This is a genomic window from Psychrobacter sp. UBA5136 (assembly GCF_002414005.1).
GTDB lineage: Bacteria > Pseudomonadota > Gammaproteobacteria > Pseudomonadales > Moraxellaceae > Psychrobacter.
The window spans coordinates 1-57,671 of sequence record NZ_DHYG01000001.1 but is presented as its reverse complement, the minus strand read 5'-3'; the positions used below and the strand labels follow the sequence as shown (position 1 = coordinate 57,671).

The 57,671-nt window shown below is 45.2% G+C and carries 49 protein-coding genes; 18 read left to right on the top strand and 31 right to left on the bottom strand.

Translation table 11 applies throughout. From position 1 onward, the window contains the following. Positions 1 to 29: 29 nt before the first annotated feature. The 3 genes from B4240_RS00240 to B4240_RS00230 all read right to left on the bottom strand — a co-directional run bounded on the left by B4240_RS00240 (position 30) and on the right by B4240_RS00230 (position 2,330). On the bottom strand, positions 30 to 599 hold the full coding sequence (locus tag B4240_RS00240) for a hypothetical protein (protein WP_296236187.1): 570 nt from the start codon (positions 597 to 599) through the stop codon (positions 30 to 32). A gap of 71 nt (positions 600 to 670) precedes the next feature. Beyond that, positions 671 to 1,324: a hypothetical protein gene (locus B4240_RS00235; RefSeq protein WP_296236185.1), complete on the bottom strand. Its 654-nt coding sequence runs from the start codon at positions 1,322 to 1,324 to the stop codon at positions 671 to 673. 235 nt (positions 1,325 to 1,559) lie between these two features. Then, complete coding sequence (locus B4240_RS00230; protein WP_296236183.1) at positions 1,560 to 2,330, bottom strand: hypothetical protein; 771 nt, start codon at positions 2,328 to 2,330, stop codon at positions 1,560 to 1,562. Positions 2,331 to 2,523: 193 nt separating this feature from the next. Here B4240_RS00230 and B4240_RS00225 point away from each other — a divergent pair, with 193 nt between their 5' ends. Then, complete coding sequence (locus B4240_RS00225; protein ID WP_296236182.1) at positions 2,524 to 3,126, top strand: LysE/ArgO family amino acid transporter; 603 nt, start codon at positions 2,524 to 2,526, stop codon at positions 3,124 to 3,126. An 85-nt stretch (positions 3,127 to 3,211) separates the two neighbouring features. On the opposite strand, the gene B4240_RS00220 is transcribed toward B4240_RS00225, so the two are convergent. The 4 genes from B4240_RS00220 to B4240_RS00205 form a co-directional block, all read right to left on the bottom strand. Beyond that, complete coding sequence (locus B4240_RS00220) at positions 3,212 to 4,594, bottom strand: NAD(P)-binding domain-containing protein (protein WP_296236181.1); 1,383 nt, start codon at positions 4,592 to 4,594, stop codon at positions 3,212 to 3,214. 335 nt (positions 4,595 to 4,929) lie between these two features. Continuing rightward, on the bottom strand, positions 4,930 to 5,571 hold the full coding sequence (locus B4240_RS00215) for a MarC family protein (protein ID WP_296236180.1): 642 nt from the start codon (positions 5,569 to 5,571) through the stop codon (positions 4,930 to 4,932). Positions 5,572 to 5,851: 280 nt separating this feature from the next. Then, positions 5,852 to 6,712, bottom strand: a complete 861-nt coding sequence (nadC, locus tag B4240_RS00210) for a carboxylating nicotinate-nucleotide diphosphorylase (protein ID WP_296236179.1) — start codon at positions 6,710 to 6,712, stop codon at positions 5,852 to 5,854. Positions 6,713 to 6,914: 202 nt separating this feature from the next. Further along, the gene (locus B4240_RS00205; RefSeq protein ID WP_296236178.1) at positions 6,915 to 7,949 is read right to left on the bottom strand and encodes an NUDIX hydrolase; all 1,035 of its coding nucleotides are present in this window, start codon (positions 7,947 to 7,949) and stop codon (positions 6,915 to 6,917) included. 318 nt (positions 7,950 to 8,267) lie between these two features. Here B4240_RS00205 and nadA point away from each other — a divergent pair, with 318 nt between their 5' ends. The 3 genes from nadA (at position 8,268) to B4240_RS00190 (ending at position 12,376) form a co-directional block, all read left to right on the top strand. Next, on the top strand, positions 8,268 to 9,407 hold the full coding sequence (gene nadA, locus B4240_RS00200) for a quinolinate synthase NadA (protein ID WP_296236176.1): 1,140 nt from the start codon (positions 8,268 to 8,270) through the stop codon (positions 9,405 to 9,407). Between the two features lies 1 nt (position 9,408). Continuing rightward, on the top strand, positions 9,409 to 11,295 hold the full coding sequence (gene nadB / locus B4240_RS00195; RefSeq protein WP_296236174.1) for an L-aspartate oxidase: 1,887 nt from the start codon (positions 9,409 to 9,411) through the stop codon (positions 11,293 to 11,295). A gap of 169 nt (positions 11,296 to 11,464) precedes the next feature. Then, on the top strand, positions 11,465 to 12,376 hold the full coding sequence (locus B4240_RS00190) for a lysine exporter LysO family protein (protein WP_296236173.1): 912 nt from the start codon (positions 11,465 to 11,467) through the stop codon (positions 12,374 to 12,376). 36 nt (positions 12,377 to 12,412) lie between these two features. Here B4240_RS00190 and B4240_RS00185 read toward each other — a convergent pair whose 3' ends face one another. The 6 genes from B4240_RS00185 to B4240_RS00165 form a co-directional block, all read right to left on the bottom strand. Beyond that, complete coding sequence (locus B4240_RS00185; RefSeq protein WP_296236172.1) at positions 12,413 to 13,102, bottom strand: OmpA family protein; 690 nt, start codon at positions 13,100 to 13,102, stop codon at positions 12,413 to 12,415. A 52-nt stretch (positions 13,103 to 13,154) separates the two neighbouring features. Continuing rightward, positions 13,155 to 13,757 (bottom strand): OmpA family protein, encoded by a 603-nt coding sequence (locus B4240_RS00180; protein WP_296236171.1) that lies wholly within the window; start codon positions 13,755 to 13,757, stop codon positions 13,155 to 13,157. Between the two features lie 66 nt (positions 13,758 to 13,823). Next, entirely contained in the window at positions 13,824 to 14,024 is a 201-nt protein-coding gene (locus tag B4240_RS11570) for a hypothetical protein (protein ID WP_414707051.1), read from the bottom strand. A 49-nt stretch (positions 14,025 to 14,073) separates the two neighbouring features. Further along, a complete protein-coding gene (locus B4240_RS00175; protein ID WP_296236170.1) occupies positions 14,074 to 14,454 on the bottom strand; it encodes a hypothetical protein in 381 nt (126 codons plus the stop codon). A 27-nt stretch (positions 14,455 to 14,481) separates the two neighbouring features. Continuing rightward, positions 14,482 to 15,759, bottom strand: coding sequence for an FAD-dependent monooxygenase (locus tag B4240_RS00170; protein WP_296236168.1), 1,278 nt, complete (start codon positions 15,757 to 15,759; stop codon positions 14,482 to 14,484). A gap of 98 nt (positions 15,760 to 15,857) precedes the next feature. Further along, a complete protein-coding gene (locus B4240_RS00165) occupies positions 15,858 to 17,105 on the bottom strand; it encodes an FAD-dependent monooxygenase (protein WP_296236196.1) in 1,248 nt (415 codons plus the stop codon). 594 nt (positions 17,106 to 17,699) lie between these two features. On the opposite strand from B4240_RS00165, the gene B4240_RS00160 reads away from it, so the two are divergent. Both B4240_RS00160 and ybeY read left to right on the top strand, forming a co-directional pair. Next, positions 17,700 to 18,833: a PhoH family protein gene (locus B4240_RS00160; RefSeq protein WP_414707049.1), complete on the top strand. Its 1,134-nt coding sequence runs from the start codon at positions 17,700 to 17,702 to the stop codon at positions 18,831 to 18,833. A gap of 127 nt (positions 18,834 to 18,960) precedes the next feature. After that, the gene (ybeY, locus tag B4240_RS00155) at positions 18,961 to 19,614 is read left to right on the top strand and encodes an rRNA maturation RNase YbeY (RefSeq protein WP_296236166.1); all 654 of its coding nucleotides are present in this window, start codon (positions 18,961 to 18,963) and stop codon (positions 19,612 to 19,614) included. A 15-nt stretch (positions 19,615 to 19,629) separates the two neighbouring features. On the opposite strand, the gene B4240_RS00150 is transcribed toward ybeY, so the two are convergent. The 3 genes from B4240_RS00150 to B4240_RS00140 form a co-directional block, all read right to left on the bottom strand. Next, positions 19,630 to 20,505, bottom strand: a complete 876-nt coding sequence (locus tag B4240_RS00150) for a mechanosensitive ion channel family protein (RefSeq protein WP_296236165.1) — start codon at positions 20,503 to 20,505, stop codon at positions 19,630 to 19,632. Between the two features lie 123 nt (positions 20,506 to 20,628). Further along, positions 20,629 to 21,516, bottom strand: coding sequence for an energy transducer TonB (locus B4240_RS00145; protein ID WP_296236164.1), 888 nt, complete (start codon positions 21,514 to 21,516; stop codon positions 20,629 to 20,631). A 225-nt stretch (positions 21,517 to 21,741) separates the two neighbouring features. Continuing rightward, positions 21,742 to 21,867 (bottom strand): hypothetical protein, encoded by a 126-nt coding sequence (locus B4240_RS00140; RefSeq protein WP_296236163.1) that lies wholly within the window; start codon positions 21,865 to 21,867, stop codon positions 21,742 to 21,744. Positions 21,868 to 21,976: 109 nt separating this feature from the next. Here B4240_RS00140 and B4240_RS00135 point away from each other — a divergent pair, with 109 nt between their 5' ends. Beyond that, the gene (locus B4240_RS00135; protein WP_414707053.1) at positions 21,977 to 22,756 is read left to right on the top strand and encodes a hypothetical protein; all 780 of its coding nucleotides are present in this window, start codon (positions 21,977 to 21,979) and stop codon (positions 22,754 to 22,756) included. A 293-nt stretch (positions 22,757 to 23,049) separates the two neighbouring features. Here the strand turns inward: B4240_RS00135 and B4240_RS00130 are convergent, their stop codons facing one another. The 14 genes from B4240_RS00130 to ndhC all read right to left on the bottom strand — a co-directional run bounded on the left by B4240_RS00130 (position 23,050) and on the right by ndhC (position 40,476). Next, entirely contained in the window at positions 23,050 to 23,901 is an 852-nt protein-coding gene (locus B4240_RS00130; RefSeq protein WP_296236160.1) for a ferredoxin--NADP reductase, read from the bottom strand. Positions 23,902 to 24,105: 204 nt separating this feature from the next. Further along, entirely contained in the window at positions 24,106 to 25,584 is a 1,479-nt protein-coding gene (locus tag B4240_RS00125) for an NADH-quinone oxidoreductase subunit N (protein WP_296236159.1), read from the bottom strand. Positions 25,585 to 25,587: 3 nt separating this feature from the next. Continuing rightward, positions 25,588 to 27,216: an NADH-quinone oxidoreductase subunit M gene (nuoM, locus tag B4240_RS00120; RefSeq protein WP_296236158.1), complete on the bottom strand. Its 1,629-nt coding sequence runs from the start codon at positions 27,214 to 27,216 to the stop codon at positions 25,588 to 25,590. A gap of 1 nt (position 27,217) precedes the next feature. Further along, positions 27,218 to 29,092, bottom strand: a complete 1,875-nt coding sequence (gene nuoL / locus B4240_RS00115; RefSeq protein WP_296236157.1) for an NADH-quinone oxidoreductase subunit L — start codon at positions 29,090 to 29,092, stop codon at positions 27,218 to 27,220. A gap of 4 nt (positions 29,093 to 29,096) precedes the next feature. Next, positions 29,097 to 29,405 (bottom strand): NADH-quinone oxidoreductase subunit NuoK, encoded by a 309-nt coding sequence (gene nuoK / locus B4240_RS00110; protein WP_296236195.1) that lies wholly within the window; start codon positions 29,403 to 29,405, stop codon positions 29,097 to 29,099. 98 nt (positions 29,406 to 29,503) lie between these two features. Then, positions 29,504 to 30,265 carry an NADH-quinone oxidoreductase subunit J gene (gene nuoJ / locus B4240_RS00105; RefSeq protein WP_296236156.1) on the bottom strand — a complete coding sequence of 254 codons (762 nt, stop codon included), beginning with the start codon at positions 30,263 to 30,265 and terminating at the stop codon, positions 29,504 to 29,506. After that, a complete protein-coding gene (nuoI, locus tag B4240_RS00100; protein ID WP_191692298.1) occupies positions 30,262 to 30,810 on the bottom strand; it encodes an NADH-quinone oxidoreductase subunit NuoI in 549 nt (182 codons plus the stop codon). Before nuoI ends, nuoJ begins: the two co-directional genes overlap by 4 nt. Positions 30,811 to 30,878: 68 nt before the next feature. Further along, positions 30,879 to 31,874, bottom strand: a complete 996-nt coding sequence (gene nuoH / locus B4240_RS00095) for an NADH-quinone oxidoreductase subunit NuoH (RefSeq protein ID WP_296236193.1) — start codon at positions 31,872 to 31,874, stop codon at positions 30,879 to 30,881. Between the two features lie 49 nt (positions 31,875 to 31,923). Further along, positions 31,924 to 35,007 (bottom strand): NADH-quinone oxidoreductase subunit NuoG, encoded by a 3,084-nt coding sequence (gene nuoG, locus B4240_RS00090; RefSeq protein WP_296236154.1) that lies wholly within the window; start codon positions 35,005 to 35,007, stop codon positions 31,924 to 31,926. A gap of 10 nt (positions 35,008 to 35,017) precedes the next feature. Further along, positions 35,018 to 36,442 (bottom strand): NADH-quinone oxidoreductase subunit NuoF, encoded by a 1,425-nt coding sequence (gene nuoF, locus B4240_RS00085; RefSeq protein ID WP_296236153.1) that lies wholly within the window; start codon positions 36,440 to 36,442, stop codon positions 35,018 to 35,020. After that, complete coding sequence (gene nuoE / locus B4240_RS00080; protein ID WP_296236152.1) at positions 36,439 to 36,948, bottom strand: NADH-quinone oxidoreductase subunit NuoE; 510 nt, start codon at positions 36,946 to 36,948, stop codon at positions 36,439 to 36,441. Before nuoE ends, nuoF begins: the two co-directional genes overlap by 4 nt. A 147-nt stretch (positions 36,949 to 37,095) precedes the next feature. Next, positions 37,096 to 38,850 (bottom strand): NADH-quinone oxidoreductase subunit C/D, encoded by a 1,755-nt coding sequence (gene nuoC, locus B4240_RS00075; RefSeq protein WP_296236191.1) that lies wholly within the window; start codon positions 38,848 to 38,850, stop codon positions 37,096 to 37,098. Positions 38,851 to 39,069: 219 nt separating this feature from the next. Beyond that, positions 39,070 to 39,738, bottom strand: coding sequence for a NuoB/complex I 20 kDa subunit family protein (locus tag B4240_RS00070; RefSeq protein WP_296236151.1), 669 nt, complete (start codon positions 39,736 to 39,738; stop codon positions 39,070 to 39,072). A 114-nt stretch (positions 39,739 to 39,852) separates the two neighbouring features. Continuing rightward, complete coding sequence (gene ndhC, locus B4240_RS00065) at positions 39,853 to 40,476, bottom strand: NADH-quinone oxidoreductase subunit A (protein WP_296236150.1); 624 nt, start codon at positions 40,474 to 40,476, stop codon at positions 39,853 to 39,855. Positions 40,477 to 41,355: 879 nt separating this feature from the next. Here ndhC and B4240_RS00060 point away from each other — a divergent pair. The 6 genes from B4240_RS00060 (at position 41,356) to B4240_RS00035 (ending at position 48,587) form a co-directional block, all read left to right on the top strand. After that, entirely contained in the window at positions 41,356 to 43,389 is a 2,034-nt protein-coding gene (locus tag B4240_RS00060; protein WP_296236147.1) for a UvrD-helicase domain-containing protein, read from the top strand. 94 nt (positions 43,390 to 43,483) lie between these two features. Then, complete coding sequence (gene mgtE / locus B4240_RS00055; protein ID WP_296236146.1) at positions 43,484 to 44,887, top strand: magnesium transporter; 1,404 nt, start codon at positions 43,484 to 43,486, stop codon at positions 44,885 to 44,887. An 88-nt stretch (positions 44,888 to 44,975) separates the two neighbouring features. After that, on the top strand, positions 44,976 to 45,440 hold the full coding sequence (gene dut / locus B4240_RS00050; RefSeq protein WP_296236145.1) for a dUTP diphosphatase: 465 nt from the start codon (positions 44,976 to 44,978) through the stop codon (positions 45,438 to 45,440). Positions 45,441 to 45,588: 148 nt separating this feature from the next. Next, positions 45,589 to 47,322 carry a phosphomannomutase gene (locus B4240_RS00045; protein WP_296236144.1) on the top strand — a complete coding sequence of 578 codons (1,734 nt, stop codon included), beginning with the start codon at positions 45,589 to 45,591 and terminating at the stop codon, positions 47,320 to 47,322. Between the two features lie 104 nt (positions 47,323 to 47,426). Next, positions 47,427 to 48,338: an acetylglutamate kinase gene (gene argB, locus B4240_RS00040; protein WP_296236143.1), complete on the top strand. Its 912-nt coding sequence runs from the start codon at positions 47,427 to 47,429 to the stop codon at positions 48,336 to 48,338. Positions 48,339 to 48,356: 18 nt separating this feature from the next. Continuing rightward, positions 48,357 to 48,587 carry a hypothetical protein gene (locus B4240_RS00035; RefSeq protein ID WP_296236141.1) on the top strand — a complete coding sequence of 77 codons (231 nt, stop codon included), beginning with the start codon at positions 48,357 to 48,359 and terminating at the stop codon, positions 48,585 to 48,587. A gap of 51 nt (positions 48,588 to 48,638) precedes the next feature. On the opposite strand, the gene B4240_RS00030 is transcribed toward B4240_RS00035, so the two are convergent. After that, on the bottom strand, positions 48,639 to 49,004 hold the full coding sequence (locus tag B4240_RS00030) for a Spx/MgsR family RNA polymerase-binding regulatory protein (RefSeq protein WP_296236139.1): 366 nt from the start codon (positions 49,002 to 49,004) through the stop codon (positions 48,639 to 48,641). Between the two features lie 238 nt (positions 49,005 to 49,242). Between B4240_RS00030 and leuS the strand changes: the two genes are divergently transcribed. From leuS to B4240_RS00005, 5 genes are all read left to right on the top strand, one after another. Next, complete coding sequence (gene leuS, locus B4240_RS00025; protein ID WP_296236138.1) at positions 49,243 to 51,975, top strand: leucine--tRNA ligase; 2,733 nt, start codon at positions 49,243 to 49,245, stop codon at positions 51,973 to 51,975. Between the two features lie 157 nt (positions 51,976 to 52,132). After that, positions 52,133 to 52,792, top strand: coding sequence for an LPS assembly lipoprotein LptE (gene lptE, locus B4240_RS00020; protein ID WP_414707052.1), 660 nt, complete (start codon positions 52,133 to 52,135; stop codon positions 52,790 to 52,792). A gap of 24 nt (positions 52,793 to 52,816) precedes the next feature. Then, a complete protein-coding gene (locus tag B4240_RS00015; protein WP_296236132.1) occupies positions 52,817 to 53,905 on the top strand; it encodes a DNA polymerase III subunit delta in 1,089 nt (362 codons plus the stop codon). 190 nt (positions 53,906 to 54,095) lie between these two features. After that, positions 54,096 to 55,475 carry an efflux RND transporter periplasmic adaptor subunit gene (locus B4240_RS00010; RefSeq protein WP_296236130.1) on the top strand — a complete coding sequence of 460 codons (1,380 nt, stop codon included), beginning with the start codon at positions 54,096 to 54,098 and terminating at the stop codon, positions 55,473 to 55,475. Positions 55,476 to 55,593: 118 nt separating this feature from the next. Next, positions 55,594 to 57,588, top strand: a complete 1,995-nt coding sequence (locus tag B4240_RS00005) for a MacB family efflux pump subunit (protein WP_296236129.1) — start codon at positions 55,594 to 55,596, stop codon at positions 57,586 to 57,588. Positions 57,589 to 57,671 lie beyond the last annotated feature (83 nt).

Sequence of the window (57,671 nt, the reverse complement as noted above, 5' to 3'; positions counted from 1 at the left end):
GTTTTTTAAGAGTATTACTCACTTTAGGCTTAGTCGTCATGACTATGAATATAATTTTTCATCACTTTTAATTCTTGTAGATGTTGCTCTTCCATTCGCTCTAATAACCCATCCAAACGCTGCTCAATGCTGTCCAACACCTCTTGTAACAGCCTACCCGCCTCAGTCTGCTTCTGTCCACTTTTAGTATGGTTGCTTACATGGTTGCTTACATTGATATTTGCTAAATGATAATGACTGGCTAACATTTCAGGTAAGCGGATATGCAGCATTTTATGTAAGACAAATTGCTGCTCGTTAATAGCTGAAGTTACATTTTGCGCTTCTAACTCGTTTTGGTAGTTATGATAGTTTGCTACCTTTTTATCAATGTGCTGTAATTGGCGCAGTTGCTTATCCGATAAAGCTCCTAGATGTTTTTTATTCAAATCTAGCTGTTGCCAATTGAGAGAAGTTAACAACAGGGGCGCATTACTATCTTGATAGGTCAGCACGCCTGGAGTAATGCCAACCATTCTATGCAATGCGTGCCAGCCCTTTCTACCCAAATAAAAGACGCTGACAGTAGCAACCACACCAACGCCTATTAATATACTCATGTTACTTTACTCTTCTTTAAACCTATTTCAGCATAAACATTTAGACTTGGAATATTATTAACATCTCTCATTTATAGCTTAATATTTTTTACATCAGTTTCTTTATTAGCTGGATTTTCAATTGCTTGGACTTCAACCGCGCTATTATCAATTTGTTGTAGTCTAGAATTGCTAGTTGGATTACTAAAACGCTGCTGCAAATATCGATTGGTCGCCAGTAGTTTTTGTCCATCTTGATGATAGGACGCATTCAGCAAGTCATCAAATTGGGTATTAATCGTCCTAAGCACTTCTAATAGTGCCTCTTTGCCCGTGACATCAGAGTGCTTAATTTTCGTGGTATCAGCAAGGGCGCCGTTCCCAACATCTAAGTCATGCAAGCGGCGATAATCCGCTAACGCTAGTGGCACATGCCTATCCATTAGATTTTGAATCATAACGTAGGTTTCATTGACGGTATCTTTATCATCAATTTTGCCATCGTTATTGGTATCACCATAAATGACTCGCAGCTTCTCGCCCTTGTCATTGATTTGATCGAGCGCTGTTTTGACCTCAACTGGCAAGCTTTTTTCAGGTATATAACCCAATTGCGGCATCGCTTTATACTCAAGCATTTTGGGCGCCGTGATTTTTTTGATACCACGATATCCAAGGTACAACCCAGCTGCTGGCAGCACGCCATATAAAATAAACATCACGAACATCGCAGTCAGTTGGGTCATTTGGGTATCCTTGTTGTTTAGTAAAAATGCTTAGCAAAAATATTTGGCAGACGCGGTTGGCGAATCTATTGTTGTTTTTGATAATACCTAATCATTATTATTAAACAAAAAAATAAGGCTGTATTAAAGCCTTATATTGTTATGTATTGAACCGATTGTGTTTATAGTTATTTTCAAACAAAACAGAAACATGAAATTTTTACGCGACACTGGAATAGTCCTCGTTAAATTCAAGTTAGCTTTGGGTACGGCTTTTGACATAACGATGGGTGGACGCAAGACGATTCATCACCGTTTGATGTAATTCATCTAACAATTCATCAAGCTCGTAATCAATGTCTAAAAACAAATCCGTGAGCATATCGCCGGCGGTCATTTTCCCTTGCACGACATTGTTCTTTGTGCGATGCGGGCTAAAGCGTTGCAGCTGCTCATAGTGATGTAGCGCTTCAGGGATACTTTCGGACACCAGCTTATCAATAACAAACTGGCGCTCATTATGTTGCTGCTGTTGCTCGGCGTTGAGCTCGCTACTCCATTCACGGTAACGCTTTAGCTTACTATTAATCCGGTCTAATATGGCGACCGCTTCAATCGGCATGGCATTTAGGGTGGCTGCATCGACCACATCAACAAGCTCAGTCATAATCGGACAGCGTCCATGTTTAAGATACCATAAGGTATCTGGGTCAAAAGGAGGTCTATTGGTCGGGCGCATTTGGGCGCGATTGGCTAGATAGCGATCGGTCAATGGCGTCGGCGTGCGGATATCATTCACTTGTGCTAAGGCATCACAAATACGCTCGGTACGCTGCGGCTCGCTACGCGAAGAACTGGAAACTGAAGTATCCATGCTTTCTTGATTATCGCGACTATCGCCATGCTTATTTGCATTATTAGAAACTTCTTTAGCGGCAGCTTGCTGAGCATTTTTGGCAGCGATGGTTGGCAGGTCATCTTGGGCTTGCCCAAACGACTGTAGCATTCTTGTCAGACTTATGACCATGACCTACCCTGCTCCTCGCTTATTCTTTATTCATTGCTGACTAATATTGCTGAATAGTACTGATGACTTGGTAGCAGCTATTGCAGCAAACACATTGCATTTGATCATTTTATCCCTTATCTTAACAGCTTTTTCGGGCGCTGCCAGTAAGTAAAAGTCACCGTTTTGATTGTTAAAGGATAAGCCAATCATCATGAATTTCACCGATTATAGCGCGGGTTTTTTGCTTGGTTTATCCTTGATTATCGCCATTGGCTCACAAAACGCCTTTGTGCTCAAACAAGGGCTTAAACGCGAGCACATATTTTTCGTCTGCTTATTTTGCGCCGTCAGTGACGCGATTTTAATTTCTTCTGGGGTAGCAGGCTTTGGCGCGGTCACAGCGCACTATCCACAAGTTGTGAACATCGCTAAAATTGCTGGCGTCGTATTCTTGCTAGGCTACGGATTACAAAGCTTATATGCTAGCGTACGTCTATCACATGCACTCACTGTCGATGGTCAAGTGGTCACCAGTTTAAAAAAAGCCCTGCTATTATGCTTTGGCTTTACTTGGCTCAACCCGCACGTCTATCTAGATACATTGGTGCTGGTCGGCATGGTTTCAACCGGTGCCAGTAGTAAATTGGCCTTTACAGTCGGCGCGGTCAGTGCATCGTTCTTTTTCTTTTTTGCATTAGGTTATGGCGCGCGCCTGCTCAGACCTTTATTTGCCAAACCAAAAGCTTGGAATATATTGGACGCTTTGGTAGGGTTTTTAATGCTGTATTTGGCTTGGCATTTATACCAAAGCTAACAGCTTGTTTAGTTTATTAACGCTAAAAATGAAAAAACCAAATACGCTATGAAACGTATTTGGTTTTGTATTTATCAGGTTAGACTCAAGAAACTTTTTTGCGCTTTTTAGGTTTAACAAAGGTTAAGTTTAAAAAGTGCTCAAGCGAATCATCGAGAATGTCTAACCATGGCTCCGGCAATTTAGGTGCCATTGTGCCCGTTAAAGTAGAACTATAAGCCTTTTCTCGAAAGGTCATGATGTTCTCGGCTTTGTCCTTTTGCCATTCTTTTAAAATCTCACCCTGCTTTTCAACAGCAAATTCTGGATAATCGGTGGCATTGGTCAAATCGCGAATATAAGCGGCTTGAAAGTCAATTGAATCACTGACCGTCACACATTTGGCATACGTTGCGAGCCATTTTTGCTCGTCTGCTTCACGCGCTGCCAAATCAGGCAATTCGATATCACCCATTATCACATCACGTGCATACCACGCTTGCGCATCAAACATATTAAAGGTGAAATACTGGTCTTGCATGCCCAAATAAATCAGCTTTGGATTTGGCTGCCAAAAGATACCTTTGTACAAGTTGGCTGGATACAAGCAGTTGTGCGTCTGCAAACGTAGCTCATCTGGCATAAACGGGAAATGAAATAAATAACCGGTGCACATGATAATAGCGTCAAACTTTTGGCTCGTACCATCGGCAAAGTGCGCGACATCGTCTTCAAAATGCGTCACTAATGGCACTTCTTTAATACCTTCTGGCCACTCATAACCAAGCGGTTGACTACGATAGCTGATGGTCACAGATTTGGTGCCATATTTGTAGCACTGGGTACCAATATCTTCGGCAGAATAGCTACTACCTACTAATAAGATATCTTCATCTTTAAATTCTAGCGCATCGCGGAAATCATGCGCGTGCAGGATACGACCTGGGAAAGCCTCTAAACCTTCAAAATACGGCATATTTGGCGTAGAGAAATGACCAGTCGCTACCACCACATAATCAAACTCTTCGACTTCTTGCTCATCGGTTTTATGGTTCATCACCGTCACGGTGAATTTTTGCGTGTCATCATCAAACGACACCCAGCGCACAGGGCATTCAAATCGAATATATTTTTGGATATCTTGTTTATCGATACGCCCCATGATGTAGTCTTTTAGGACTTCGCGCGGCGGATACGATGGGATGGCTTCACCAAAATGCTCATCAAACGAATAATCGGCAAACTCTAAGCATTCTTTGGGACCATTTGACCATAAATAGCGGTACATACTGCCGTGAACGGGTTCGCCGTTTCTATCTAAACCCGTACGCCAACTGTAATTCCACATACCGCCGATAGCGTTTTGCTTTTCATAACATACGATTTCAGGTAAGTCTTTTATCCCGGCTAAACGAGCCGCTTCAAAGGCACGTAACTGTGCTAAACCACTTGGACCTGCACCTAAAATTGCAATTCTTTTCTTACTCAAAACTGACTCCTATAATATTGTTGTACCCCTATCATAACATATTTGTATGGATGACGTTTTTAATGCAGATTTTTGGTGATTAATTGGAATTCGCATAATGATTAGCAAGATATGGAAAGGTGTTACTAAACAACCTTTTGGAATAAGTATTAGTATTTTTTATCAAATAGGCAGGTTTGACTACTTTAGGAAGTTTTAGACTTTAGCCTAATAATAAAAAGACCATGTTTTTTTACACGGTCTAAAAAGATACGGATGTATTTTAAAAGAGAAGAGCGTAAAAAAGACAGGTAAGGGCCATTAGAGAAGTAAGTGGCAAACAAGCAAGGTGATAATTACACTAAATCAGGAAATAAGGTACGTAGTCCATTAACGATAATCTCAATAGAAACTGCTGCAAGCAACATACCCATGATACGACTCATGATATTGAGCCCTGTATCGCCCAATAACCGACTGATACGGCCTGCTGCCATTAGCGCCAAATAACAAAATAAGCTGATAAATAAACCAGCAATCAAAATGGCCGAAACTTGCAAAATACCAGTGACCTGTGATGAATAGATAATCACCGTCGAGATACCGCCGGGTCCAATCATCATGGGAATCGCAATAGGAACTACGGCAGCTGCCATCGTCGGCGGCGCGCCGTGCAGATGGTCAACATCGAAGTTTTCTTGATCAGGCTTAACCGGGTTGCCTTCACCGTTCATCATATTTAAGGCGATTAAAAATACCAAAATACCACCTGCCAGCTGGAACGAACCAATCGAGATACCCAACGCTTTTAGGAGCGTTTCACCTGCTAAGGTAAAAAAGCTGATGGTAATAAAAATCGTTAGACAAGCGACGCGCGCCACTTTACGGCGGTTATTTAGCGAGTAGCCGTGAGTTGAATCCAGAAACAACGTCAAGGCGCCAAAAGGATTAATCAGTACCATAAAGGCTAAGATTATCTTGATAATTTCAGTATCCACTGAGCGCTCGCTTATCTATTGGTCAAATCAGGCAAAAGATAAGGTCGCTATGCACAAGTACAGGCACAGGCACAGGCAAAGACGACCTTATAATCGGTAGCAGCGGCATTGTAGCATAGGCAGATAAGTCTATTAAATCATTAACTTCGCTTAATTTGCCGTCCTTACCAATTCAATAGCATATCCGTACAAATCTGCCCTTTTAATCACCTATTTAACCGATACCTATGCCATAAAATTAATCAAAAGCTTTAGCATCGATGTAGACCAACCGTTAATCTTAAGCATTAAAATCGAGACCAATATCTAATGCTGTGGTACTGTGCGTTAAATAACCCATGGCAATGAAATCAACGCCCGTTTTTGCAACAGCTTGCACGGTTTCAGGGGTGATACCACCTGAAGCTTCAGTTTTGGCGCGACCTTTACACATGGCGACCGCCTGCGACAATATCTCAGGTGCCATATTATCTAACAGTACCAAAGTCACGCCAGCATCTAGCGCTTGCTCTAACTGATCCAAGGTATCGACTTCGACTTCTATCGGAATGAGATGCCCGGCAAAGTCTTGCGCTTGCTGAATGGCAGTTTTGATGTCACCAGCGATAGCAATATGATTGTCTTTGATTAAAATTGCATCATCTAATCCTAGACGATGATTGCGCCCGCCGCCGCAGCGTACTGCGTATTTTTGCACAATACGCAAACCAGGAATGGTTTTACGCGTACAGGTGATTTGCGCTGGGTATTCTGCCACACTATCGACAATTTTTTTGGTGTCTGTCGCAATCCCACTGAGATGGGTCATAAAGTTAAGCGCGGTACGCTCTGCGGTTAGTAAATTTCGCGCGTTACCTCGGACTGTCGCCAGTACCGTACCCGCTTCGACCGTTGCACCGTCATTGACCTTGGCAATAAACTCGATTTGCTCGTCAATCAAAGCAAAAGACAAACGCGCTAAATCCATCCCACATATTACGCCCGCTTGCCGCGCCTTAATCTGTAGTTGCGCTTGCATATCTGCTGGGATAGTCGCTTGTGAAGTCACATCACCGCGCCTGCCCAAATCTTCCGTTAACGCCGCTTCCACCAAAGGTTTAAGCAATACTTCAGCCAATGCTGGCTCTTGTTTAACTGTCATATTTGACCCTTATTTTGCCTGATATTTATATGCGTTCGATACACTTAATAAAACATCTTTAATTAAACTCAAAATGAGCATAAATATAGCGCAAAGTACAAAGCCTCGCAAGAAAAGGGTGCAAATTAATAAAATCAACCAATCTGATTTAGCTTTAATATGAGTATTTAGCGTCAGTATAGGAAGGCTTATGCAGTTGATGCTATTTTCGTTTAGGCAATTTACTATCCATGAGTAGGCTTTGTAGCTCAATATCATGGCGGAAGCGATAAAGCTTGGCAGGGCGACCGCGCTGAGCGCTACTACTCTGCCCTGTCTCCATGACGAGTTTTTGTGAATCTAGCAAACGACGGAAGTTTTGCTTATGTAAAGGTACGCCTGATAACGCTTCAACGCTTTGTTGCAGCTGCGATAAGGTAAACACGTCCGGCATCAAACCAAAGATAAGCGGTCGATATTCGATTTTTGCCCGCAGCCTTGAGATCGCAGTGGCAATCACGCGGCGATGGTCGTAATACATCGGTACGCCGATTAACTGCGACCAATTTGTAGGCAACTTCACTTGGTAACTTGGCGGATAAGTCGGCGCTTCAGGGATTAACCCTGCTTCATAAAGCATCTCATAACGCAGCAAGACATGCTCGGCCACCCATTCTCTATTTTCATAAGCTTTATCAGCATTTAATGCCTTGTCCATATCTTTGAAACTATCAACTTGTAAAGTTTCCTCACTGATTCCCCAGCATAAACCAATACGCTGACGGCGGCGCTGCTGCACGACCAATTCTGCTGCGCTATCTGCCCAGCTTAATAACGCCGGCACAATATGATTCATAATCATACTTGGCATACCATCTAAGTGATTTTCCCACGGAAAATAATCGTACCAATCACGCCATAATGCTTGGCTTGGCAGCTCCTGCATTTGCGCTTCTTGCACCAAGCCTAGGTAGCTCACATAGACAAGCGCATGGCCATCGACATTGCGTCTATTGGTATCGACAAAGGTATAAAGCTGCTCTAAATAACCAAGTGGCTGCTGCGTTTGCTCCTCGACCCATTGGCGTACGCCCGCTTGCAAGGAGCGATGTAATGGCATCAATGGCCCGTTGGGCAAGAGCTTGCCTTGATCAACCGTTAAAACGCGCGCGGTGTGCTCAGTAATCGCTACCAGCACGGCGACCACTTCTGTGGTGCCGCTACCTTGTTGATGCGAATGCGAATAAGACAACGTCATGGCTTTAAAGGTTTCCTTTATGTTTAAACGTAAAATGAGAGTTTTAAAATGAAGTGTTTCTGACCACGCTTAGTATAGCGTGAATCGAAAACTATCATAGCCTGCCGTTGTAAATAGACATTATTAAAGGCCATAAAAAAGATAGTCTGCAAAGTAAGTTTTGACGAATTATGTATCATTTTACAAGCAGATTATAAAAAATACTTGTATTTATGCTCAAAATGAGCATAATTATTAAAAATTGTTATTTAACCATATTTAACTGACTCACTTTTAGCGGCTATTGGTTTGCCGTTATCGCAGCAAAGGTTTGCACTTATGAAAACTTATCCATACGACGCGCCCATCATGAGCACTGATAATCGCATTGCCACTCAGATGAATATCGAATACGCCAAAGCGAAAATACCTGCGGATTTGCCACGTGAGAAACGACTTGCCGTTGAAGAAAATATTAAGCAATTGCTAAAAGAACATAATGCAGTATTGGTTGCCCATTACTATGTCGACCCTTTTATCCAAGATTTGGCCTTGGCAACCGGCGGCTGCGTTGGCGATTCGCTAGAGATGGCGCGCTTTGGACAAGCGCACAGTGCGCAAACCTTGGTCGTCGCTGGCGTCCGCTTTATGGGCGAGTCGGCGAAAATACTCAGTATGGAGAAAACAGTACTGATGCCAGACTTGGAAGCCGAGTGCTCGCTCGATTTGGGTTGCCCTGCTGATGAGTTTTCCGCATTTTGTGATGCCAATCCTGAGCGTACGGTAGTGGTTTATGCCAATACCAGCGCTGCTGTGAAAGCCCGTGCTGATTGGGTCGTAACTTCTTCGGTTGGTATCGATATCGTCCGACATTTGCATGCGAATGGTGAAAAAATTATTTGGGGTCCTGACCGTCACTTGGGTAAATACATCGCGCAAGAGACTGGCGCCGATATGTTGCTTTGGCAAGGGTCTTGCTTGGTCCATAATGAATTTAAAGCTACTGAGCTGATGCAATTAAAAGAGGAGCACCCAAACGCCAAAGTATTGGTACATCCTGAGTCGCCTGATAGCGTCGTAGCGCTGGCCGATGTGGTCGGCTCGACCAGTAAGCTATTGCAATCAACGTATGAGATGGATGCCGATACCTTTATCGTCGCTACCGATTTGGGCATCCTACACGAGATGCAAAAGCGCTCGCCAAACAAGCGCTTTTTAGCTGCGCCAACGGCTGGTGAAAGCGCCAGTTGTAAGAGTTGTGCATTTTGTCCATGGATGGCAATGAATGGTCTAAAAGGGATTGAACAGTGCTTGACTAATCGTAGCGGTGAAGTACTCATGACGCCTGAGCTGGCAGCAGCAGCTAGAAAACCTTTACAACGCATGCTTGATTTTGCTGAAGCGCAAAAGCAACGGGTGGCCGCGAGCGGTGACATTGTCAAAGACCGCGAATTATTTGCTAATGTTGGAGCGGCGTAATATGAACGAGGCATGCTCAGCGGATAAGGTAACTTCAAATAATGCTGAGGATACTGTCCAGACAGACGTCCTTATCATTGGTGCTGGCCTTGCCGGTTTAAGTACTGCTCTTGCCTTGCCGAAATCGCTAAACATTACGGTACTCAGCAAAGCGGCACTGGATGTTTGCTCAAGCCATTATGCTCAAGGTGGAATTGCAGCCAGTCTAGATAAGAATGACCGTGTCGCTGACCATATCGCTGATACACTCATTGCTGGCGCAGGCTTATGCGAAGCTGACAATACCACCCGTATTTTAAGTGCCGGACAGCAAGCGGTGCAATGGCTGTGCGAGCAAGGTGTACCCTTTACCCTGATTCCTAAGCAGGAGAGACAGCAGCATGATAATGCAAATCCTTTAGCGGCATTACAGACCAGTAATTTGCATTTAACCAAAGAAGGCGGTCATGGCTGTCGGCGGGTTGCCCACGCTGATGATGCAACTGGTCGCCACGTGATGGAGGCTTTAACAATAAAGGTAAAAGCAGCAAGCAACATTAATGTGCTACCGTTTCATGAAGCGTTGAGCCTTTTAAAAAACAATGATAATCAATGCCAAGGTGCGCTTGTTTTTGATCACCTCAATCAACGTAAACTCACCTTTCATAGTCGCGCTGTCGTCCTAGCAAGTGGTGGCTTGGGGCAACTGTTTAAGCGTACCAGCGCGCCGAACGTTTGTGTTGGCGATGGTGTGATGATGGCATGGCAAGCGGGTTGCCGTTTGGCAAATCTAGAGTTTATCCAATTTCATCCAACTGGTTTGGCATTTGGCGATAGTAGCTTTTTGATATCTGAAGCACTACGCGGCGAAGGCGGACGTTTATATTGTCCACAAACTGGCAAGCGTTTCATGCTTGATGTTGATAAACGTGCAGAACTGGCGCCGCGAGATATTGTTGCCCGTGCCATCGCTGAGCAGATTAATCAAAATGGGCTTGGTTATGTCAATCTTGACGTCAGTCATTTGCCAGCGGAGTTTTTGCGCGAGCATTTTCCGCAGATTTGTCAAACCCTATTCGAGCTTGGCATTGATATCACAAAACAACCTATTCCCGTTGCGCCGACCGCTCATTATAGCTGCGGCGGTGTGGTGACAGATGCCAATGGCGTAACCGATGTGGTAGGACTTTATGCGGCGGGTGAAGTCGCTTATACAGGTCTGCATGGTGCCAATCGCTTAGCGAGTAATTCACTTTTAGAGTGCGTGGTGGTTGGGCGCAATATCGCTTCTGACTTACCGCGCTATTTAGCAGCTTTAGATAAAACAGATAAAACGGCAAATACTAATAATTTAAAATCGTTAGCTGCTGATATTTGGTCAGCACCAACGCTTAAAAACACTCAAACGATTACCTTACCTAGCACTACTCTGCCTTTGTTTGACGCTTATCAACACAGCACGACGAAAAGCGCTCTAAATATTGTTACTAAAGGTACTGATATTAACGAAGTAACGGCACAGCTAAAAACACTGATGACCAATAACATGGGTATCACCCGTAGTGCTGAGCAGCTAGAAAAAGCCCTCATACGAATTCAGCAATGGCAACAGAGCATTGGTTTTGCTAAATCTAAGTATTCTTCTACAATTAATGAGAGTATGCCTACTAGCTTAAATGAGCTTCCCTACTTTCAATTAGCAAGACAATTACAATTAGCGACGTTGGTTATTCAATCTGCTTATCAGCGTCATGAGAGCCGCGGTGGCCATTACCGAAAAGACTATCCTAACTTAACGAGCACACCTCGGACCAGTGTGATTGAACCATTATCAAAGCAGCCTAGCAGTCAAATTACTTGTTTAAATACTTTTATGATAAATAATGAGGCAATAACGGAGGCCTCATAAGCAGCTTTGTCATGCAATAATATGGCGAATATGACTTCGGTTTTAGTATTGGTTTTCCAGCATTTACGCGGTGATATGATACAATCTCCAGCTTCCTAAAAAGACCTTGTTAAAAGTGCCTTCTTGAAACTGCCTTGATAAAAATCATAAAAGCTGCGAGCCCATCACCATGCAAAGCCTGATTACTCTTGTTTTGGTATTAATGCCGATGTTTATTGGCTTTGCCATTCCCTCAAACCCAACCATGACTAAGCTTGCCGATAAAAGCTTGTCTTATTTGGTCTTTATCATCTTAGGTTTGATTGGTATTGAGCTGTCGCAAGTGGAAGGGCTTGGCAGTCAAATAGGTGAAATTGCGCTATATGTCACTATATTGTCGATACTAACGATTGGTACCGGCTTATTTGCCTTGATGCTGTTTGACCGTCTGCGTCCATGGCATGCCAAAAAACCTAGCGTCAAATCTAAAGAGCACCGCGTCAGTATTCGCGGCAGCCTAGCACAAGTATTTTGCGTGGTGATTGGCTTTGTCATTGGCTATTTCTTGCCAGCCGATTACATGCCGCCTGAAAACACCATGACAGTCATGCTCATGATATTAATCTTACTGGTCGGTATTGGCCTAAAAGGCTCGGGCATTACTTTAAAAGAGGTGTTACTTAATCAGCGTGGTGTGGAGATGAGTATCATTTTTACGCTAGCTGTACTGGTCGGCGGGCTTATCTTTGCGCTGATGTTTAGCGATGTCTCTTGGACTAAGGGAATGGCATTGGCATCAGGTTTTGGGTGGTATTCGCTATCAGCAATTATCATGACCGATGCTTATGGCGCGGTTTGGGGCAGTGTGGCGCTATTTAATGACTTGGTACGTGAGTTCTTTGCGCTATTGTTTATTCCCGTCTTTATGCGTAAATATCCATCAGCAGCGGTAGGACTTGGCGGCGCGACCAGTTTAGACTTTACCCTGCCTATTATTCAACAATCTGGTGGCCTAAAAGTCGTGCCGCTGGCAATTAGTTTTGGTTTTATTATTAATATTGTCTCGCCAGTGCTGATGGTGTTGTTTTCGGCGTTGGGGTAAGGTTAAGTTTTAAAGGTTGATGAAAATCAGTCGTTATTATTCAAAGAGCTCACAGTGCTTGGCATACTTACCATAACTCTCTGTATAACTCGCGTATTTTAGATTCGATAAATCTTGGACTTGTCTACTTGCCTTAAGAACGACTCTTCTGTTTTTGGATTCGATCTGTTCAGGATCATCATAACTCAGATCTATATTGGTAGAAAGATACCGATCTAAGCAGTCATAAGTAGTAATACGGTCAGATGCGATACGATGTTCGGTTATAAGTCTGTTTTTAATAGTAAGTGCACGTTGGCGTGATAAGTTGTCATTGGTCTTTGATAATGCAAGCTCATTCGATGACAAATGCCCAAAAATAAAAACATTAGCATCTGGATATTCGTTAAGCTTTTCTTCAATTTTTGCAAACTCTTTATCATAGGTATTAATTAATCGACTACTCAGCGGTGCAAAAAATCCTCGTAATTCCATCTCTAGTGCCTCGCCTCCCTCAATTATTATTTGACAGCCTTTAGCATCAACTACTACGTTAGGTGGCGTGTCAGGGCACTCGTCTATATCTTCAAGCACTCCATCGCCGTCTGAATCCAAAATTGCCGGAACGACGGGCGCTACGATAGGCGCTTGCTGATTAGCCGTTACCGATTGCAGTGCAGTTTGACAAGCTGATAACGTAAAAACACTGCTAAAAATACTAATGGCTAAATACGCTTTTGGTGTCATGGTAAGGTCCTTCTTAATGATTACTTTGTCCTTTTAATAAAAATTACTTTTTTTATTTATCAGGTTCAGTCGCAAGCGCATACACTCGCCGATTAAGCATATTGCCTTCTTCAGTATCGGATGGCGCAATCGGTCTATTTGCCCCATACTCAATCGTCGTGATGCGCTCAGGAGCGAAGTTAAACTTTGAAATTAAATAGTTTTTAACATTATCAGCTCGAGCTTGCGCTAACGGATTGTGATTGTTTAAATCGGCGCTATCAACCTCTGTTCTTGAATTATGACCTTCAACCCATAGGATAGCGCCTTTGTACTCCTGCATTTTCATACCGACCTTATCCAGTTCATCTTGGTACTTCCGCAAAAGCTCACTACTGTCTTTGTCAAAAAAAGCACGATATTCCATTCTTAGACCTACCCCTATAGGCGCTAAAGGACAGCCTCTTTCATCGATGACTACATTCCACGGCGTAGCAGGACATTGGTCGATGTCATCAGGAACGCCATCGCCGTCTGAATCAATCGTTGCTTGCATCGTTCTGATGTTTTTATGTTGAGGTAACTCTTTAGACGGCGCAGTTATAGTAGTTTGGCAGCCAGCTAACGCTATAGATGTTGCTAGCAGCAATAAAGAGCTACATTTATTCATTCGCATGGTTACCCTCTCTGAATACCTTCAAAAACAATTTTTTGTTTATGTTGAGCTGACAGCTATTTATCATTAAAATTCAACGCAGATGCCGTCTTTTAAATTGATAGGATAGTCACTGTCAGGCTCAGTTAATAAACCATAAACCCGACGATTAAAAGCTCTGCCCTCCTCAGTATCATTAGGTGCAATGGGCGCTCTAGCGTCACAATTTAAAGTCGTTAAACGACTAGGCTCTATGCCGTGTTTTAATAAAAGATAGTTTTTAACCATCAGCGCTCTATTTTTAGCTAAAGTATTTGATTTAGCTATCGGATCACCATCATCTATCTTCTATACGCATCGTAGAAGTAGTATGCGTATTCATTATTTCACTAACTTTATCCAGTTCAGCTTGATATTTTGGAAGTAGCTCACTACTACCTTTGGCAAAAAAGGCACTATACTCGATTTTTAAACTCATGTCAGGTCCCATAATGAGGTGACAGCCTCTGTCATCCACTACTACATTACTTTCCATTTTTGTATTTGGACATTGATCGAATTCATCAGGCACGCCATCACCGTCGCTATCTACATTAACCACAACCGTTGGCATGTTGATAGTTTGACTTGTTTGCTTAGACAGGTCAGCAGTTTGACAACCTGTCAGTGCTAAAACGCCTGTCATCATCAGCGTTATTGTCCGTAATTTCACGTTCATACTTTACTCCTCCTTAAGTCTAAAACGCTAAACCCCACTCGCCTGCTTAGCAAACAAGCGCATCAATGGTTTAATTTTGCTCACGCGATACATGCCTTCATTACGAATTTGTTGGATAGGACGCAATTGAGCAAGCGAACCTGCAAACAGCCAGTTAAGCGCCGAAAAACTGTGCATCATCAAACTATTATGTGGACGGCGCAAACGCTCATAGCTACGCAAGGTTTGGTTCGTACCCCACAACTTATTGCCACTGCGCGCATAGTCATGGGTGAGTTGCTCACTTAATGCCTTCACATCAAGCATGCCCAAATTTAGCCCCTGGCCTGCCAGCGGATGCACACCATGCGCGGCATCACCGATTAAGACTAAATTATCGGCGACGTAGCTTTTTGCTTGCTGCGCGGCTAATGGAAAGCTGGCGATGGATTCAATCTCGCGGATAGCGCCCAGCTCATAATTACTAGCAGCCGCCAGTTTATCAGCGATGTAGCGCGGCGTTTCTTCCAACAATGCCAATGCTTGATTGCGTGGCAGTGTCCATACGATCGACTGCCAATGCTCTGGATTGGCTTTATCTTCATCGGTGATATCGGCTAACGGTAACAATGCCAATGTACCGGTCGGTAGCATGGCTTGACGGGCGGTTGCTCGGTGCGGCTTGTCGGTTTGAATGGCGCAGCAAATCGCGGTTTGGTTATAATCAAGCACATCGAGCTCAATACCTGCTTGCTTACGCACAAACGAGCCACGACCGTCAGCACCAACCAATAGACGCGCATTAATCACCGTGCCATCATCTAGCATCACACGGTAACCTTGTGCGCTGCCAAGCCAATCCATATTGATAACTTTGTGCCCATCGATAACGGTTAAATATTGACTGACATCAGATGCAGATAAACGCTGCCACAATGCATATTCGATAACGGCCGGCTCAACCATACTACCAAGCATTTTGGGTTCAGCGTTTTGATCACTGTCATCATTATTATCCTCACTATCACCGAATAATAGCTCGCCCATACCATTTAATTGCCACACCTGCATTTGGGTATAATCGGCTTTGCGCTCTGATGCCGCTATCTTTTGCCAAGCGCCCACGTCTTTGAGTAAGTTAATACTGGCAAGGCTTAAGGCATAAACGCGCGCATCCCGCTTGCCAAGCACCTTTTGCCAATCTGCCTCGCTACGTTTAGGGCGCGCATCAATAAGCGTCACTGGCATCTCAGCTTGTGCCAGTTTTAGCGCCAGGGTTGCACCGACGATACCGCCGCCGATAATGAGCGTATGGTTATTTTTCATAAAACATCCTTTGTCGCGTTATTCATGCTATCTGCCATATTGATGGGATTTAGCAAGCAGCTGAAATGTTGGATTTTATTTTTAAAGGCTGATAAATACTAAGATTTCAAGCCCATCGCATAATTGGCAATTAATGGTTTAATATTCGGTAATTTATCAAAGGCAACCAAGGCCACGTTACGTGCCAGCTTCACGGCTGGATTTGGATGCGTAAAGCCATGGACTACCGCATCACAGAAGCGAATGACGCGTTTTTGATCGGTTTGACGGGCTTTTTCATAGCGCTTTAGCAAAGTCGGATTACCGATATCCTCACCTTTTAGCATCTGCCGACTCATCATTTGCTCCAGTACATGGGCATCACGCATACATAGGTTAAACCCTTGTCCAGCGACCGGATGTAAGGTGTGAGCTGCATTGCCCATTATGACGCAGCGACCGTCAACTTGTTTATCTGCCAGTACCCGCGTTAATGGATAAGCGCCGCGGCGACCAGCTTTTTTAAACGTGCCAGCGCGCGCGCCAAAGGCTTGCTGCAAAGTTGCTAAGAAATGGGCATCGTCTTCTAAATATTGCGTTTCTTCCCCAGTTGGACAAACCCAAACTACCGAGCGTCTATAGCCTTTTTGATAGTCATCATTGCCGTCGCCTTCTGGATCGGTCAATGGCAACACCGCAAGCGGCCCTGCCGGACTAAAACGCTCAATAGCGATATGTTCATGCGGCTGATCGGTCTCTACCACCCCAACAATAGCGGTTTGCTTATAGTCATAAGTCGTAGTGCCGATATTTAATAACTGACGTACAGTAGAGTCGCGACCATCACAGGCAACCAAAACACTGGCCTGCAGTTGCTGCTCATGCTCTTCTTCACCATAATAGCTAAAGCTTAGCGTCACGCCATCGCTTTGTTGATCAACGGCTATCACATTGGCATTATCAATCAAAGTAATCAGCGGTTCTTGCTGAGCCGCGAGCAATAGCTTACGTCCAAGCCACGCGTTTTCCATCACTTGCCCAAATGACTCGACCTGCTCCTCAGCTTTATTTAATTGTGCGCGCCCAAAGCTACCTTGCTCACTAATCTGTACCGCATCAATTCGGCAAGCATGACTTTGTAGCTCATCCCATAGCCCAATCTCTTGATAAATCTGTACCGTGCGCCGTGACAGCGCGGTATTGCGGCTGTCTAAATAATGCGTGCGTTTAGCGTCGTCATTTGGACTGATGGTTGGATAGCTGTTTTTCTCTAGCAGAGTGCTAGCGATACCATGATGAGCAAGCAACAGCGCAAAAGACAAGCCGACATGGCCGCCGCCGGCGATAAGGACTTGCTGCTCAGTCATAGCCGCTTTATTAGCAAGACTGGCTTTAGCAGGATTGGTTATTGATAAAGTTGCTTCAGTATGTTGCATGGTTGTTATTCCTATTATTTCCCATTTAGCACGCGTTTAGACGCGAAGACTTTACATTCAAAAAATATTATTTTTCTAAAAAATACCTTGTTCTTCTACCTTTACAAACTTAGCTTTTACACCGCCATTATCTAAGCTCTAGATTACCACAAATCATTCATCATTCTGTGCTCCTGACCATAACCATAGTGGCTATTTAGTTTTGTTGCCGTTTTCGCTCTAAGGTGTATCATCTACAGTTGCAATCACCATACAAAAACAAAGCCCTGCCCGCCTGTAAATGGCTTGAATTTTAAATTCTATCTACCATAATGAAGACAGGGCATTTACTTATCACCGTCATCTTATCAACAACTATTTTTAGCAAAATTTTGCCGTCATATTTATTAGCACTACTTTTAGTATTTACATAACCGTTATAAACGCAATGAAAATGAAAAAGCATTGAAACACGACGTATTATTTTATTTTTAAAGCCCGCTCGACTATCATGCACAGAAGCACTAATGCACTGAAGTAACGAACATGCAACGGGCAACCAAATACAAGGATAATCGCTTGACTGATTCCATAAGCCGCCGTATACATTTTGAATCGTTGACCCCAGCACAGCTGAAAACCGTGCTCGGCGAATACAATAACCACATGAAATACATCCAAGAACGCCTCGATATTAAAATCAGCCAACGCCAAGGCGACTTCTGTTTAAGTGGCGATATTTTGGGCGTTGAGCGCGGCGAACGCATCATTTATAAAATGATCGATGAAGCGCAAAACACCAAAGATATCAGCGCCGAAGAGCTGCACTTAATCATCCAATCGAGCATCGCCCGTGATGAAGATATAGAAGCTGATAAGCAATCGGCTGCCGAGGAAGATGCTGATAATTTAGAAACCGCTACTGACTTTACGCCCATTAGTCTGCGTACCCGTAAAGGTAAAATCATTCCGCGCGGTGGTAATCAGCAGCGTTATGTCAGAGATATTTTAGCCTCTGATGTGTCGTTTGGTATTGGGCCTGCTGGTACGGGTAAGACCTATCTTGCTGTTGCTTGTGCGGTCGATATGCTTGAGCGCAACGAGATTGAGCGTATTTTATTGGTGCGTCCGGCGGTAGAAGCTGGCGAAAAACTGGGCTTTTTACCCGGAGATTTGACCCAAAAAATTGACCCGTATTTACGTCCTTTATATGACGCGCTGTATGAGATGCTTGGCTTTGAGAAAGTCGGTAAAATGCTTGAAAAGCAAATCATTGAGGTCGCCCCCCTTGCTTATATGCGCGGTCGTACGCTAAACAATTCGTTTGTTATCTTAGATGAAGCGCAAAATACCACGCCTGAGCAGATGAAAATGTTCTTGACGCGCTTAGGTTTCGGCTCGCGGGCGGTTATTACTGGTGATATTACTCAGGTCGATTTGCCGCGTGGGCACAAATCAGGTCTGGCACAAGCGATGGATATCTTAAGCGGTATTGAAGAGATTCATATTACTAAGTTTGACTCAAAAGACGTCGTTCGCCATCAATTGGTGCAAAAAATCGTTGAAGCTTATGACGTCTTTGATGAAGAGCAACTTGCCTTACAAGAAAAGCGTAAGTTTGAGCGCATGAAAGAGCAAGAGCGTAAACAAGCCATTTCTGACGCCGCCGCTAAGTTATAATCTCTCTTAAAATACGTATATGGACGAGAAAAAACCGGATTTGATATCCGGTTTTTTAGTGTTAAACATTTATTGCTAGTTAATTAATCTTAGATATTTTCACATTGACATAATAAAGGAGGGTAGCATGAGCCCAGCCGAACATAATGATACTGACAATCACTTAGATGAGAATATTAATAGCCGTTTTAATAATAATAACGATGAAAAATTAGCCGCATTTAATAATGACGAGAACTTAGCCACGCTTGATATCAGCGCCGCCGATAGTATCGATGACGAGATACTCAAGACGTTTTATCCTCGTGAGAAATTGTTAAAAGTCATGATAGCGACACTGGAAAATATCGATGAGCGTATTAACCATGGTCTGACGCTGCCTTACTTTAACGATATCGATAGTGAGATATGGCAAGAGAAAACCAAAGCGCTCGATATTTATATTACCGATACAGTTGAGGGTCAAGAGCTAAATTTAGAGGCGCGCGGCAAAGATTATGCTACTAATATTTTATCCTACCCAAGCGACTTGCCAGCGGCAATCATTGGCTTGATGCCAACGTTGCCGCTAGGCGAGCTGGTGATTTGTCATGCTGTGGTGGTACGCGAAGCTACTGAGCAAAAAAAGACCGTGGCGCAGCATATCAGCCATTTATTGATACACGGTATACTGCACCTACTGGGCTTTGACCATGAGCTCGGACAAGCCGAGCAAGATGAGATGGAAAGCTTTGAGATTGCTATTTTGGCAGGACTAGGCCTACCTAATCCTTATCTCTAAGATTTTTAGACTTGTTTAACTTTTCTTTAACATGGTTTTTTGCGCTTGATCCATCTGATTAATCATCTGGTCTAAGCCTTTGACATGCACGCTGCGCTGCGGGAATGGAATGTCAATCTTGTTATCATCAAGGGCGTTTTTGAATTGTTCTAATAAATCGCACTGCATCGCCCACCAATCATCATTGGTGGTCCAAACATTTAAGGTTAAATCGACTGAATTGTCACCCAAGTTGGTCACACGTATCACAGGCGCTGGATCCGTAAAGGCCAGTGGATTGTTTTTGGCCAGATTCAGCATAATATCTTTGGCGGTTTTGATATCGGCGTCATAACCAATACCAACAGTGATATCGACGCGGCGGTTGGGTAATGCCGTATAGTTAATCACCGCCGAGGTGGTGATATCACCATTTGGAATGATAATGTCGTGATTATTGATGGTCGTCAAGTGGGTATTGACCAAGGTAATCTCGGTGACTGTACCGGTGTAACTGCTAATTTGTACATAGTCCCCGCGAACAAACGGGCGAAAGGTCACAATCATAATACCAGCGGCAAAGTTGGATAGCTGATCTTTGAGTGACAAACCAATCGCCACTGCCGCGCCGCCCAAGATAGCAACGACTGAAGTAGTCTGCACGCCGACTTTGCTAAGCGCTGCCAAAATCACGATGACCAATAATATGCCATATAATACGCGGCTTAAAAAATTGGCCGCCGTCGCCTCTAAATGGCTACGTAACATAATGCGATTACTAATGGCGACGATTTTCTTTGCTAACCAACGGCCTATCATAAATATTAATAAGGCAAATACGATTTTAAGCGCAATGCTGAGCGCATTTTCTGTTAAGGTAGCAAGATCGACGGTAAAACCTAAAAATTCCATACTGGCTCTTTATTTCCAAACTGTTTGATCATTAATTTTTGTCTTTTTAATGTTTATTATCATTTAACCTTTTTTAAAAAATGCATAATAACTATATAAGACCGGCACTAAATTTAAACAAAGTTAATAGGTGACGTCTACTCTATCACTGTAACGATAGGTACGTATCAGACGCAGCTCAACAATATCATTCATATCTTCGGTAAATTTACCAAAGGGCGCGGCTTGTCTGACCGATTGCTTGGCCGCTTCATCTAGTATGGACGAGTTTGAGCTTTCAAGCAAACGAATGGCTTTGATATTACCGTCATTACCGATAACGACCATCAAACGCACCTCACCCGTGATACCTTGGGCGCGTGCTTGGCTAGGATATTGCAGATTGCCAACCCGCTCGACGTGTTCACGAAAGGTATTGATATAATCAGCAGCGGCACCGCGCGTTGTCGAATTGCTATCGATGGTCACGACTTTTGATTTGGTCGCATAAAGCTGCTGACGCTGCGACAGTTGTGCTTCCAAGGTGGCGATTTGCTTGCGCAGGCGCTCTTCTTGCGCCAGCATGTCATCTTGTTCTTGTTTGCTATCATTGTCAGTTTCAACGCTTGCTTCACGCCAACTTAACGTTGTACGCAGGTAGCTTTCTTGATAGCGCTGCTGCCGAACTTGACGCTGTAGGTCAATGACATCTTGCGTTTCACTCATTTGTTCAGCAGACACCGGACTGCTCTGATCCGTCTCTTGACGTATTTGTTCTTGCACCGTACCGCCGCCTTCTTGCGAGGCATTGGCAATAAACTGCGCATCTTCATTCGGCTGCATATTATCGGTTAGGGCTTTTGCAACGTCCTGCATCAAGCCCGCAGGGTCTTGTCCCATCGAAAAACTGATACCAAAAATAACCAGCGCATGCACGCTAACAGCGATAACCACCGCCATAGGCAGACTGATATCGCGCTTGGGCGCTTGCGCTGAAAAATGATAGCTTTGCGAGTCTTTAATATAGGCCACAGTGAATCTCAGCTGATAAATACAAGGATAGTTGGTAAAAGGCGTGTGTAGCCGCTCTTAAATAAAATGAGCACTTGTCGACCAATGCCGGCGCTATCATACCATGACATAGAATTGTCTCGCTAGCACAAGCGTATATCGCCGCCACTAACAGACTTGCCTGCTTATCCACTGCTAATCTAGCAACCCAGATTTGCAGAGTTTTACGTCTTAAAGGCGTGCACCTTAAAGGCGTGCATAGTAACGGTTTTGCCCAATCGCTGGTAAATAGCAGCGCTGCTTAATAACGGTTTTGCCCAATCGCTGGTAAATAGCAGCGCTGCTTAATAAGGACAAAACGGAGACGTCCATTTTGCCTGCTGCCATTTTAATATATACTGTTTTATAAGTACTTTTTGCGCCTGTCACTAAAAATGACACCATAATTATAAGGATAATAAGTTTGAGTAACTTTGATCATATGGACAACACGGATAATTCGGACAGTTTTGAGGAGTTATTTGAGACTATCGCTGACCGTTTTGATGAATCATTTAACGATGGCTGGGAGCGCCTGACCCAAGCAGTCAAAAGTATCTATAACAAAACGACGGATAAACTCGAGGATGAACTGTCCTTGCCGGTCGCGCAAACCTACGTTAACGATGCTTTGCAAAAATACGTCACCGATAATGTCAAGGCCATTTTAGAGCTGCGCGCTGAGATACACGACAACTGGTTTCGCTTGTATTGCACGGTCGATGTTGGCGGCATTTATGCCGAGGTGGCAAGTAATTTTAGTTTGGTGCACGTGCAGCTTGATCGCAACGTCCAGCGCCTTGTCTTTGGACAGCGAACTTATACCGATGTCCTTAACCTACGCTGCGAGTCGTTTATCAAGCGCCAAGGTCTCAAGCTTTTTATTTGGTTTTATCATAGTGTCCTTAAAAAAGACCCTTTGGGCTTTATTTTGTCTTATATCAACATCGCGCGGGCAAAAGAAGAGATTATTTACCTTGATATCAATCGCTGGCTCAAAAAGAACAAAAAAATTATCAGCACCTTACATAAAGTACAGGTAAATTATGGCGAGCTCGAAGAAGAGCAATTGGTGCTTAAAACGCAAATCAATTATCGCGATTTGCTGGCAAGCAGCGCCAATGAAGATATCATTAGCGACAAGGATGAGCCTGAATTGATGCAAGGTCCTATCAATCCGATCGATGACGCTACTGAGCCAAGTTTAGAACCTTCTTCATAAAATGCTAAAAGCACCCTAAACGCTATTTAAATGTCTTTATTAAAAAAAGCGCTAACTTTTAAGATTATTATCTTTAAAAGTTAGCGCTTTTTTAATGGTGAAAGAATATTTTTAATAAAGTAAAGTATAGTTAAGATATTTAAAAACGCTACGGTAATGCTTGTATAGTTTTTTTGCAGCCTCTGTCTGCGTAGGCACAGCAAGCAAGAAAAAACTGTACAAGCAGTATGTGGTGTATCGATATTACTTTTCATTGACTATAGGCTTATAGTAGATCTAAACCGTTATTGCCATTACCAGTAGTTTTCTACCGCAATATTGCCCTCACCGCGGCGATTCATCACCAACCCGAGCGACTTTAGAGTCTCTTTGGTATCTTCTACCATCTCTGGGTTGCCGCATAGCATGACATGTGTGCTATCGACGTCTAAGTCAATACCTGCGCGCGCTTGCAATGTGCCATCCAATAACAGCTTTGGCAGACGTTCTGTCAATGCCCCCTCGACAGGCTCGCGGGTAACGATAGGAATAAAAATAAGCTTGGCTGGATTATCAACCAGAGAACCAAAATCTTCTTGCAAGCTTTCAATCTTGTCAATATAAGCAAGCTCCTCTGTCGAGCGTGCGCTATAAGCCAATACGATATGTTCGTAATCTTCCCAAGTCTTTAAATCTTGAAGCATTGATAAAAATGGCGCTAAACCTGTACCTGTGGCCAGAAACCATAAATCTTTTGGCAGCGGTTTTTGATAACGGGCTAAAGTTAAAAAGCCAAAAGGCATGGTGTTTAGTAATAGCTCATCGCCGACTTCTAGGTGTTGTAGCTGTGAGGTAAAGGCGCCATCAGGGATAACAATAGAGAAGAATTCTAATACCTCATCAAAGGGTGACGATACAATAGAATACGCGCGGAAAATATCTTCATTTAGCGCTTCATTTACTGTTTTGTCCAGTTCTTTATCATCAGTATCACCGGCTTTAGCCTGCTGTTTATAGTAGTTTAATTGGCTGGCATTAACGCCCAAACGTACAAATTGCCCAGCAGTAAATTTAAAGCTATCAGGACGGCTGACGGTGAAGCTAAAGAGATTGGGCGTCCAGGTGGTTTTGCTAAGCACCGTTACTTTTTGAATATTGTCACTCATGATAATAAATCACCCTCGTTTTTTATTAATAATTATTGCTTGTCTGTTATAGATGGCTATCATTATCAATTTTTAAAGGCTACAAATAAAAGATGCGCCAAGCTTAACATAAAGCTGGCGCATCTTTTAGTTTTCTAACGGAACTATCATATGTAGCGGCAGCAATTAACTTATAATGCAGCCGCTCACTTTATCTTTTTATGCTTACCAAATGCGAGCCAAACTTGCCCATTCAATCATGCTATTTGGCAACACCCCAAAGAAGAGAATGATGGCCGTGACGGCGATAACCATGATACCGCCGGTACGCAGGCCCCACTGCTTTGAAACGTCAAATTCAATAAATTGTTTTGGACGTTTAAATAGCGTGAGCATAACGCGTAAGTAATAAAACAGGCCAATGGCACTACCCAAGATAATCATTGCTGCCAAGAACCAATTAGTACCTTGAACGGCGGCAAGAATCGCAAACAACTTAGTGATAAAGCCTGCTGTTAATGGAATACCTGCCAATGACAACATCATAATAGTCATAACCGCAGTCAATACCGGACGGCGCCAGAATAGCCCTTGGTAATGGGTTAACTCATCGGCCTCACCTGCCAAGCGATAAGGGCTCGACATCAAGGTTACGACGCCAAAGGCACCGATAGAGGTAAAGGCATAAATCGCCATATACATGCTTGAGATACTATCAGCGGCTGAACCGATACTGACAATCACAATCAGCACATAACCCATATGGGCAATGGACGAATAACCAAGCAGACGCTTAAGGCTGGTTTGGCGAATGGCGAGCAAGTTACCCACTAGAATCGACAAGGTTGCCATAACCATTAATAGCATTTGTACCGATGGCAGCGCCAATAACGACGTATCAATCAAGAAGCGAACAGCAAGCGCCATCATTGCCACTTTGGAGACTGATGCCAAATAGGTAGCGATAGGTGCGGGTGCGCCCTCATAAACGTCTGGCGTCCACATATGAAATGGCGCAGCAGACAATTTAAAGGCAATACCAAACATCATCATCGCTGTACCGACGATTAACAGTGGCGACTCAAAAATATTAACCAAGGTCATGCTAATAGGTTTAAAGGCGAGCGAGCCCACTTGCGCATAAATAAACGCCATACCCATTAGCAGCGTTGCCGATGCTGTGGCTGATAGTACTAAGTATTTTAACCCCGATTCAAGCGAGCGTCTGCGCATATAAGTATATGCCAGCATGCCGTATAGCGGAATCGACAGCATCTCGAGGCTCATAAAGAAAGAGGCTAAATGCTGAGCGCTAACCATCAGTAGCGCGCCAACGGTCGATAACAGCATGAGCAAATACAGCTCTTCTTTATGATCGTCTAAATCGGCCAAATACGCATAAGACAGCGTAAAACAGGCCAAAGCACAGATAAAGATAACCACCATATTAAACTGCGCAAAGTTATCGATAACAAATAATTGCTCGGCGGTTGGCACAAGCGCCCCGCTATCGATGATGCCAGCCATTTGCCCAAGCAGCGTAAACAAACCGACGTTTAGACCGATTACCGAGATGGTACCAATCACCATATGCGAGCGTTTAATCGTAATGGCAATCATGACCACCAATACCGTCATCACTACCGCAATGATTGGCGCATAAGGCATAAGCCCCATCAAATCATTCATCGTAAATTCATTCATGACTTAACGTGCCTCCATTGCATCAAGCAGCTGTGATGCATCTACTTGTGTCACTTGACTGTATATATAGGCGTTATTAATCCACTGCATGGCGTGACTTGACGTATCAAGAAACGGCTGTGGATACAGTCCGAGCCAGACCAACCCTGCCGCTAGCATAAGCAGCAAGGACAGCTCGCGCTTACCCAAATCTTTTAATGGGCGCGCCGGCAAACCATGAGCTTCGGTTTCTCGTAACGCCACTTCTTTAATATTATTGCTACCAAACAGAGCGCGGTGAATTAAGATAAGCGAGTATAGACCTGCCAACACCAAACTGAATGTCGCGAATACCACAAACACCGGATACTCAGCAAAGGCACCAAATAAAATCATAAACTCGCCGATAAAGTTACCTGTGCCCGGGATACCTAGTAGGGCGGCACAGAAGAACATCAGTATCGGCGCATAATAGCGGAATTGACCCCACATACCGCCCATCAAGGTCAAATCGCGCGTATGCAAGCGCTCGTATAGCTGCCCTGACATAATAAACAAAGCTGCCGAGCTTAAACCATGCGCCAGCATCTGAATCATCAAACCTTGTAGGCTGATTAACGTACCAGCATAAATGGCCAAGACCACAAAACCCATGTGCGAGATACTGGTATAAGCCAGTAAGCGCTTCATATCGGTTTGCATAAAGGCAAGCCACGCACCGTAAAAGATACCAATGGTGCCTAACGTCATCGCAATCGGCGCGAAGTCTTGTGATGCTGCTGGGAATAATGGCAAGACAAAACGAATCAAACCATACGCAGCGGTTTTAATCAAAACCCCCGCCAAATCCACCGAACCTGCGGTTGGCGCTTGCGCATGAGCGTCAGGTAACCAGCCGTGAAAAGGGAAAATTGGCAATTTAACCGCAAAGCCAATAAAGAAGCACAGCATGATGGGATATTCCCAGCCGCCAAGTGAGGTGCCAAGCAAGTCATTATAATTAAAGCTGACCACGCCTTTTTGCGCATAGCTGATAATGACCAATATTAAGATACCGACCAACATGATAAGGCCAGAGGCTTGGGTATAAATAAAGAACTTGGTTGCCGCGTATTCTTTGCTTCTGCCACCGATCACATCATGACCCCAAATAGCAATCAAGAAGTAGATAGGCACCAGCATCATCTCCCAAAAGAAGAAGAATAAGAACAGGTCGATGGCCAAGAAAACCCCAATAACGCCGCCTAAGCTCCACAAAAGGTTGAGATGGAAGAAACCAACGCGGCGTTGGATCTCGTTCCACGAACAGGCAACCGCGGCAATACCCAGCAGTCCTGTTAAACCAACCATCAGCAGCGATAAGCCATCTAGCGCTAAATGAAAACTGATACCAAAGCTCGGTATCCATGGCACCGCAAATTCAGCAACCCATGGCACCGCGGCGTCAGGCGCAATCACCTGCTTGCTCATGCCGCTATAATCGCCGTATTGCCACAATACCAATGACAATCCAAAGGTTAACGTCATACCGATTAAAGCAATCCAGCGCGGCAGACGTTTATTAAAGCGTTCGACCAACCAGCACAGCAACCCTGCAATAAAAGGAATTGCAATCAATGCTGGTAGCATCCACGTTTGTTGTAACTCTATCATCTTATACCACCGTCATCATTACCAGCACGAGCAATACAGCCACACCCAAGCCAAAGCTTGCAGCGTAACCTCGAAGTGACCCTGTTTGCGTTGCAGACAATACCTTATTACCAGCGGAAGCCAGCTTAGGTAAAATGTGCCACGTTTTATCGATAGGGTCGGCTTTAAATAAGCGGCCGATGAACAAAAAGGGTTTTACAAAAACTATATCGTATAGCGCATCAAAGCCCATACCGTGATAGCTCCAATGATACAACGACGCACCAATACTCGTGCGCTTAAAGCGGGTCAACATGCGACCTTTATCAGCGACATATAACAGTGCTGCGATAATTAGGCCTGCAAGCATCGCACCCATGGCGATATATTCCGCCGTATGTTTGTCATGCGCACGGCCCGCCACTTCTAATAAATGCCCAGCGCTCTCTGGCAACACGCCTTGTAATGGCGGCGTAATCCAAGCACCAACGGCGGTTGATAATATCAGTAGCACCGTCAGTGGCAACCAATAGGACACCCCAGATAATTTATGCGCATGGGTTTTTTCTTCCCCAAAGAAGATAATCCAAATCATTCGGAAGGTATAAATCGCGGTTAAGAACGCTCCGAATACACCCATATAAAATAGAACTTGGTGTCCGGTTGCGTAGCTTTCCCACAAAATCGCTTCTTTAGAATAAAAACCTACCGTGACCCAAGGAATTGCTGCTAATGCCCCGCCGCCGACGATATAACACCAAAACACTAACGGTATCTTTTTACGCAATCCGCCCATCTTAAAGATATTTTGCTCATGGTGTACCGCAAGAATGACCGCACCTGATGATAAGAATAGCAAGGCTTTAAAGAAAGCATGCGTCATCAAGTGAAAGATTGCGCCCTGCCATGCACCAACGCCGAGTGCTAAGAACATGTAGCCGATTTGGCTCATGGTCGAATACGCAAGGATACGTTTGATATCGGTTTGTGCCAGCGCACAAAAACCAGCAACAACTAACGTCAATGCGCCCACTGCCCCAACCCAGTACAAAAGGACGCCCGGCGTAAGGAGAAATAAGGGATGCAGGCGCGCAATCAGATAGACACCGGCGGTAACCATGGTTGCTGCGTGAATCAATGCTGAAACTGGCGTTGGACCTGCCATCGCATCAGCAAGCCAGGTATGTAACGGCAACTGCGCGGATTTGCCCATCGCACCGCCAACAAGCATTATGGTGGTTAAAATCATGGTTGGATTGTTAATATCAAAGATTTCTGGCGCACGAGTAATAATCTCTTGAATATGCAAGGTGCCAAATTCGCGAAATAATAAAAACAAACCAAAGGCCAAAAACACATCGCCAACACGGGTGACAGTAAAGGCTTTCATCGCAGCCCGACCATTGGCGCGGTCTTGATAATAAAAACCAATCAAGAGGTACGAGCAGATACCAACGCCTTCCCAGCCAAGATAGAGCAAGAACAAGTTATCTGCCAACACCAGCAATAACATACTGGCAACGAACAAGTTCATATAGCTAAAAAAGCGCGCAAAGCCTGTTTCACCTTTCATATACCATGCGGCAAACAGATGAATCAAAAAGCCGATACCGGTAATAACACCCGTCATCGTCAATGCCAAGCCATCAAAGCTTAGGCCAAAACTTGGCGCGAAGTCCCCGACTTGGAACCACGTCCATAGCGGCATCTCGATGACTGTACCGGCGGGATGACTGGTTAAAAAGGTATAGCTGACAAACAGCGTACAAAGCGCTGATAGCAGCATGCTACCGACACCGACAATCGCTGCCACCTGCTCGCTTAACTTGTCGCGCATAAAGGCTAAAATCAAAAAGCCAACGAGCGGGAATATAAAGGTTAATGGTAATAAACTCATGACATCATCCTTTCATCTCATTGGCGCTATCGACATCGAGATGCCCACGCTGATGATAAAACCGCAATAATATTGCCAAACCAATGGCCGCCTCTGCCGCTGCTAGGGTCAAAATAAAGATAAACATAATCTGTCCATCTGGATCGACCCAGCGGCTACCTGCCACCACAAATGCCAAAGCCGCGGCATTCATCATGATCTCAAGGCTCATCAGCATAAATAAGAAATTACGCCGTACCATGACCCCGCATAGACCAATCGCAAATAAGATACCGGCCAAAATTAGACCATGACTTATGGGTATCATACCCAGTACATTTTGCGCCTCAGCAACTGGCTGTACAAAGCCTGCTACCTCGTGGGCAAACGGCACATTTGCAACCTCTTGTGCCACGCTTGCTGCTAGTACCATCAGTCTGACTCCTTGCGCGTGACTCGTTGTATGCCTACCTGCTTACCTACATAGTTAAGCGGGTCGACATCTTTATACTCGTATTCTTCAGCAAGCCTTAACGCATCACCCTCTGTAAGGGTGCCATCTATATACGAGCTATCTTGACGCATATTGTTATCGTATGATTTGATATTGGCTACATTTGGATGAAGCGTTTGGCTATCGTCACTTTGACTGATATGACTGACAACCTCATCATTGCTAGACTCTTTTCCCAAATGATAAGCGGCAACCAACGCAGCTAATAATAGCAATGCTGCCACTTCGACCAACATAACGTATTTGGTAAATAACACCGTACCGACCGCTTTAGCTGAGATCGTCGTACCACCAATCATCGCCGTATCCGTATGGTTAAGACCTATCAACGCATACAGCACAACCGCGATGATAATCGTTAACCCCGTCGGTATCGCCCAAGTGCCAGCATCAAGCCAGCGCTCTTCACGCTCATCATTACTCATGCCAAGGTTTAGCATCATAATGACGAAGACAAACAGCACCATAATGGCGCCAGCATAAACGACAATTTCGAGCGCCCCAGCAAATGGCGCACCTAACACAAAGAAAATACCTGAGATGGCCAATAACGACACAATCATCGATAAAATAGCGTGCACTGGATTGGCGAGCGTCACCACGCGTAAGCTGGCAAATATTGCCACTGCTGCCAGCGCATAAAACCCTGCCAATTCAGGACTATTTAAGATATTCATCATGGTAGCAAGCTCCTTAGATCAATCGGTGCCGCTTCGTTTTGCGCCGCGCCTTTTGGTTTATCTGCTACCGCCATTCCCGTCACGCGATAATAGTTATAATCGGGATATTTACCAGGGCCAGAGATGAGCAAATGCTCTTTTTCATAGACCAAGTTTTGACGGACATATTCACCCATCTCAAAGTCAGGCGTCATCTGAATCGCCGTCGTCGGACAAGCTTCTTCACACAAACCGCAAAAAATACAACGTGAAAAGTTGATGCGGAAAAACTCTGGATACCAGCGGCCATCTTCACGCTCTGCTTTTTGCAAAGAAATACAGGCAACTGGGCAGGCCACGGCGCATAAGTTACAAGCAACGCAGCGCTCATCACCATCAGGGTCGCGCGTCAACACAATACGACCACGAAAACGCGGCGGTACTGGCACCGGCTCTTCTGGATAAAGAATGGTGTCGCGCGGCCTGATTGCATGACTATTGACCATCCACATACTGCGGACAATGGTAAACATACCAATGACGGTCTTTTTTATAGTAGTAAACATGGGATTATTATCCTTATCAGCTTTACCCTAGTTCATCAGTGATGGCTAGTGATGGCTACTAGTAATGACTATAACGTTGGGGAAAAAATCAAAATCACCGCAGCAGTCACCAATAAATTAATCAAGGTTACCGGCAGGCAGATTTTCCAACCAAAGTTCATTACCTGATCATAGCGCGGACGTATGAGTGAGCCTCGAGCCAAAATAAACATGGTCATAAAAAATAGCGTTTTAATCATGAACCAAAAAGCTGGTGGAACAAAAGGAATATCTAAGTTAAACGGTGCAAGCCAGCCGCCAAAAAACAGGCAGGTCATCAGTGCAGAAATCAGCACGACGTTGACATATTCCCCAATAAAAAACATACCAAATTTCATGCCCGAATATTCGACATGATAACCTTCAGCAAGCTCTTGCTCGGCTTCTGGTTGATCAAATGGATGTCTATGGGTGACAGCAACACCGGCAACGACAAAGGTTAAAAAGCCAAAAAATTGCGGAATGATATACCAACCATCAATTTGCGACTCAACGATTTCACGTAGGTTAAATGAACCTGTTAGCGCCACAACGCCCATCAATGATAAACCTAAAAACACTTCATAACTGATGGTTTGCGCTGCGGAACGTAGGCCGCCGAGCAAAGAGAATTTATTGGCAGAAGCCCAACCACCAAACATCACCGCATAAACTGCAATACCTGCCATGGCAAAGAAGAACAAAATACCGATATCCCAATCAGCAACCCCAAGGGTTGGTGAGATAGGAATGATGGCAAAAGATGCCAAGGCGGTAAACATGGCAACCGCAGGCGCCAAGGTAAACATAAACTTATCGGTAAAGTTTGGCGTCCAATCTTCTTTAAAGAAGATTTTGAGCATATCGGCAACCAGCTGTAGCGAGCCAAACGGACCGACACGGTTGGGACCGTAACGGTCTTGCCACAACGCTAACATCCGGCGCTCATAAACAATCATCAACGCTGCCACAATAACGACCACTAAAAAGATAACCAGCGCTTGCACGACCATAAATAGTATCGACCAAGTATCAAAGGTCATCATACCAGCCAAAAAGCTTGGCACATCAGGGATAATACGGGTAACTTGCAAATTACACCTCCTGTGTGGTGGTCGGCGCACTGCTTACTGGCGCGGCGCGGTTATTGGTATTGGCGGTTAACGTATTATCCGTTGCCATACTGCCCATCATCGTCACTGGCGCATCAACTTTGCGTACTGACGCTGGCATGGACGGGTGAATGATACTCACCTGCCCAACCGGATAGCCAATACAGCCTTCTGCTAAGTAACCAACGAGCTCAACGGGTAAGGTAATTTGCTGTTTATCAATCTCAATCGCCAGATAATCACCCGCTGCAAGACCCCATGCTTTGGCATCGTCGATACCGACGCGCCATGCTGCTACTGGCAACTGCCCAGCAACCACTGGACTACGTGATGCCATCATAGAGCTGGCATAAAGATTATACACAGGCACCAGTTTTGCTTGACCTTGTTGCATATCTGTCGTCGTTACCGAATTAAATTCTGGTGCGACATATTGACGCTTGGCTAGGCGCTCTAATTGATCAAACAGACGCACGCCTGGATCACCATTTCTAAGGCTACCACCAACTTTATCTTGGTATTTATTCCACGCCTGCGGTGAGTTCCAACCAGCAGCGCGAGCAAAGGGAATCATAGAGCTTGGGGTTTGTTTACCGCTATAGCCTTCCATCGAGAAGGTTAAACCGGTATCCAAATCTTTTGGCTGCATCGGCTCATGCACCGATATTGGCGCACGCATCGAGGTGCGACCTGAATAACGGCGCGGCTGACGGGCAATTTTAAGACCGTTCATACGGTAATCGGCGTCAGGAGCAGCATCTTTAATACCAGCAAGTTTAGGATGGGTGGTGATTAGCGCATTGATGACATCATCAAGCAAGGTCCAATCGACATCACGGCCTTCTAAGCTGCTATGCACCGCATGTAACCAGCGCCAGCCTTCTTTAATACTACTCATTGGATGATAATAATTATTATCATAAACTTGGAAGAAGCGCTGCGCGCGACCTTCAGCAGAGATGAGCGTACCATCCGCTTCAGCAAAGCTTGCGGCTGGCAAGACGATATCGACATCTTTATGCCAATCAAGCAGCTGATGATCGAGGGCAATAACGGTTTTATCGGCCAATAGCTGGGTTAAATTATGCGCATCAATGGCATCCGTTAACTGGTTTTCAGCAACAATAACCACATCAAAATCAGTTGCTAATAACTCTTCAACCGATTGACCGCCCAGCATACAAACGCCAACACTATTGGCATCAGGAACGGCTAAGTAAATACCGGCTTGAGCGTGATAGTTTTTATTCACCTCTTTTAGCTCAGGCTTGGTTGCAGGCTCGCGCTCGACATCGTCTTGCGCTTCTGTATCAACGCCGGTTTCCGGTTTGTTCGGCTTAGCAGACAAGTCTTTGTCTTCGCTTTGCTGCGCCGTTGCTGCTTGCGCTTCGGCAGCTTCGACCTTAGCATTATGTGCCTCGACCTGCTGCTGCTCAGTGGCTTTAATCGCCGCCCGTTTTTGGCTTAATGCTTGGGTGATTTGCGCCGCTGCTTCTATCAGTGCAGTCGATGATAAGCTCGTACCCGAAACAATCAGCGGCTTATCAGCTTGGATTAAGTCATAAGCGATTTGCTGAGCTAAAGCTTGCATAGCGTCAATATGAGTATCCACATCACTGTCTGAGTTTGTTTCTGCTATTTTTGCCAAATCGTCAGCAAAATTCGCAATCTCATCCGCAACTTTAAAGCCAAGTTTGATGATATCTTCAGGCGTTGCCACAACGCTGACCTTACTGATATCCTCAAGTTTGGTTTGGATAACATCGATGACATATACCGGGCTTTGTACGCCTTGACCAATGCGTTTAACTGGCTCTGCCAACCACGACTGGGTTTTGGTCGCTGCTGCCATTTTAATGGCTTCATTTTTTGCTGCTTGACGAATCGATAGCGCCACACGTGATGAAGTCTGGGTAATATCTTCACCCAATACCAACACCGCATCGTGGCTTTCAATATCAGCCATACCAGGATTGTAAATACCCTCGGTGCTTAACACTTCAATACATTTATTGACCAGTGTTTGCTGCTGATGGTTTAAACCCGTTGAGAAATTCTCAAAGCCAACCATGTTTTTTAGCGCAAAGTTGGTTTCAAGGCTCGCGCGCGGTGAGCCAATACCGATGACTTTTTTATCTTTGATACGCTTGATGGTTTCGTCAAGGGCATAGTCGATATTGATTTTGACATGCTTGTCATTGATACGCTCAAGCGCTTGCGTTGGACGGTCTGCGCGGTTGACGTAACCATAACCAAAGCGGCCTCTATCACATAAGAAGTAACGGTTTACTTCACCGTTATAGCGGTTTTCGATACGGCGCAATTCGCCATAACGCTCACCCGCTGAGATGTTACAACCAGCCGAGCAGCCATGACAGATGCTTGGCGCGTACTGCATATCCCATTTACGGTTGTAGCGCTCAGAGTGGGTCTTATCGGTAAATACGCCCGTTGGGCACACTTCGGTTAAGTTGCCTGAAAATTCACTTTCGAACTGACCGTCTTTATCACGACCAAAATAAACGCGCTCGTTTGAGCCATAAACGCCCAAATCTTCGCCGCCTGCGTAGTCTTTATAAAAACGCACGCAGCGATAACAAGCGATACAGCGGTTCATTTCATGAGCGATAAACGGTCCAAGGTCTTGGTTATGATGGGTACGCTTGGTAAAGCGATAGCGACGACGGCTATGACCTGACATATAGGTCATGTCTTGCAAATGACAATGTCCGCCCTCTTCACAGGTTGGACAGTCGTGTGGATGGTTAACCATCAATAGCTCAACCATCGATTTACGAAACGCTTTGGCTTCATCGTCGGTCACTGAAATGTACATATCGTCGCCCGGAGCGACCATACAAGACATCACCAAGCGACCACGGCCCGCTTCCATATCTTCTTTATTTTGATACTGCTTAACCGCGCACTGACGGCAAGAGCCGACTGAACCTAAGGCTGGGTGATAACAAAAATACGGCACATCAATGCCGAGTGACAAACAAGCTTGGAGCAAGTTGTCGCTGCTATCTACTTCGACAGTGGTTCCATCAATATGTATGACTGCCATGCCGCTCTCCTTATTTCACTTCTGGCTGTTGATGGGCTGCAGCCTCAATGACATCTGCACCAACCGCCTGCGCAATTTTTTGATCAAACTCAGGACGGAAATATTTAATTGCACTCATCAGTGGTTCCATCGCACCCGGCGCATGCGCGCAAAAGGTTTTGCCGATCCATAAGTCACGGGTTAAGCCTTCTAGTTTCTCAACGTCACCGATTTGACCTTGACCATCGTTGATAGCGGTGAGCAATTTAACGCCCCACGGCAAACCATCGCGGCACGGCGTACACCAACCGCACGATTCACGTTGGAAGAAAACCTCAAGGTTGCGCAGCAGTGGCACCATGTCTTGCTCTTCATCAACGACCATGATTAGCCCCGTACCCATACGGCTACCGGCTTTTTGAATGGTGTCAAAATCAACGACCGTATCTAAATGCTCAGCGGTTAAAAAGTCGGTTGAGGCGCCGCCGGGTAGCCAAGCTTTCAGCTTTTTACCTTCCTGCATACCGCCCGCAAAGTCTTCGATAATTTCACGCGCGGTATAACCAAATGGTAGCTCCCATAAACCGGGATCATTGACCAGTCCTGAACAACCAAATAATTTGGTGCCCGGCGTTTCGACCACGCCTTTTGCTTTTGGTAAGTCTTGATACCATTTACTACCGTGCAAAATAATCGCTGAAACGTTGTGCAAAGTCTCAACGTTATTGACCACCGTTGGACGGCCCCACGCACCTGCTACTTGTGGAAATGGCGGTTTGGTACGCGGATTGGCGCGGCGACCTTCTAGAGAGTTAATCAGCGCGGTTTCTTCACCGCAAATATAACGACCAGCGCCGGTATGGACGTGCAAATCAAAGCTAAAGTCTGAGCCTAAAATATTATCGCCGACCAAGTTATTGGCACGCAATTCTTCAAGCGCCGCCGTTAGACGCTCTGCTGCTAAAATATATTCACCGCGAATAAAGATATAGCCTGCCGTTGCACCAATCGCATAGGCAGAAATCAGCATACCTTCGATAAGCTGTAACGGCAGACGCTCCATGAGCAAACGGTCTTTAAAGGTTCCCGGCTCCATCTCATCGGCATTACAAACAAGATAGCGCGGACCGCCATCGGGTGGCGCCATCAGCGACCATTTAATACCTGCTGGAAAACCTGCACCGCCGCGACCTTTTACCACCGCTTCTTTAATAGTATTTAAAGTATCAGCTGGCGATTGGTTTAAAGCCATTTTTAGCGCTTCAAAACCGCGTAATGATTCATAAGTCGCTAAATCTAGGACTGCATCGTGATGTGCCAAGCGCCACGTTAAAGGTTTGGTTTCGCTAGTAGCAGTCGCTTTATCGCCGTAAACAGGAATGCGCTGGTCATTTAATTGGCTAGGCGCTTTGCCTTGAGCGCGACGAGCAATCTGCTCAGAAATCGTTAAACTCATGCGTATAGCTCCAACAATTGGGCGACCTCAGAGGGCTGCACTGGGCCATAGGTATCTTCATTAATCAATACCGCAGGGCCTTTATCACAGTTACCCAAACAACATATCGGCAATAGCGTAAAGCGGTTATCAGGGGTTGTCTGACCGTAGTCGATGCCCAGCTGCGCTTTTAATTCAGCCGCCAATGCTTCGTAACCCGTTAGATAACAAGCCACCGAGTCACAAATAAGGATGACATGACGGCCAACCGGCTGACGATAAATACGGTTAAAAAAGGTTGCCACCCCATCCATGTCGGTCACAGGAATATTTAGGATATTGGCGATGGCATTCAGTTGTGCATCATCAACCCAGCCGTTACGCTTTTGCACGATTTTTAGTGCATCTAAAGACGCTGCCCGTGGATGGGGATAATGATGCATATGCTCATGGATAGCCGCAATTTCTTCCGCGGTTAAAATACTTGCCACATCTACTTTTGGCATTTTATCGGAAACAATTCTCATAATCTTCGTCTTTCCTCACTCAGCCCACTGTTTATATAGCGCTTAGCGCATAAACAGCGTTTTGGTGTGCCAGTCTGGCGATAACTTATTAGTGAACGTGTTTTACTTTTAATATTTATAAATGATAATGACGATAAACGCCGACCTTTAGCGGTCACAATCGGCCATCACAATATCAATCGACGCCAAATACATAATGGCATCGGACACCAGTGAACCATTAATCACGGATGGCATCTGCTGCAAATGCGGGAATGTCGGCGTACGGATACGGGTGCGATAGCTCATCGTCGCTTTATCCGAGGTAATGTAATAACTGTTTAAGCCTTTGGTGGCCTCAATAATGGTGGCACACTCACCCGCTGGCATGACAGGGCCCCAAGATACGGAGATAAAGTGGTTAATCAAGGTCTCGATATCGTTTAAGGTACGGTCTTTTGGCGGTGGTACTGCAAGCGGATGATCCGCTTTATAAGGCCCTTGCGGCATATTATCCATACATTGACGGATGATGCGTAACGATTGGCGCATCTCTTCGATTTTTACCATACAGCGGTCATAAGCATCGCCATTATGGCCAACCGGCACTTCAAAGTCGTAATTCTCATAGCCCATATAAGGACGCGCTTTACGCAAATCAAAGTCTAATCCTGTTGCCCGTAAACCTGCGCCTGTGACGCCCCATGCCAGAGCTTGCTTGGTATTGTACTGGGCAACGCCTTGGGTACGGCCTTTTAACACGCTGTTTTGCAACGCCGCTTTGACATACTCATCCAAGCGTTTTGGCATCCAGTCTAAAAACTCGCGCACCAAACGCTGCCAACCGCGCGGTAAATCAAGCGCCGTACCGCCGATACGGAACCACGCTGGGTGCATACGATAACCAGTCACCGCTTCGATGACGTCATAGGCTTTTTGGCGATCGGTAAACATATAGAATACCGGCGTCATACCGCCCGCATCCTGAATAAAGGTACCAACGAATAGCAAGTTGTTGGTAATACGGAAAAACTCACTCATCATCACACGGATGGTTTCAGCGCGCGGTGGAATCGTAATTCCCGCAAGTTTTTCAACCGCCATGACATACGGCAGCTCATTCATCACGCCGCCAAGATAGTCAATACGGTCGGTATAAGGAATATAAGAGTGCCACGTTTGCCGCTCGGCCATTTTTTCAGCGCCGCGGTGGTGATAGCCAATATCTGGGATACAGTCAACGACTTCTTCGCCGTCAAGCTGTAATACCAAACGGAACGCACCGTGCGCCGATGGATGGTTAGGGCCGATGTTCAAGAACATAAAGTCTTCATCGCGGCCCGAGCGCTTCATACCCCACTCTTCAGGGATAAAACGCAAGTTTTCTTGCTCGTATTGTTGTTTGGCGTTATTTAAGAAATACGGGGTAAATTCGGTCGCCCGCGCATGATATTCTTTACGCAGTGGATGACCTTCCCAATATTTTGGCAATAAAATACGGGTTAAATGCGGATGGCCACTAAAGACAACACCGAACATATCCCACACTTCGCGCTCGTACCAGTTGGCATTTGGCCAAATTTTGGTTGCGCTCGGTACATTTAGATCATCTTCGCTTAGCGCGACCTTGATGCGCACATCGCTATTGCGCTCAAGCGACATCAAATGATAAAACACCGTGAAATCACTCTCAGGCAAGCCTTGGCGATGTTGGCGCAAACGCTCATCTATCGCTGATAAGTCATATAGCATGACGTAAGGCTTGGGCAATTTACGCAGGTATAAAAGGATATCGAGTAAATCAGCACGCGCGACCCAAACCGTTGGAATCTCATCAACAGTGTGCTGCACGACAAACTTATCGGCATACTTCTGCTCAAGCTCGGTAATAACCGCTGGAACAGGCTTAATCTTAGGATCCATGTTGTTAAGATCTATGTTTTCGACTACCGTGACCATGAATGATGTATTCCTTCATTAATCATAACCCAGCTATGTTGAACATAACTGAACCATGATGAATATATGCGTACTGCGTAATTTTACGGATGATTAATGACTGAGCCAAACCAGCAAATAACATACTTTATGCTTTATGTTTAAACGCTTCATTTAAACGCTGTTTGGCTAAACGCTCGCAGCTTAAATGCTATCTGGGCTGCGCAAGTTTTTCACCGCGATACGATCCGCTTGCTTACGATCACGCTCTGGTGTCATTTGCGGCTGATAAACACCTTGTTCATTGACATGAATACCCAGCGGACGGCGCTCTTTAGTAATGGACTCTTGTAGCAGCATCAAACCTTGAATCAGCGCTTCTGGACGCGGCGGACAACCCGGCACATAGACATCAACAGGAATGATTTTATCGACGCCTTGCACGACAGAATAAATATCATACATGCCGCCAGAGTTGGCACAAGCGCCCATCGAGATGACCCATTTTGGCTCGAGCATTTGCTCATAAAGGCGCTGAATAACAGGCGCCATTTTGATAAAGCAGGTACCAGCAACAATCATCACGTCCGCCTGACGGGGCGAGGCGCGAATAACTTCGGCACCAAAGCGCGATAAATCGTGAACCGCGGTTAAAGTAGTGGCGTATTCGACATAACAGCAAGAGGTACCAAAGTTAAATGGCCAAAGGGAGTTCTTACGCCCCCAGTTTGCTGTTGAATGGATAAGGTCTTCAAGACGACCCATAAAGACGTTTTTATTGACTTCATCTTCGATAGGATCATTGACCGTTTGACTGGTCTGTGCAGGATAGATATCTGCATCAGGGTTGGCTTTTGTTAATGTGTATTTCATAACATACAACCTTTATTTTAGGCGCTGCGTGACAAGCATCGGCCATCACTAGCGCCATAACTTCTATTATTTATATGAATAAGTGGCCATATTGGAATAAGTGGCCAGTAGCGCTTAGCCTTTGATATTATCTTGTCGCGCAGGCGTGGCAAAATCCACCGACGTCACATTACCTGTGGTATTAATATGGTCGATATTTTGCAGGTGACGGCGATTGGTCTCGATGTTGTTTGAGACATTAATTTGGCCTGAAGACTGCGCCGGTATCTTGCCTGTCGGGTCAATCATTAGCTCATCAACGCCATCAAACTTGGTGATATCTGCCAAGTTAAAGCCTGCTGGCGCGGCATATAAGCGCGCTTGTTTGCGGCGCTTATCCGCTGGCGACCAGCTGAGTGCGCCTAGGCTCAAGGCATAAACCAAACCAATCAATAAATCGACGATAAACGTTGCTGCTGTTGCAAAGCCAAGCCAGCCCGTCTCACGCACCGACACCGAGTATGCATACAAATACAGCGCTTCTAAGTCAAAGATAACAAAGAAAATGGCGACCAAGTAGAATTTTGCAGACAAACGAATACGGGCGTTGCCAGCTCCGACAACACCCGCTTCAAAGACTTCTTCTTTTTGTGTGCCCTGAGAGCGACCGCCAAGTAAGCGCGGAACGACCAGCATAAAGACAACTAGCCCAATGGCGGCTAAAATAAAAGCAATTGCTGACCAATTAAAAGCAGACATGATAATACGTGCTCCTCACCCAATCGAGTGTCAAGCGCACCGCGAATACTCACAAATGATGGTGGTAATGGCGATAAGCATAACGCAGACGAAAACACAAAGTAGCTATTATAAATATAAAATAACAGTCATAAGCCATTTTATTTAAATCATTTGATGTGAGTAAAAGTGTTTAAACCACTCAATGACTATTATAACTATATAGCTACTGTGCTGGTAATAACCAATTATCAAGCTTATTGACGACGATGTCAGACATGACCAACTATAGATATTCCGGTATGCATGCGGATAAAAGGCTGGTCGCCCAACGCATCTTTTAACAACGTAAGATCAACGTATTAAATCAATATCATATCCGGCAGTTTATTTAATTGATTTAATAGCTCATACACGTGGTCAACAATGACGTGACAACTGGCATAAATTATTTACGTACTATACGCATATTGGCAATCAAAAGCTAGTTTTTAACTGCATTGAACGGTCATTTTATCTGTAAAAAAAATAGGTTTTTTTTACTATAAACTATGATATAGACGTTACCTTATATTAACCTTAAATCCGACTTTCTGAGCAAAGGCTTGTATATATAGTGTAAGCCGCGAAAACCAAACGTTTTTTTGTCTTAAAACCTGCCGCCAACTCCTCACCCAAAGGCCCGGTTTTTGCTTTATAATAGCCCACCTAATTTTGCTACTTTGGCGTTATTCAATCACACATTTTGTTACCTTTATTTTCTGCTTAACTTTATCAAAAATATCGTCTCTGCTAAAAATGAGGTTTTTTTAAAGGTGTGGTTTTTATTTCGAACTGACTATATAACGCTGCTGCTATCCGCTTCATTTTCTTTTTTGCTTTTGTCTTACAGGTCATTTTATGAGTCAACTTAATCCCAAACAACAAGAAGCCATGCTTTATGTCTCAGGACCTTTATTGGTATTGGCTGGGGCAGGCTCAGGTAAAACCTCGGTTATCACCCGTAAAATTGCCTATCTGATCGAAGAATGCAACATGCCAGCTGAGCGCATCACCGCGGTGACCTTTACCAATAAAGCGGCGCGCGAGATGAAAGCTCGGGTTGGTAAATTGCTGCCAAGTGAAAAAACGCGCGGTTTGACGGTATCGACCTTTCACCAATTCGGGCTACAGTTTTTGCGTTATGAGCTGATTCATACGCCATTAAAAGGCAACTTCTCCATCATGGACAGCGACGATAGCAAGCGTCTCTTAATGGAGCTGATGATGCGTGACAATTTAAGTGGCGCGGAAAGTCGCGAGCTGGTCGGTAAAGCCATTAAAATGATTTCTGATTGGAAAAACGATCTTATCGAACCGGATAAGGCGATGGAAACCTTAGACGATCCAGAAGACATGATTTTTGCCACCCTTTATGCCTTATACGAGCGCAATTTGCGTGCTTATAACGCCGTAGATTTTGATGATTTAATCGTATTGCCGACCAAAATTTTACGTGAAAATGCCGAGCTGCGCGATAAATGGCAAAACCGTATTCGTTATTTGCTGGTCGATGAATATCAAGATACCAATACCGCCCAGTATGAGATGATTAAATATTTGGTCGGGCCACAAGGGCGCTTTACCGTGGTTGGCGATGATGACCAATCCATTTATGCGTGGCGCGGCGCCAAACCTGAAAACATGGCGCTGCTAAAAGAGGATTTTCCAAAATTAAAAGTCGTCATGCTTGAGCAAAACTACCGCTCGACCACGCGTATTTTGACCTCTGCCAACGCCGTTATTACCAATAACGAGCATTTATTTGAAAAGAAACTTTGGTCAGATAAAGGTCAAGGCGAAAAAATTCGCATTATTAACTGCCGTAATGATGACGATGAGTCCGAGCGCGTGGCAAAAGAAATCGTCACCCATAAACTGCGCTTTGGCAATGAGTGGGAGCAGTACGCCGTTCTTTATCGCAGTAACTTTCAGGCGCGCATGCTTGAGGCGCAGCTGCGTCAGTTGCAAGTGCCGTATAAATTATCGGGCGGTCAATCGTTTTTTGCCCGTAGCGAAATTAAAGACATCATGGGTTATCTGCGCTTAATTTTAAACCCAGAAGATGACAGCGCGTTTTTAAGGATTATCAATACGCCTAAGCGCGGCATGGGACCCGCTACCCTTGAAAAGCTAGGTTTATTTGCCCAAGAGCATAGTATTTCGCTACTCGCTTCTTGTACTCACGCTGGTCTTGCTCACGTATTGCCGTCAAAAGCCTATGGTACGCTAAAAGAGTTTGGCGACTTTATCGAGCACTATACCCGCGAGCTCGATCAGCACCCCGACCCTGTGCCTATTGTGCGACAGATGATTGATGAAACTGGCTATATCGACTTTGTGCGTAGCGATGCTAAAACTCCGCAACAAGAAAAAAACCGTATCGATAATATTGATATGCTGTATACCAGTATTCAATCGCTGATCAATCGCGCTGAGGAAGATGAAGACCGCACCATTGATACCATTATTCGCAAGCTAGTTTTACTGGATATGCTCGAGCAGCAGCAAGAAGAAGAAAATACCAATAAAGTGAATCTCATGACCTTGCACGCGGCAAAAGGTTTGGAATTTGATTATGTTTATATCATGGGGCTTGAAGAAGAGCTGCTGCCGCACCGCAACTCTATCTTAAGCGAAACCGTTGAAGAAGAGCGGCGCTTAATGTATGTGGGTATTACCCGTGCTCGCCGTGAGTTGACATTGACGCTTGCCACCCAGCGCCGCGCTGGCGGGCAAATGCGCGTCACCTCTGAATCACGGTTTTTAGATGAGCTCCCAGAAGATCATATCGACTGGCCAGCCAAAGCGAAAAAGAAAAAAGCCAGCAAAGACCCTGAAAAAGTTGCTGATGAATACTTGGCCAATATTCGCGCCTTACTGGGAAATCGTTAAGTTTAAAACTTAAAAACCTCATGCTTTGAGCGCTTAAAATAAGCGCTGAGCGTCATTTTTATATTTATACCTTTTAAAAAAACTTGGAACCTTTATGCCCACCTCGACGCCGAATCCTGAACGACCAACGACACGACAAGGCGACTACAATCCAGCAGAGTCTAGCGGTGAATATAAGCTGCTGTATTTGCAGGAGCTGGTTGCTGATAAAGCGTACGAGGCGATTACCGAGTTTTTAGAAAAGCAATCAGAATACGAGATTGCCAGCTTGCTCGAGTCCTTTCCTAGTCAAAATCGCTTATTGATTTGGGCGCAAGTGCCAGAAGATATCAAAGGTGAAGTGCTTGCAGAGCTTGAGTTTGATACCCGCCAGCCGCTGCTTGAAAACGTTTCTTCAAAAGAAATCTCGCTGTTTACCCAAGACCTTGATGCGCAGGACATCTCAGAGATTTTAGATACCGTCACCGAAAGTGTGCGTACCTCGGTGATGGCGACCTTGGATGAAGACATCCGTGTGCAGGTCAATAAGCTCGATACCTATGAAGACTGGGAAGTCGGCAGTTATATGGATCCTGAGCTTATCCAAGTCAGAGAGGATATCTCGCTTGCTGAAGTACAAAACTGGCTGCGCGAAAATGCCGATTTACTCGATGAGGAAAGTAAAGAGCTGCTGGTCGTTGATCAAAGCCAGCAATTGCTTGGCCTGCTCAGTTTGGCGGATTTGATTAAACATAATCAAACGATGTTGGTGGCTGATTTGATTCATAATGCCATCACCGTCAATGATCGCTTAGACATTCAAGATGCCGCAGCGATTTTCCGCTCAGAAGACATTCGCTTCGCCCCTGTCACTAACAGTTATGGCGAGCTGGTTGGTCAGTTAAATGGTGAGGACATCATGGAGATTATCCAAGATGATGTCGATAGCACCATGAAAAACCTTGCCGGTGTTAGCCAAGATGAAGAACTGTTTGCCCCTATTTTGACCAGCGCCAAAAGCCGTAGTGTTTGGCTCGGTATTAATTTATTTACCGCGCTATTGGCCGCCGCAGTCATTGGACAGTTTGAAGCGGTGCTAGCAAAGGTTGTGGCGCTGGCGATACTCATGCCCGTGGTTGCTAGTATGGGCGGCATTGCAGGCTCGCAGACCTTGACGGTAGTCATTCGCGGGATGGCAATGGGTCAAATTGGTGGCTCAAATCGCTTGTGGTTATTAAATAAAGAGCTGTGGGTTGGCGCGATAAACGGTATCATATGGGCGATAATCATGGCGATTATTGCCCAATTGTGGTTTCATGATATTAAAATCAGTGCCGTTATTGGACTGGCTATTGCGATTAACATGACCGCTGCCAACGTGTCGGGCATTAGTATCCCGCTCATGCTTAAACGCATGAATATTGATCCTGCGCTATCTGCCTCGGTTATCCTAACCACCGTGACAGACATTGTCGGCTTTATGTCGTTTTTGGGCTTGGCAAGCGTTCTGATATTATAATTATTCGCCTGTGCAAAGTTAAAAATTAAAAGTTAAAACTGTGATTTATTCTGTTTAAAAAACCATTACATCGTTAAGTGAGTGCGTTATGCAAGCTGTACAAGTTAAAGTGTTAAATCCTAAAATTACTGAAGATAAAGCGTTTTCCTTACCAACACGCGCAACCGATGGCAGCGCAGGTATTGACTTGCGCGCTTGCATTGACGAGCCATTAACGATTAAAGCTGGAGCCACCCATTTAATTGGCACTGGCCTTGCGGTTTATATTCAAGATCCAAATTTTGCGGGCATGATTTTGCCACGCTCAGGTCTTGGTCATAAGCACGGTATCGTCTTGGGCAATTTGGTTGGCTTGATTGATGCTGATTATCAAGGTGAGCTGATGGTCAGTATTTGGAATCGCAGCAGTGAAGACTTCGTACTCAACCCAGCAGAACGTATGGCACAATATGTGGTCGTACCGGTCGCTCGTCCGGAGTTTGAAGTGGTGGCAGAATTTAGCGATACCAGCGCGCGCGGTGCTGGCGGTTTTGGCCATTCCGGTCGTCAGTAAGCGTTGAACATTAAGTATTGAATGTTAAGCATTGAACATACAGTAACATTGAATTTTTATTTACTATAAATCGCAGCAATAAAAATAATCAGCGATTTATTTTCATTCACCACTACCCCATTTATCACGATTATAAGGAGAGTAAGCGATGCCGTCTTTTGCTGCGCAGCAATCCTTATTTCGTGCTTATGACATTCGTGGTTCGCGCCAGCATTTTACTGATGGCTTTATTCATGCATTGGGGCATGCTTTTGCGCATCTTTATCAATCTCAGCAAAGCATTCATAACGGAAATATTGACGTAAGTAATTGCCAAAGCGATAACGATAAAACTATCGTCGTCATTGGTTATGATGTCCGCGATAGTAGTGATAGCATGGCGCAAACCCTTGCGGACATTTTGTCCCAGCATGGTTTACAAGTTATTCAACTAGGCTTAGTAACCACGCCTATGATGATTTTTTGGGCGGAGCAATATCAGGGTCACGGTATTATCGCGACAGCCAGCCATTCTGCTAAAGATATTTTAGGGATCAAGTGGTTAGTCAATCATGCCTCCCCTAGCAGCGCAGACATTCAGACGCTATATCAGCAGTTGACTAGCTATGATGGGCAAAATTTGTTTTCAAGCAACATTGCTAAGCCCATTTATCATAAACAGCAGCATTTACCTGCTGCTCAAGTCGTAAACGCTTATGCCGATGCCATTAAGCAAGTCTTTAAGCAAATCTATCACCCTGTTAGCCAAACACCTTCTTCCAAACTTGATTTGGTGGTAGTTATTGACTGTATGCATGGCGCCACCAGCAATATTGCTAAGCCTTTATTTGCGCATTTTTGCCGCCGCGTCATCATGTTAAATGACACTCCAAACGGTAATTTTCCGTCGGGCAACCCTGATCCGTCTGAACCGCAGCGCCTTAAACAATTGCAGCAAAATGTTCTTATCCATCAGGCAGATATCGGTATTGCCTTTGATGGTGACGGCGATCGGTTAATGGTGGTTGATAATCGGGGCAAGGTCGTTACACCTGATCACCTGCTTTACCTATTGGCAAAAATAGCCATCATTGAGCGCCCGCAGTCATTAGTATCTTCGCTATCAAGCGCGCAAGTACTCTTTGATATTAAGTGCTGTCATCACCTGCCAAAGCTCATTACTGAACTTGGCGCAACGCCTGTGATTAGTAAAACAGGAAGTAGCCTAATGCGTCAGCAAATGCAGCAATCTAACGGGCAAATTATCTTTGCAGGAGAGTTATCCGGACATTTTATTTTTAATGATAGCCGCTTTATACTTTACGATGATGCCATGTACGCGGCGTTAAGGCTTCTACATTGGTTAGCAAAACCTCAAGGTACTGAGCCAAATCGTACAAGCAATCTAGCCGATATTATTAAGGGTTTACCCGTTATCGTCAGTACCGCTGACCATTATTTACCGTTGCCAGACTCCATGATGAGCGATTGTTCAATCGTGCAGCAACTGGCAAGGTTTTGTCAGTATTTACAGCAATTGGTTCAAGCGACATTGGCGCCAGTAACATCGGCCGCTTTTATTGATCAACCTCACCCGCAAGCTGTCGTTGCCTGTGCGCCCTCACTTTGTACTTGCTCTACTAAAAGCCAATCTATGACTTTAGAGCAGGCGCAAGCGTTATTGCCAGTAGGTACAAAACTCAGCTGTATTGACGGGGTACGCTTAGATTTTGCCCATGGATTTGGCGTATTGCGCCAATCAAATACCAGTCAAAATCTGACCGTACGCTTTGCTGGTGATAGCATCGACGACCTTATCGATGTGCAAACGAAATTCGCCGCTTTATGCCGCCCCTTTGACGCGCAGTTAGCTGCGCAAATTTTGGCTATCGTTGCTGAATAGTATTATCTCACTGATTTTAATCGTTTATTTTAGCAAAGAACGCTAAAGAGAATTAAAAATTCTTAATCAACCAACCGCTTAACCCTGTCTTTTAGGAGCTTGTCATGACGCTTAATTTGGATGAAGCCAAAATTACCGCAGAAGTATTAACCACGGCGCTGCCTTATATTCAACGCTTTGTTGATAAGCTCATTGTCGTCAAATACGGCGGCAATGCCATGACTGACCCTGCGCTTGAAAGCTCATTTGCCCGTGATATCGTCTTATTAAAAACCGTTGGTATGCATCCTGTGGTCGTACACGGCGGCGGGCCACAAGTGGATAATTTGTTAAAAGAGCTCGGCCGTCAATCTGACCGCATCGATGGTATGCGAGTCACTGACAAAAATACCATGGATGTCGTTGAGATGGTACTCGGCGGTAGCGTCAATAAATCTATCGTCAGCCTCATTAATAAGCACGGTGGCCGGGCGATTGGTCTGACGGGTAAAGACGCCAATTTAATCCAAGCCAAAAAACTAATGATGGAAAAAATCGGCGCAGACGGTATAGCGGTTCCCGTTGATTTAGGCTTCGTCGGTGATGTGGTCAGCGTCAATAAGGACGTGATTAATATGCTGATTGCCTCTGATTTTATCCCTGTGATTGCGCCGCTTGGGGTTGATTCTGAGGGCAACACTTATAATATCAACGCCGATTTGGTCGCCGGAAAAGTTGCAGAATTCTTACAAGCAGAAAAGCTGATGCTATTAACCAATATCAAAGGTGTATTGGGCCGTGACGGCGAAGTGGTCACTGGCTTAACACCAAAGAAAGTCGATGGCCTTATTGAAGATGGTATTATCTCAGGCGGTATGATTCCTAAGATTCAATGCGCGCTTGATGCGGTACGTAGCGGCGTAAAAAGTGCCGTCATTGTCGATGGTCGGGTGCCGCATGCGACCTTGTTAGAGATTTTTACTAATGAAGGCGTCGGTACTTTGATTAGCCGTGACATTGATGCGGCCATGCTTTAGCTTCTTGAGGAGTCAAGCATGCCGCTGTGGCTGTGGTGCCTACTGTTTGTTTTAGAGAGCCTATATTGCTGGTGGATTATTGGCTACGGCGGTGCGCGCTGGATAGAGGGCTGGAAGTCGTTCTTTATGATTGAATGGTTTGCGCTTGATTGGACAGCGGAGCAAATTCGTCTTTACGTGCTCATTATTTGGTGCTTCAGTGTGATTTGGTTTATCGTAGGTATTATAAAGCCCGAGCTTAGATTCTAAGCTTGGGCTTTTTGCCATTGTCTAAAAGCTTTCTTTATCTAAAAGCTTCCCTTACGAAAAAATCTCGTCGAATGCTTCTTCATCATAACCACACAGCAAGAAAAGCTTCTCTTGGTAACTGCCTTCAACTATCGGACGTTTAATCATACTGGTATTTTCTACCAATAAATTAATGGCGTTATTGACGTTTTCATCAGCGGCTTGTTTTTGCTCGTCGGTGAGCTTGCGCCATGTGGTGCCTCGTTTATTTAGCACTTTATCAATGCCTAAACTTGCTACCCAACGCTGTACGCTGTCTTTATCAACACCCTGCTTTTTATAATCATAAAAATCATAGCTAACGTCCAACTCATCAAGCTTAGTGAATGTCTTTTTCATGGTGCTACAAGATTTGATACCGTAAATGGTGATGGTCATAAAAACTCCAAATCAATGATCATTATTTTGTTTATTATACCCAACACGCATGAGCATTTGGCTGATGACGAATAAAAGACGATTAAAACAGGCATACGCATATTGACGTTGCAAATTTATCGCCTTTACAGTGAGCAAACGCTCCATCATATCGTCGCAATTTTCGCTAAATTAGGCTATGCTATGGCATTGTAAAATTTTACCCAATTTATCTGTAATAACCTATTTCGAGCCAACTATGAGCAACGCCGTGACAGCAGAAACTGCTAATACTACCCATACCAACAATACTTCTATCGATAATAGCCAGTATCAGCCGCATCTCATTGAAGCGGCGCAGCAAGCCAAATGGGCAACTGACAAGCGCTTTGAAGTCAGCAACGAGCCAAGCGACAAGCCAAGTCGCTATATGCTGTCGATGTTCCCTTACCCAAGCGGTAAGCTGCATATGGGTCACGTGCGTAACTATACCATCTCCGACGTACTGAGCCGTTATTATCGCCTAAAGGGCTATGAGGTTATGCAGCCAATGGGCTGGGATGGTTTTGGTCTGCCAGCAGAAAACGCCGCCATTGCCAATCAGACGCCGCCTGCCAAATGGACATTTGCCAATATTGACAGCATGCGCGCGCAGCTCAAATTGCTTGGTTTGTCTATTGACTGGTCACGCGAATTTGCCACTTGTAGCCCTGAGTATTATCAGTGGGAGCAGTGGTTATTTTTACAGTTATACAAAAAAGGCTTGGTTTATAAAAAACTTGCCACCGTCAACTGGGATCCGGTCGACAACACCGTCTTGGCCAACGAACAAGTCATCGATGGTAAAGGCTGGCGTAGTGGCGCGGCGGTCGAAAAGCGCGAAATCCCGATGTATTACTTTAACATCACCGATTACGCCGATGAGCTGCTTGATGATTTAGACCAGTTAGAAGGCCACTGGCCGTCTGAAGTCATCACCATGCAGCGCAACTGGATTGGTCGTAGTGCTGGTATGGAAGTACATTTCCCTTATGAGCTGGATGGCGAAAGCAATACCTTAGAGGTATTTACCACCCGTCCTGATACCTTGATGGGCGTGACTTATGTCGCGGTCGCAGCCGAGCATCCTTTGGCACAGTACGCCGCTGAAAAAGATGAGGCGATTGCCCAGTTTAATGCGCTGTGCAAAAAGGGCTCGGTTGCTGAAGCGGACTTGGCCAAAGCGGAAAAAATCGGTATGGATACGGGTCTGACTGTGACCCATCCCTTAACTGGCGAAGAAGTGCCCGTTTGGGTTGCCAACTATGTGCTTATGAGCTACGGCTCTGGTGCGGTGATGGCGGTTCCTGCTCATGATGAGCGCGATTACGAGTTTGCAACTAAGTACAACCTACCGATTAAACAAGTGATCGATATTCCTGCTGGCTATTTTGATGAAGTAGAAGCTAACGCCAAAGCAAATAATACGGAGAGCAACCGCGCTTATACCGAACGCGGTACCTTAGTCAATTCAGGCGAATATGACGGTATGGACTTTGAGCAAGCGTTTGAAGCGATGCTTACCAAATTAGAGTCACAACAGCTTGCCAAGAAGAAAATCCAGTACCGTTTGCGTGATTGGGGCGTTTCGCGTCAGCGCTACTGGGGCTGCCCTATCCCGATGGTTAACTGTGAGCATTGCGGTACGGTGCCGGTTGAAGAGCAAGACTTGCCAGTGGTTCTGCCAACGGACGTCGTCCCTGATGGCCGCGGCAATCCGTTAAAAAACATCCCAGAATTTGTCAATACCACTTGTCCGAAATGTGGCAATGCTGCTGAGCGCGAAACCGATACCTTTGATACCTTTGTCGAGTCAAGCTGGTACTATGCGCGCTTTGCCAGCCCACATGACACGGCTAACATGGTCAATAAAGCTGCTGCCAATAAATGGCTGCCTGTTGACCAATATATCGGCGGTGTCGAGCACGCAGTGATGCATCTACTATATGCGCGCTTTTTCCATAAGCTCATGCGCGATGAAAACCTAGTTTCAGGCGATGAGCCGTTTGCCAATTTGATGACCCAAGGTATGGTACTTGCCGGCACCTTCTACCGCGTAAATAGCGATGGCAGTACCACTTATTACTTTGCTGAAGACATCGACATCGACTATAACGAGCGCGGTCAGCCGATTAAAGCCACGTTAAAATCAGACGGCCAGCCCGTGACGATTGGTAAAATCGAGAAAATGTCGAAGTCAAAAAACAACGGTGTTGATCCGCAACTGACCATTGATAAGTATGGCGCGGATACTGTTCGACTTTATACCTTGTTTACGGCGCCTGCCGACCAAACCTTAGAATGGTCAGATGATGCGCTAAAAGGCCCTTATAACTTTGTGAAAAAAGTCTGGCGGATTGCGACAGAACACATGCAAGCGTTAACTAACGCCAATTTAAGTATTGAGACTTTAAACAACAATACGCTAAATAACAGTGCGCTCAATACCGATAACTTAAGTAAAGAAGCAAAAGCCTTACGCCGTAAGACCCATGAAACGATTGGCAAGATTGATAGTGATTTGGGTAAACGCTTGGCCCTTAACACGCCAGTTTCTAGCCTCATGGAGCTTGCTAACGAGCTGAGCAACTTTAAAGCAAACAGTGAGCAAGATCTGCAAGTACAGCATGAAGCATTAATTGATTTGTTGATTATGCTATCGGTGTACGCGCCGCACATTGGTGAGCATTTGCTTGAGCAACTAGGACTGGATACCGTGGCGCTTAGCTACCCAGAAGTCGATACCAGCGCTTTGGTACAAGACACGATTACCATGGTGGTGCAGGTCAACGGTAAAATGCGCGGCAAAATGGATGTGGCACCCAATAGCGACCCTGAGCAGCTAAAAGCGCAGGCAAAAGCGCTGGAAGGCGTGGCAAAATTCCTGACTGGCGAGATCAAAAAAGAAATCGTCGTACCAAATAAACTGGTCAATATCGTGGTGGCAGGCTAGACCTTTTAAGGATTAGGTTTTTAAACGCTGTGACTTCAATCATGGCGTTTTCAAATTCTCATTCTTAGGTCTTCTTATCAAAATAAGGATAGCGATTATGTCGTATAAGCACCGAGCTTTGCAGGCACACCAAACAAAAACGAACGGACATAGCAGCATGACGCAAAAATCAGGCGCAAAAAAACTGGCAGCGGCGCTACTGACTGCTTTGCCAATGGTTACGGTATTGGGTGCAGGGGTTAGTCTCAGTGGTTGCGGCTTTCAGCTACGCGGTTATGACGCGCCGATGCTATTTGATGTTGCTAAAACCGCGGTAATTATCGAGGATAATCGCACTTCATTTCCATTGAAGCTACCACTGACGAGGCGCTTAGAGTCTTTAGGCGTTGAGGTGATTGATAACATGACCTTGGCTGATGTTGTCAGCAACAACCGAAAAGTGGGCGCTGAACCCATTGCGTCGATTACGGTCAACAACGTCCGCTTTAAGCGTTATGAGTTAGTCGGTGTCTTAACTGAAATTCGCTTGGTGATGTCAGCCGATGTCAGCTATAAGACCACCGTAAATGGCCAACCTGTGACACTCACCAACCCTATTCAGGTTGAGCGCAGCTATCAATATAACGAAGCGTCGGTAAGTACCGATGATCAGCAGGGCGATCAAATTCGTGATTGGCTTTATGACAGCTTAGCGCGCCGTATCACTGACCAATACGTAGCGATTGCACTGCCTAAAGTTGCGCCTAACACTGCCAAACCTGTTATTCAAAATAGTAAAGGTTCAGCATCGACTGCTGTTATCGCACCAAAATCTTAATATAACCTTGTGTCCTTTTTCCCTATGCAAGATACCTTTATACAAGCCTACCCAAAACTGCTACAACCGTCCGTTGCAGTAGCTGGCTTGTGGCTGGCGCACGGTGATGAGCCGTTACTCAGCCAATGGCTTATCGATGCGCTGCGTCCGCATTGGCGCGCGCAAAATTACGCCATTAAACGTATCGAGCTGGTGTCAGTAAAGAGCTGGCAAGAAGTATTATCAGAGCTTGGCAGCCAGTCCTTATTCGATGATGCAAGCGCGCTTATCGTGACAGGCAATCATAAACCTGACAAAGCCGTTATTACCGAGCTTGAACGTTTTGCCGTTGATGCACAGGCAGGGGCACATAGCCATAGCCTTTTATGGCTGACGCCAAAGCAGGATAAACGCGCGCAGACCAGCAAATGGTTTGCGCCATTTGCGCAGTATGGTCACGTTATCGACTGCAATTTATATAATGAGCAGCAGCGCCAGCAGTTATTGCAGATACAAGCCCAGCAGTTTGGCTTAACCTTATCGCAAGAAGCGTGGCAACTATTGATGTCACATACCGAGCACCATTTGCTTAGTGCTTATCAAACTTTATGGCGATTGTCGTATTTATTTGCGCCAGAATTGTTGGCAAATATGGATAACAGCAGCAACCCTAATGCCAATCCTGCAAGCGCATCTAGCCAGCCTGTAGCAAGCATAGCACTGGACATTAATGACTTACAAGCCGCCTTGGTGAGCGATACGCAGTTTAGTGTGTTTGATTTGTCCGATGCGATGCTTGCGGGCAATAGTGCCCAAGTTGCCAAAATCATATTTCAATTAAAAGCCACCGATGAGCCAACCACCTTGGTTTTATGGGCAATTAGTAAAGACATGCGGCAAATTATGCAGCTAATGGACGGGCAAGACCCGCAAGCGCTTGGCATTTGGCGTAGTAAGCAAGGCTTGTACCAGCAAGCGTGCCGTCGCCACTCAAAAGCACAAACGGCGGCTTGGCCTGCTCTGCTTTATAAATGTGACCAAGCGATTAAAGGTTTGGTTCGCCAGCCAGCGTGGGAGTTATTATTGCAAGCAGCATTGGAATTGTCAGGGCAGAGGTTGTTCAAGACACCGTAATTCATTAACGATAAAATATTGCGTTCTGTTATTTAACCCTTTTTATGGGGTTATTTTTTTGTCTGTGCTTTCACGATTCTTGCTGCTACGATTTTTCTTCTTAACGTTTCGCAAACTAATTGCCATTCCCTTTTGGCCGTCAAGCCTCTACTATAGCTACACTTGATTTAACTGTGATTGGATTGTTGTCATGCGCAAAATGAGCAAAAAGTCTGCTATTAAATGGGGCGTTATTGCCCTTATCATCGTAGCTTTAGGGGCTTTAGCCTACAAAACCTTTAAACCAAAAGACACCACACCCAACTATCTAACGGCGACCGCTGAGATTGGCGATATCGAAAATAACGTCATGGCATCGGGTAAAGTAAAAGCGTTAAATACCGTCGATGTGGGTGCGCAGGTATCGGGTGAAGTAACGCGGCTGTTTGTTGACGTCGGCGATGAAGTCAAAAAAGGCGATTTAATTGCGCAGATTGATCAGGTGACGCAAAAGAATAATTTAAGTAATGAGCAAGCAAGCCTTGAGCAAAGTGAAGCGGCGCTACAAAGCGCCCGTGCCGAGTTGTTAAGTCGGCAGGCAGGCCTAAAAAGTGCGCAAGCGGATCTTGCCAGCCGTCAAGCTGAATTAAAGCAAGCACAAGCGGACTTTTCACGCTTGCAAGGCTTACTGGCTATCGATGCCATATCGCAGCAAGATTATGACACGCAAGCAACCAAAGTTGCCACCGCCCAAGCTGCTGTTGCCAATGCGCGCGCGGCTATCGATACCGCAAAAGCGGCGATTGCGACAACTAAAGCCAATATCAATAGTCAACAAGCGGCGCTACGTAAATCTCAAACCAACGTTAGCACAGCACAGGAAGATTTAAGCTATACCACCATTCGCGCGCCGATGTCGGGGACGGTGGTATCGGTGACCACCGAGCAAGGAACGACGGTCAATGCCAATCAAACCGCGCCAACCATCGTGACTTTAGCGGATTTATCCACCGTGCGTATCAATGCGCAAATCTCTGAAGCCGACGTCATTAACGTCAAAGCAGGCTTGCCCGTTTATTTTAATATCATCGGTAATCCCGACCAAAAATACGACGCGACCCTCAAAGCCATCGAACCCGCTCCTGAAAAAATTAGCGATACCAGCTCGACCGATGCCGCCATTTACTACGTCGGTTATATCGAAGTACCCAACACCGAGCGCCGCTTTCGTATCGATATGACCGCGCAAGTTTATATCGTCATCAACCAAGCAAAAAATGCACTACTTATTCCCTCTGCGGCCTTACAACCTGCTAACAAATCTAGAAATGCTGCAAATCGTAAAAAAGACACAGCGGCTGCTAATAATACCCCTGGTTCTGATAGCGACGCTCGTGCAACGACGGCGATGGTACGTGTCCTTAAAGCCGATGGCGAAGTGGTCGAGCAAACGGTCAAAGTTGGTATCAATAACCGTGTCAATGCGCAAATCTTAAGCGGTCTTAAAGAAGGCGACGAAGTCATATTAGGCGAAGAAGGCGCTGATAAAGGCAAAGGCGGTAGAGGTGGCAGAGGCGGACGACCATTTTAGTATTTAAAGTTTGCTAAAAACATTTAAATAAATCGACGCTGGCAGTACATCAGCTTTGGCCTTAGATTTGGCTTTAACCTTGATAATGACTTGAGATTTGAGATAAGCAGGATAGCAAATGAGTAACCAAGACCCGACTCCGAATGCGACTGATACGCCTTTGATGCAAGTCAAAGGCTTGATTAGAGAGTTTAAAGCTGGCGAGCAAACCATCCGCGTCTTGCATGATATCGATTTGTCCATCCATCAAGGCGAGATGGTGGCGATTATTGGACAATCAGGCTCGGGCAAATCGACCTTGATGAATATCTTGGGCTGCCTAGATCAAGCAACAGCGGGCGATTACAAAATATTTGGTCAATCGGTCAGCCGCCTAGATGCCGACGAGCTGGCAAAGCTACGCCGTGAGCACTTTGGTTTTATTTTTCAGCGCTATCATTTACTGGGCGATATTAACGCTCGCGACAACGTTTCCGTACCTGCCGTTTATGCAGGAATGGACGGGCAAGCGCGCAGCGAGCGTGCCGAAAAGCTATTGTCAGATTTAGGCCTCGGCGACAAGGTCAATAATCGTCCAAGCCAGCTATCAGGCGGTCAGCAGCAGCGCGTTTCTATCGCAAGGGCGCTGATGAATGGCGGCGATATCATCTTAGCCGATGAACCAACGGGCGCGCTAGATAGCAAATCGGGTGAAGATGTCGTCCAAATCCTCAAAGATTTAAACGCCCAAGGTCATACCATCATTATGGTGACCCATGACCCTAGCCTTGCCGCCCAAGCTGAGCGCGTCATCGAAATCAAAGACGGTCACATCATTGCTGATTATAAAAACGACGATTATCAGCACGCAGAAGCGCAGCCGGCAGCTGTGATAGATAAACACCGTAAAAGCGCCTTTAGCAGCTTTATCGACCGCTTATTTGAAGCCTTTAAAATGTCCTTGCTTGCCATGCGCGCCCATAAAATGCGCACGCTATTGACGATGTTAGGAATTATCATCGGTATTGCTTCGGTGGTATCAGTCGTCGGTCTTGGTAAAGGCTCACAAGAGCAGATATTGTCCAATATTAGCTCCTTAGGTACCAATACCATCACCGTCACTGACGGCTATCCCTACGGCGATCCTAGGCGCCAATACAACGATTACAATCTAACCCCGCAAGACGCCCAAGCGGTTGCGAATCAGCCTTATGTAGTCAGTGTCAGCCCGCAGCTCAATAGCAATATGAACGTCCGCTATCGTAATATCCAAGAAGCCGCTAGCATTAGCGGCGTTGGTAAAGACTATCTTGATGTCAGCGGTGAAAAGCTGGCCCTAGGTCAAGGCTTTGATGAGCAAAGCATCTTGCGCCGTACCCAAGATATCATTATCGATGACAATGCCAATAAAACCTTTTTCCCCGACAATGCCAGTCCGATTGGCGAAGTCTTACTGATAGGCAGCGTTCCTGGGCGCGTTATTGGCGTCTTAGAGCCGAACGATGGCGGCTTTCGTCGCAGCGTCGACTCGCCTACGCTCTATATGCCCTACACTACTATGATGTCGCGGCTGATAGGCAGTGCCTATATTGAAAGCTTTGTCGCACTCATTGATAACAATATCTCCTCCGCCGCTGCTGAAGCTGCCATCTCTGAGCTTATGATAGGCCGGCATGGTACCGATGATTTTCGTATCCGTAACTCCGACTCGATTCGCCAAACCATTGAAGCGACCACCGCAACGATGACCTTGCTGATATCGTCTATCGCTATTATCTCGTTAATCGTCGGCGGTATTGGCGTCATGAATATCATGCTGGTATCGGTGACCGAGCGCACCAATGAGATTGGTGTACGTATGGCCGTCGGTGCGCGTCAAAGCGATATTATGCAGCAGTTTTTAATTGAAGCCGTTTTGGTCTGTATTTTAGGCGGATTATTGGGGATTGGACTGGCGTTTGCGATTGGCGAAATCATTAATCGCGTCGGCGGCGATAGCTTTCAAGTTATCTACTCACCAACGTCTATTATTGCTGCCTTTTTGTGCTCGACGCTCATCGGGGTTGTATTCGGCTTTTTACCCGCTCGTAACGCTGCTAAACTAGACCCAGTAGAGGCATTATCTAGAGATTAAGAGTATTTTGAGTTTAATACTTAAAATAACCCTCTAAAAGGGCCATATTGTCAGTATTTTATGTATAGTGAGTGAAAAGTAAT

What these genes read in the sequence shown, in the direction of transcription:
- B4240_RS00240 (WP_296236187.1), bottom strand. Translation starts at nt 599, where the DNA reads ATGAGTATATTAATAGGCGTTGGTGTGGTTGCTACTGTCAGCGTCTTT.
- B4240_RS00235 (WP_296236185.1), bottom strand. Translation starts at nt 1,324, where the DNA reads ATGACCCAACTGACTGCGATGTTCGTGATGTTTATTTTATATGGCGTG.
- B4240_RS00230 (WP_296236183.1), bottom strand. Translation starts at nt 2,330, where the DNA reads ATGGTCATAAGTCTGACAAGAATGCTACAGTCGTTTGGGCAAGCCCAA.
- B4240_RS00225 (WP_296236182.1), top strand. Translation starts at nt 2,524, where the DNA reads ATGAATTTCACCGATTATAGCGCGGGTTTTTTGCTTGGTTTATCCTTG.
- nadC (WP_296236179.1), bottom strand. Translation starts at nt 6,712, where the DNA reads ATGACAGTTAAACAAGAGCCAGCATTGGCTGAAGTATTGCTTAAACCT.
- B4240_RS00205 (WP_296236178.1), bottom strand. Translation starts at nt 7,949, where the DNA reads ATGACGTTGTCTTATTCGCATTCGCATCAACAAGGTAGCGGCACCACA.
- nadA (WP_296236176.1), top strand. Translation starts at nt 8,268, where the DNA reads ATGAAAACTTATCCATACGACGCGCCCATCATGAGCACTGATAATCGC.
- nadB (WP_296236174.1), top strand. Translation starts at nt 9,409, where the DNA reads ATGAACGAGGCATGCTCAGCGGATAAGGTAACTTCAAATAATGCTGAG.
- B4240_RS00190 (WP_296236173.1), top strand. Translation starts at nt 11,465, where the DNA reads ATGCAAAGCCTGATTACTCTTGTTTTGGTATTAATGCCGATGTTTATT.
- B4240_RS00185 (WP_296236172.1), bottom strand. Translation starts at nt 13,102, where the DNA reads ATGACACCAAAAGCGTATTTAGCCATTAGTATTTTTAGCAGTGTTTTT.
- B4240_RS00180 (WP_296236171.1), bottom strand. Translation starts at nt 13,757, where the DNA reads ATGCGAATGAATAAATGTAGCTCTTTATTGCTGCTAGCAACATCTATA.
- B4240_RS11570 (WP_414707051.1), bottom strand. Translation starts at nt 14,024, where the DNA reads ATGGTTAAAAACTATCTTTTATTAAAACACGGCATAGAGCCTAGTCGT.
- B4240_RS00175 (WP_296236170.1), bottom strand. Translation starts at nt 14,454, where the DNA reads ATGAACGTGAAATTACGGACAATAACGCTGATGATGACAGGCGTTTTA.
- B4240_RS00170 (WP_296236168.1), bottom strand. Translation starts at nt 15,759, where the DNA reads ATGAAAAATAACCATACGCTCATTATCGGCGGCGGTATCGTCGGTGCA.
- B4240_RS00165 (WP_296236196.1), bottom strand. Translation starts at nt 17,105, where the DNA reads ATGACTGAGCAGCAAGTCCTTATCGCCGGCGGCGGCCATGTCGGCTTG.
- B4240_RS00160 (WP_414707049.1), top strand. Translation starts at nt 17,700, where the DNA reads ATGCAACGGGCAACCAAATACAAGGATAATCGCTTGACTGATTCCATA.
- ybeY (WP_296236166.1), top strand. Translation starts at nt 18,961, where the DNA reads ATGAGCCCAGCCGAACATAATGATACTGACAATCACTTAGATGAGAAT.
- B4240_RS00150 (WP_296236165.1), bottom strand. Translation starts at nt 20,505, where the DNA reads ATGGAATTTTTAGGTTTTACCGTCGATCTTGCTACCTTAACAGAAAAT.
- B4240_RS00140 (WP_296236163.1), bottom strand. Translation starts at nt 21,867, where the DNA reads ATGGACGTCTCCGTTTTGTCCTTATTAAGCAGCGCTGCTATTTACCAG.
- B4240_RS00135 (WP_414707053.1), top strand. Translation starts at nt 21,977, where the DNA reads ATGGACAACACGGATAATTCGGACAGTTTTGAGGAGTTATTTGAGACT.
- B4240_RS00130 (WP_296236160.1), bottom strand. Translation starts at nt 23,901, where the DNA reads ATGAGTGACAATATTCAAAAAGTAACGGTGCTTAGCAAAACCACCTGG.
- B4240_RS00125 (WP_296236159.1), bottom strand. Translation starts at nt 25,584, where the DNA reads ATGAATGAATTTACGATGAATGATTTGATGGGGCTTATGCCTTATGCG.
- nuoM (WP_296236158.1), bottom strand. Translation starts at nt 27,216, where the DNA reads ATGATAGAGTTACAACAAACGTGGATGCTACCAGCATTGATTGCAATT.
- nuoL (WP_296236157.1), bottom strand. Translation starts at nt 29,092, where the DNA reads ATGAGTTTATTACCATTAACCTTTATATTCCCGCTCGTTGGCTTTTTG.
- nuoJ (WP_296236156.1), bottom strand. Translation starts at nt 30,265, where the DNA reads ATGATGAATATCTTAAATAGTCCTGAATTGGCAGGGTTTTATGCGCTG.
- nuoI (WP_191692298.1), bottom strand. Translation starts at nt 30,810, where the DNA reads ATGTTTACTACTATAAAAAAGACCGTCATTGGTATGTTTACCATTGTC.
- nuoH (WP_296236193.1), bottom strand. Translation starts at nt 31,874, where the DNA reads ATGATGACCTTTGATACTTGGTCGATACTATTTATGGTCGTGCAAGCG.
- nuoG (WP_296236154.1), bottom strand. Translation starts at nt 35,007, where the DNA reads ATGGCAGTCATACATATTGATGGAACCACTGTCGAAGTAGATAGCAGC.
- nuoF (WP_296236153.1), bottom strand. Translation starts at nt 36,442, where the DNA reads ATGAGTTTAACGATTTCTGAGCAGATTGCTCGTCGCGCTCAAGGCAAA.
- nuoE (WP_296236152.1), bottom strand. Translation starts at nt 36,948, where the DNA reads ATGAGAATTGTTTCCGATAAAATGCCAAAAGTAGATGTGGCAAGTATT.
- nuoC (WP_296236191.1), bottom strand. Translation starts at nt 38,850, where the DNA reads ATGGATCCTAAGATTAAGCCTGTTCCAGCGGTTATTACCGAGCTTGAG.
- B4240_RS00070 (WP_296236151.1), bottom strand. Translation starts at nt 39,738, where the DNA reads ATGAAATACACATTAACAAAAGCCAACCCTGATGCAGATATCTATCCT.
- ndhC (WP_296236150.1), bottom strand. Translation starts at nt 40,476, where the DNA reads ATGTCTGCTTTTAATTGGTCAGCAATTGCTTTTATTTTAGCCGCCATT.
- B4240_RS00060 (WP_296236147.1), top strand. Translation starts at nt 41,356, where the DNA reads ATGAGTCAACTTAATCCCAAACAACAAGAAGCCATGCTTTATGTCTCA.
- mgtE (WP_296236146.1), top strand. Translation starts at nt 43,484, where the DNA reads ATGCCCACCTCGACGCCGAATCCTGAACGACCAACGACACGACAAGGC.
- dut (WP_296236145.1), top strand. Translation starts at nt 44,976, where the DNA reads ATGCAAGCTGTACAAGTTAAAGTGTTAAATCCTAAAATTACTGAAGAT.
- B4240_RS00045 (WP_296236144.1), top strand. Translation starts at nt 45,589, where the DNA reads ATGCCGTCTTTTGCTGCGCAGCAATCCTTATTTCGTGCTTATGACATT.
- argB (WP_296236143.1), top strand. Translation starts at nt 47,427, where the DNA reads ATGACGCTTAATTTGGATGAAGCCAAAATTACCGCAGAAGTATTAACC.
- B4240_RS00035 (WP_296236141.1), top strand. Translation starts at nt 48,357, where the DNA reads ATGCCGCTGTGGCTGTGGTGCCTACTGTTTGTTTTAGAGAGCCTATAT.
- B4240_RS00030 (WP_296236139.1), bottom strand. Translation starts at nt 49,004, where the DNA reads ATGACCATCACCATTTACGGTATCAAATCTTGTAGCACCATGAAAAAG.
- leuS (WP_296236138.1), top strand. Translation starts at nt 49,243, where the DNA reads ATGAGCAACGCCGTGACAGCAGAAACTGCTAATACTACCCATACCAAC.
- lptE (WP_414707052.1), top strand. Translation starts at nt 52,133, where the DNA reads ATGACGCAAAAATCAGGCGCAAAAAAACTGGCAGCGGCGCTACTGACT.
- B4240_RS00015 (WP_296236132.1), top strand. Translation starts at nt 52,817, where the DNA reads ATGCAAGATACCTTTATACAAGCCTACCCAAAACTGCTACAACCGTCC.
- B4240_RS00010 (WP_296236130.1), top strand. Translation starts at nt 54,096, where the DNA reads ATGCGCAAAATGAGCAAAAAGTCTGCTATTAAATGGGGCGTTATTGCC.
- B4240_RS00005 (WP_296236129.1), top strand. Translation starts at nt 55,594, where the DNA reads ATGAGTAACCAAGACCCGACTCCGAATGCGACTGATACGCCTTTGATG.